Source organism: Micromonospora olivasterospora (assembly GCF_007830265.1).
Taxonomy (GTDB): Bacteria; Actinomycetota; Actinomycetes; order Mycobacteriales; family Micromonosporaceae; genus Micromonospora; species Micromonospora olivasterospora.
Window position 1 is genome coordinate 1,493,851 of the sequence record NZ_VLKE01000001.1, and the last position, 56,385, is coordinate 1,550,235.

Annotated in this window: 52 protein-coding genes, 2 tRNA genes and 2 pseudogenes (2 of these 56 cut by a window edge); 21 read left to right on the plus strand and 35 right to left on the minus strand. The window is 74.1% G+C overall.

Going from position 1 to position 56,385, the window contains the following annotated elements; genetic code table 11:
• Positions 1-945, minus strand: the 5' portion of a protein-coding gene (gene macS / locus JD77_RS06645; RefSeq protein WP_246140550.1) for a MacS family sensor histidine kinase. The gene continues 186 nt to the left of window position 1, outside the view; 945 of the gene's 1,131 nt are visible here — the first part of the coding sequence; it begins with the start codon at positions 943-945; its stop codon lies off the left edge, out of view.
• Positions 946-955: 10 nt separating this feature from the next.
• Between macS and JD77_RS06650 the strand changes: the two genes are divergently transcribed.
• Complete coding sequence (locus JD77_RS06650) at positions 956-1,411, plus strand: ATP-binding protein (RefSeq protein WP_145773502.1); 456 nt, start codon at positions 956-958, stop codon at positions 1,409-1,411.
• A gap of 93 nt (positions 1,412-1,504) precedes the next feature.
• Here JD77_RS06650 and JD77_RS06655 read toward each other — a convergent pair whose 3' ends face one another.
• A complete protein-coding gene (locus JD77_RS06655; protein ID WP_145773503.1) occupies positions 1,505-2,443 on the minus strand; it encodes a ribose-phosphate diphosphokinase in 939 nt (312 codons plus the stop codon).
• A gap of 63 nt (positions 2,444-2,506) precedes the next feature.
• Here JD77_RS06655 and glpK point away from each other — a divergent pair, with 63 nt between their 5' ends.
• Complete coding sequence (gene glpK, locus JD77_RS06660; protein WP_145773504.1) at positions 2,507-3,991, plus strand: glycerol kinase GlpK; 1,485 nt, start codon at positions 2,507-2,509, stop codon at positions 3,989-3,991.
• Between the two features lie 61 nt (positions 3,992-4,052).
• On the opposite strand, the gene JD77_RS06665 is transcribed toward glpK, so the two are convergent.
• The 3 genes and pseudogenes from JD77_RS06665 to JD77_RS06680 all read right to left on the minus strand — a co-directional run bounded on the left by JD77_RS06665 (position 4,053) and on the right by JD77_RS06680 (position 5,780).
• Positions 4,053-4,244: a DUF397 domain-containing protein gene (locus tag JD77_RS06665; RefSeq protein WP_145773505.1), complete on the minus strand. Its 192-nt coding sequence runs from the start codon at positions 4,242-4,244 to the stop codon at positions 4,053-4,055.
• Positions 4,241-4,677 (minus strand): annotated as a pseudogene (locus JD77_RS35430) (DUF5753 domain-containing protein). The gene JD77_RS06665 and the pseudogene JD77_RS35430 overlap by 4 nt, the downstream one beginning before the upstream one ends.
• A 269-nt stretch (positions 4,678-4,946) precedes the next feature.
• A complete protein-coding gene (locus JD77_RS06680) occupies positions 4,947-5,780 on the minus strand; it encodes a phosphoribosylaminoimidazolesuccinocarboxamide synthase (RefSeq protein ID WP_145773508.1) in 834 nt (277 codons plus the stop codon).
• A 166-nt stretch (positions 5,781-5,946) separates the two neighbouring features.
• Here JD77_RS06680 and JD77_RS34660 point away from each other — a divergent pair, with 166 nt between their 5' ends.
• Both JD77_RS34660 and JD77_RS06685 read left to right on the plus strand, forming a co-directional pair.
• Positions 5,947-6,069 (plus strand): hypothetical protein, encoded by a 123-nt coding sequence (locus JD77_RS34660; RefSeq protein ID WP_281292085.1) that lies wholly within the window; start codon positions 5,947-5,949, stop codon positions 6,067-6,069.
• Positions 6,066-7,304 carry an ABC transporter substrate-binding protein gene (locus JD77_RS06685; protein ID WP_246140551.1) on the plus strand — a complete coding sequence of 413 codons (1,239 nt, stop codon included), beginning with the start codon at positions 6,066-6,068 and terminating at the stop codon, positions 7,302-7,304. Before JD77_RS34660 ends, JD77_RS06685 begins: the two co-directional genes overlap by 4 nt.
• 120 nt (positions 7,305-7,424) lie before the next feature.
• Here the strand turns inward: JD77_RS06685 and JD77_RS06690 are convergent, their stop codons facing one another.
• The 5 genes from JD77_RS06690 to JD77_RS06710 all read right to left on the minus strand — a co-directional run bounded on the left by JD77_RS06690 (position 7,425) and on the right by JD77_RS06710 (position 12,449).
• Positions 7,425-7,664, minus strand: coding sequence for a hypothetical protein (locus JD77_RS06690; RefSeq protein WP_145773510.1), 240 nt, complete (start codon positions 7,662-7,664; stop codon positions 7,425-7,427).
• 221 nt (positions 7,665-7,885) lie between these two features.
• Positions 7,886-7,959 (minus strand) — tRNA-Met (locus tag JD77_RS06695).
• Between the two features lie 259 nt (positions 7,960-8,218).
• Positions 8,219-8,292, minus strand: a tRNA-Met gene (locus tag JD77_RS06700).
• Between the two features lie 56 nt (positions 8,293-8,348).
• Positions 8,349-11,324, minus strand: a complete 2,976-nt coding sequence (locus JD77_RS06705) for a UPF0182 family membrane protein (RefSeq protein ID WP_211372503.1) — start codon at positions 11,322-11,324, stop codon at positions 8,349-8,351.
• Between the two features lie 111 nt (positions 11,325-11,435).
• The gene (locus JD77_RS06710; protein WP_145773512.1) at positions 11,436-12,449 is read right to left on the minus strand and encodes a YlbL family protein; all 1,014 of its coding nucleotides are present in this window, start codon (positions 12,447-12,449) and stop codon (positions 11,436-11,438) included.
• A gap of 182 nt (positions 12,450-12,631) precedes the next feature.
• On the opposite strand from JD77_RS06710, the gene JD77_RS06715 reads away from it, so the two are divergent.
• Positions 12,632-13,852 (plus strand): zinc-dependent metalloprotease, encoded by a 1,221-nt coding sequence (locus JD77_RS06715; protein WP_170286629.1) that lies wholly within the window; start codon positions 12,632-12,634, stop codon positions 13,850-13,852.
• A gap of 141 nt (positions 13,853-13,993) precedes the next feature.
• Here the strand turns inward: JD77_RS06715 and tnpC are convergent, their stop codons facing one another.
• From tnpC to JD77_RS06730, 3 genes are all read right to left on the minus strand, one after another.
• Complete coding sequence (gene tnpC / locus JD77_RS06720; protein ID WP_145773514.1) at positions 13,994-15,424, minus strand: IS66 family transposase; 1,431 nt, start codon at positions 15,422-15,424, stop codon at positions 13,994-13,996.
• 187 nt (positions 15,425-15,611) lie between these two features.
• Positions 15,612-16,211, minus strand: coding sequence for a hypothetical protein (locus JD77_RS06725; protein ID WP_145773515.1), 600 nt, complete (start codon positions 16,209-16,211; stop codon positions 15,612-15,614).
• A gap of 198 nt (positions 16,212-16,409) precedes the next feature.
• Positions 16,410-16,940: a M48 metallopeptidase family protein gene (locus JD77_RS06730; protein ID WP_145773516.1), complete on the minus strand. Its 531-nt coding sequence runs from the start codon at positions 16,938-16,940 to the stop codon at positions 16,410-16,412.
• 502 nt (positions 16,941-17,442) lie between these two features.
• Between JD77_RS06730 and JD77_RS06735 the strand changes: the two genes are divergently transcribed.
• The 3 genes from JD77_RS06735 (at position 17,443) to JD77_RS06745 (ending at position 20,278) form a co-directional block, all read left to right on the plus strand.
• Positions 17,443-17,610, plus strand: a complete 168-nt coding sequence (locus JD77_RS06735) for a DUF5679 domain-containing protein (protein WP_165945332.1) — start codon at positions 17,443-17,445, stop codon at positions 17,608-17,610.
• 208 nt (positions 17,611-17,818) lie between these two features.
• On the plus strand, positions 17,819-18,871 hold the full coding sequence (locus JD77_RS06740; protein WP_145773518.1) for a hypothetical protein: 1,053 nt from the start codon (positions 17,819-17,821) through the stop codon (positions 18,869-18,871).
• A gap of 78 nt (positions 18,872-18,949) precedes the next feature.
• Complete coding sequence (locus JD77_RS06745) at positions 18,950-20,278, plus strand: ABC1 kinase family protein (protein ID WP_145773519.1); 1,329 nt, start codon at positions 18,950-18,952, stop codon at positions 20,276-20,278.
• A 313-nt stretch (positions 20,279-20,591) separates the two neighbouring features.
• Here JD77_RS06745 and JD77_RS06750 read toward each other — a convergent pair whose 3' ends face one another.
• From JD77_RS06750 to JD77_RS06760, 3 genes are all read right to left on the minus strand, one after another.
• Positions 20,592-20,957 carry a WhiB family transcriptional regulator gene (locus JD77_RS06750; protein WP_145773520.1) on the minus strand — a complete coding sequence of 122 codons (366 nt, stop codon included), beginning with the start codon at positions 20,955-20,957 and terminating at the stop codon, positions 20,592-20,594.
• Between the two features lie 130 nt (positions 20,958-21,087).
• Positions 21,088-21,339: a hypothetical protein gene (locus tag JD77_RS06755; RefSeq protein WP_145773521.1), complete on the minus strand. Its 252-nt coding sequence runs from the start codon at positions 21,337-21,339 to the stop codon at positions 21,088-21,090.
• 122 nt (positions 21,340-21,461) lie between these two features.
• Positions 21,462-23,627 carry an ATP-dependent DNA helicase UvrD2 gene (locus JD77_RS06760; protein ID WP_145773522.1) on the minus strand — a complete coding sequence of 722 codons (2,166 nt, stop codon included), beginning with the start codon at positions 23,625-23,627 and terminating at the stop codon, positions 21,462-21,464.
• Between the two features lie 88 nt (positions 23,628-23,715).
• Here JD77_RS06760 and JD77_RS06765 point away from each other — a divergent pair, with 88 nt between their 5' ends.
• The 4 genes from JD77_RS06765 to JD77_RS06780 all read left to right on the plus strand — a co-directional run bounded on the left by JD77_RS06765 (position 23,716) and on the right by JD77_RS06780 (position 26,047).
• Positions 23,716-23,958 carry a mycoredoxin gene (locus JD77_RS06765; protein WP_145773523.1) on the plus strand — a complete coding sequence of 81 codons (243 nt, stop codon included), beginning with the start codon at positions 23,716-23,718 and terminating at the stop codon, positions 23,956-23,958.
• Positions 23,959-24,266: 308 nt separating this feature from the next.
• The gene (locus tag JD77_RS06770; protein WP_145773524.1) at positions 24,267-25,244 is read left to right on the plus strand and encodes a helix-turn-helix domain-containing protein; all 978 of its coding nucleotides are present in this window, start codon (positions 24,267-24,269) and stop codon (positions 25,242-25,244) included.
• A gap of 76 nt (positions 25,245-25,320) precedes the next feature.
• Positions 25,321-25,560, plus strand: a complete 240-nt coding sequence (locus JD77_RS06775) for a DUF397 domain-containing protein (RefSeq protein WP_145773525.1) — start codon at positions 25,321-25,323, stop codon at positions 25,558-25,560.
• 220 nt (positions 25,561-25,780) lie between these two features.
• Entirely contained in the window at positions 25,781-26,047 is a 267-nt protein-coding gene (locus JD77_RS06780; protein ID WP_145773526.1) for a hypothetical protein, read from the plus strand.
• A 337-nt stretch (positions 26,048-26,384) separates the two neighbouring features.
• On the opposite strand, the gene JD77_RS33430 is transcribed toward JD77_RS06780, so the two are convergent.
• The 4 genes and pseudogenes from JD77_RS33430 to JD77_RS06795 all read right to left on the minus strand — a co-directional run bounded on the left by JD77_RS33430 (position 26,385) and on the right by JD77_RS06795 (position 29,993).
• Positions 26,385-26,903, minus strand: coding sequence for an NUDIX domain-containing protein (locus tag JD77_RS33430; RefSeq protein WP_342799637.1), 519 nt, complete (start codon positions 26,901-26,903; stop codon positions 26,385-26,387).
• A gap of 119 nt (positions 26,904-27,022) precedes the next feature.
• A pseudogene (locus JD77_RS33435) lies at positions 27,023-27,343 on the minus strand (NAD(+) diphosphatase); the annotation flags it as partial.
• On the minus strand, positions 27,340-28,686 hold the full coding sequence (locus JD77_RS06790) for a M16 family metallopeptidase (RefSeq protein WP_145773527.1): 1,347 nt from the start codon (positions 28,684-28,686) through the stop codon (positions 27,340-27,342). The gene JD77_RS06790 and the pseudogene JD77_RS33435, both read right to left, overlap by 4 nt.
• Positions 28,683-29,993 (minus strand): M16 family metallopeptidase, encoded by a 1,311-nt coding sequence (locus JD77_RS06795; protein ID WP_145773528.1) that lies wholly within the window; start codon positions 29,991-29,993, stop codon positions 28,683-28,685. The genes JD77_RS06790 and JD77_RS06795 overlap by 4 nt, the downstream gene beginning before the upstream one ends.
• Positions 29,994-30,213: 220 nt before the next feature.
• Here JD77_RS06795 and JD77_RS06800 point away from each other — a divergent pair, with 220 nt between their 5' ends.
• The 4 genes from JD77_RS06800 to JD77_RS06815 are packed head-to-tail and all read left to right on the plus strand — an operon-like array spanning position 30,214 to position 33,448.
• Positions 30,214-31,275: an ABC transporter substrate-binding protein gene (locus tag JD77_RS06800; RefSeq protein WP_145773529.1), complete on the plus strand. Its 1,062-nt coding sequence runs from the start codon at positions 30,214-30,216 to the stop codon at positions 31,273-31,275.
• Complete coding sequence (locus JD77_RS06805) at positions 31,272-32,051, plus strand: ABC transporter ATP-binding protein (RefSeq protein WP_145773530.1); 780 nt, start codon at positions 31,272-31,274, stop codon at positions 32,049-32,051. The genes JD77_RS06800 and JD77_RS06805 overlap by 4 nt, the downstream gene beginning before the upstream one ends.
• Positions 32,041-32,925: an ABC transporter permease gene (locus JD77_RS06810; RefSeq protein ID WP_145773531.1), complete on the plus strand. Its 885-nt coding sequence runs from the start codon at positions 32,041-32,043 to the stop codon at positions 32,923-32,925. Before JD77_RS06805 ends, JD77_RS06810 begins: the two co-directional genes overlap by 11 nt.
• Before the next feature lie 4 nt (positions 32,926-32,929).
• Positions 32,930-33,448, plus strand: a complete 519-nt coding sequence (locus JD77_RS06815) for an RrF2 family transcriptional regulator (RefSeq protein ID WP_145773532.1) — start codon at positions 32,930-32,932, stop codon at positions 33,446-33,448.
• Between the two features lie 34 nt (positions 33,449-33,482).
• Here the strand turns inward: JD77_RS06815 and JD77_RS06820 are convergent, their stop codons facing one another.
• The 6 genes from JD77_RS06820 to JD77_RS06850 all read right to left on the minus strand — a co-directional run bounded on the left by JD77_RS06820 (position 33,483) and on the right by JD77_RS06850 (position 43,579).
• Entirely contained in the window at positions 33,483-33,683 is a 201-nt protein-coding gene (locus JD77_RS06820) for a hypothetical protein (RefSeq protein WP_145773533.1), read from the minus strand.
• A gap of 331 nt (positions 33,684-34,014) precedes the next feature.
• Positions 34,015-34,218 carry a cold-shock protein gene (locus JD77_RS06825; RefSeq protein ID WP_091595283.1) on the minus strand — a complete coding sequence of 68 codons (204 nt, stop codon included), beginning with the start codon at positions 34,216-34,218 and terminating at the stop codon, positions 34,015-34,017.
• 199 nt (positions 34,219-34,417) lie between these two features.
• Positions 34,418-37,876, minus strand: a complete 3,459-nt coding sequence (locus JD77_RS06830) for an ATP-dependent helicase (protein WP_145773534.1) — start codon at positions 37,874-37,876, stop codon at positions 34,418-34,420.
• Between the two features lie 31 nt (positions 37,877-37,907).
• Positions 37,908-41,723 carry a PD-(D/E)XK nuclease family protein gene (locus JD77_RS06835; protein WP_145777446.1) on the minus strand — a complete coding sequence of 1,272 codons (3,816 nt, stop codon included), beginning with the start codon at positions 41,721-41,723 and terminating at the stop codon, positions 37,908-37,910.
• Between the two features lie 454 nt (positions 41,724-42,177).
• Positions 42,178-42,723: an LOG family protein gene (locus JD77_RS06845; protein ID WP_145773535.1), complete on the minus strand. Its 546-nt coding sequence runs from the start codon at positions 42,721-42,723 to the stop codon at positions 42,178-42,180.
• A 4-nt stretch (positions 42,724-42,727) separates the two neighbouring features.
• A complete protein-coding gene (locus JD77_RS06850; RefSeq protein WP_145773536.1) occupies positions 42,728-43,579 on the minus strand; it encodes an LOG family protein in 852 nt (283 codons plus the stop codon).
• 165 nt (positions 43,580-43,744) lie between these two features.
• Between JD77_RS06850 and JD77_RS31905 the strand changes: the two genes are divergently transcribed.
• Complete coding sequence (locus JD77_RS31905; protein WP_170286388.1) at positions 43,745-43,909, plus strand: hypothetical protein; 165 nt, start codon at positions 43,745-43,747, stop codon at positions 43,907-43,909.
• Between the two features lie 166 nt (positions 43,910-44,075).
• Here the strand turns inward: JD77_RS31905 and dapE are convergent, their stop codons facing one another.
• Positions 44,076-45,149, minus strand: a complete 1,074-nt coding sequence (gene dapE / locus JD77_RS06855; protein ID WP_145773537.1) for a succinyl-diaminopimelate desuccinylase — start codon at positions 45,147-45,149, stop codon at positions 44,076-44,078.
• A gap of 23 nt (positions 45,150-45,172) precedes the next feature.
• Here dapE and dapD point away from each other — a divergent pair, with 23 nt between their 5' ends.
• On the plus strand, positions 45,173-46,129 hold the full coding sequence (dapD, locus tag JD77_RS06860; RefSeq protein ID WP_145773538.1) for a 2,3,4,5-tetrahydropyridine-2,6-dicarboxylate N-succinyltransferase: 957 nt from the start codon (positions 45,173-45,175) through the stop codon (positions 46,127-46,129).
• Between the two features lie 161 nt (positions 46,130-46,290).
• Here dapD and JD77_RS06865 read toward each other — a convergent pair whose 3' ends face one another.
• Positions 46,291-46,479 carry a DUF397 domain-containing protein gene (locus JD77_RS06865; RefSeq protein WP_145773539.1) on the minus strand — a complete coding sequence of 63 codons (189 nt, stop codon included), beginning with the start codon at positions 46,477-46,479 and terminating at the stop codon, positions 46,291-46,293.
• Positions 46,466-47,260 carry a helix-turn-helix domain-containing protein gene (locus JD77_RS06870; RefSeq protein ID WP_281292086.1) on the minus strand — a complete coding sequence of 265 codons (795 nt, stop codon included), beginning with the start codon at positions 47,258-47,260 and terminating at the stop codon, positions 46,466-46,468. The genes JD77_RS06865 and JD77_RS06870 overlap by 14 nt, the downstream gene beginning before the upstream one ends.
• A gap of 518 nt (positions 47,261-47,778) precedes the next feature.
• On the opposite strand from JD77_RS06870, the gene JD77_RS06875 reads away from it, so the two are divergent.
• Positions 47,779-47,997: a flavin reductase gene (locus tag JD77_RS06875; protein WP_246140554.1), complete on the plus strand. Its 219-nt coding sequence runs from the start codon at positions 47,779-47,781 to the stop codon at positions 47,995-47,997.
• Between the two features lie 59 nt (positions 47,998-48,056).
• On the opposite strand, the gene JD77_RS06880 is transcribed toward JD77_RS06875, so the two are convergent.
• Entirely contained in the window at positions 48,057-51,410 is a 3,354-nt protein-coding gene (locus tag JD77_RS06880) for a S8 family serine peptidase (RefSeq protein WP_246140555.1), read from the minus strand.
• A gap of 142 nt (positions 51,411-51,552) precedes the next feature.
• On the opposite strand from JD77_RS06880, the gene JD77_RS06885 reads away from it, so the two are divergent.
• Positions 51,553-52,107: a sugar O-acetyltransferase gene (locus JD77_RS06885; RefSeq protein WP_145773541.1), complete on the plus strand. Its 555-nt coding sequence runs from the start codon at positions 51,553-51,555 to the stop codon at positions 52,105-52,107.
• 8 nt (positions 52,108-52,115) lie between these two features.
• Here the strand turns inward: JD77_RS06885 and JD77_RS06890 are convergent, their stop codons facing one another.
• The 5 genes from JD77_RS06890 to fdxA all read right to left on the minus strand — a co-directional run bounded on the left by JD77_RS06890 (position 52,116) and on the right by fdxA (position 56,153).
• Complete coding sequence (locus JD77_RS06890; RefSeq protein ID WP_145773542.1) at positions 52,116-52,763, minus strand: nucleoside/nucleotide kinase family protein; 648 nt, start codon at positions 52,761-52,763, stop codon at positions 52,116-52,118.
• Complete coding sequence (locus JD77_RS06895) at positions 52,763-53,407, minus strand: SIMPL domain-containing protein (RefSeq protein WP_145773543.1); 645 nt, start codon at positions 53,405-53,407, stop codon at positions 52,763-52,765. The genes JD77_RS06890 and JD77_RS06895 overlap by 1 nt, the downstream gene beginning before the upstream one ends.
• 53 nt (positions 53,408-53,460) lie before the next feature.
• The gene (locus tag JD77_RS06900; protein ID WP_145773544.1) at positions 53,461-54,468 is read right to left on the minus strand and encodes a prephenate dehydrogenase; all 1,008 of its coding nucleotides are present in this window, start codon (positions 54,466-54,468) and stop codon (positions 53,461-53,463) included.
• Positions 54,469-54,714: 246 nt separating this feature from the next.
• Positions 54,715-55,830: a succinyldiaminopimelate transaminase gene (dapC, locus tag JD77_RS06905; protein ID WP_145777450.1), complete on the minus strand. Its 1,116-nt coding sequence runs from the start codon at positions 55,828-55,830 to the stop codon at positions 54,715-54,717.
• A complete protein-coding gene (gene fdxA, locus JD77_RS06910) occupies positions 55,827-56,153 on the minus strand; it encodes a ferredoxin (protein WP_145773545.1) in 327 nt (108 codons plus the stop codon). Before fdxA ends, dapC begins: the two co-directional genes overlap by 4 nt.
• An 80-nt stretch (positions 56,154-56,233) precedes the next feature.
• On the opposite strand from fdxA, the gene JD77_RS06915 reads away from it, so the two are divergent.
• Positions 56,234-56,385 carry the start of a GNAT family N-acetyltransferase gene (locus tag JD77_RS06915; protein ID WP_145773546.1) on the plus strand. Its footprint extends 805 nt past the window's final position, so 152 of the gene's 957 nt are visible here — the first part of the coding sequence; the start codon lies at positions 56,234-56,236; the stop codon falls past the right edge of the window.

The window sequence follows — 56,385 nt, forward strand, 5'->3', positions numbered from 1 at the left end:
GACTGTCACCGTCTCCCCCTCGTCCTCGATCAGCACCCACGCCCGCCCGCCCGCGTGCCGGGTCACGTTGTCCAGCGCCGCCCCGGTCGCGGCGGCCACTTCCCGAGCCACCCCGGCGGGCAGCGGGACCCCGCCGGCCGGCGCCGACAGCGAGACCGCCGCCGAGGCGTACCGGCCGAGCAGGGCCCGCAGGTCCAGGGCGCCCGAATCCGCATCCGCGCCGTCGGGCGGCGGCGTACCGGCGATCAGGGCGCGCAGCGCCGCCTCCTGCTCCCCCGCCATCCGGGCCAGCTCGCCGGCTTCCCCGCCCAGGTGGGCGCCCCGCCGCTGCACCATGGCCAGCACCTGGAGCACCGAGTCGTGGATGCCCCGGGCCAGCCGTTCCCGCTCCCGGGTCGCCGCCTCCAGCTCGACCGCCCGTTGCAGCCGCTCCTCGGCGGTCACCGCGAGCCGGGCGACGTGCCCGACCACGACTCCGGCGAGCAGCAGCAGGATCGCCCCGGTGAAGGTGGCCTGGCCGATCCGCTCCCGGGTGGCCAGGTCCGCCGCGCCGAGCGCCAGCGCGGCCACCGCGCCCCGGCGGCGTCCGCCGGAGACGGCCCAGGCCAGCACCGGCCCGGCCAGCCAGACCACGCCCAGGCTCGGTACGCCGGTCGCGAGCGCCGCCCGCCCGATCACCCACGGGCTGGCCAGCAGGACCGCGAGTACCGCCGCGAGGTCGGCCGCCAGCAGCGGCCAGCCCCGCAGCTCGGGGCGGGCGTAGCCGAGGGCCGTGGTCACCGTCCAGCCGAGCATCGCCAGCAGGACGAGCCCGGCGACCAGCGGGTGGGCGTACCGGTGGGCGTCACGCAGGGCCAGCACGCCGACGTACGCGAGCGCGGCGAACCGGAACACCGCGACGGCCCGCCAGAGCGGGACCTCGAAACCACCGGTCGGCGACGGCACGCCCGACACGATGCCACAGCCCGTCGGCGCGGAATCCCTGGCACGGCGTACGGTGGTGTCCATCGACACCTCCCTCCTGATCGCCGAGGCCTTCGAGCAGGCCCAGGTGACCGAGCTGCGCCACGCGGTCACCTCCTGCGCCCACGCGGCGGGCCTGGACGGGCAACGCCTCGACGACTTCGTGCTGGCGGTCAACGAGCTGCTCAGCAACGCGGTCCGGCACGGCGGAGGCCAGGGGTGGCTCCGGCTCTGGCGCGAGCCGGGGCGGGTGGTCTGTGAGGTCGCCGACCACGGGCGGGGCATCAGCGCGGGCCGGCTCGGCCAGCGCGGCCGCCCGGCGGCCGACGTCCCCGGGGGCTGGGGGCTGTGGCTGGCCCGGGAGCTGAGCGACACCATGGAGGTCGACACCGGCCCGGCCGGCACGACGGTCCGGATCAGCGCGGCCGCCGGGCCCGGTAGCGCTTGACCCGGTCAGGTCGGCGACTTGGCGGGGTCGGAGCGGTAGCGATCCCGCCATGTCGCCGACATGGTGTCGAACCCGCTCCGGCCGCCGGTCCGCTCAGCCGAACAGTGCGCTGACCGACTCTCCGTTGTGGATCCGGCGCATGGCCTCGGCCAGGGCCGGCGCGACGGAGAGCACCTCCAGCTTGGGCACCCGCTTCTCGGCCGGGATCGGCACGGTGTTGGTGCAGACGATCTCCAGCACGCCGGGCTGCTCGCTGAGCCGCTCCAGCGCGCCGCTGGAGAAGAGGCCGTGGGTGCAGGCCAGCCGGATCGAGCGCACCTTCAGCTCGCGCAGGTGGGCCATCAGCTCGATCACCGTGCTGCCCTTGGCGATCTCGTCGTCCAGCACGATCACGTCCCGGTCCGCCACGTCGCCGATCACCGTGCTGATCTTGACCCGGTCGTCGCTGAACCGCTGCTTCGCCCCGGCGGCGACCGGGGTGCCGAGCATCCGGGCGAAGGCGGCGGCCTCCTTGGCGTTGCCGAGGTCGGGCGAGACCACCACGGTGTTGCCCAGGTCGTACCCGCGGAAGTGGCCGGCCAGCTCGCGCAGCGCGTGCAGGTGGTCCACCGGGACGCTGAAGAAGCCGTGCACCTGCGGGGAGTGCAGGGTCATCGCCAGCACCCGGTCCGCGCCGGCCGAGGTGAGCAGGTCCGCCACCAGCCGGCCGCCGATCGAGATGCGCGGCGCGTCCTTCTTGTCCGACCGGGCGTACGCGTAGTGCGGCAGCACCACCGTGATCCGGCCGGCGGACGCGCCCCGGGCCGCGTCGAGCATGAGCAGCAGCTCGACCAGGTTCTCCTGCACCGGCGGCACCAGCGGCTGGATCAGGAAGACGTCCCGCTCGCGGCAGTTCGCCTGCAACTGCACCTCAAGGCAGTCGTTGGCGAACCGGGACACCCGCACCGGGTGCAACGGCACCCCGAGGTGGGCGCAGATCTCGGCGGCGAGGTCGGGATGGGCGGTTCCACTGAAGACGGCGATGTCACGCACGTTCACAGATCGTACGGCCGTCGGCGGTCGGCGGATCGACGGCGGTACGGGTACGGTGCTGCCGTGACCGGACAGTACGTCGCCGCCATCGACCAGGGCACCACCTCGTCGCGGTGCATCGTCTTCGACCGGGCCGGCGAGATCGTCGCCGTCGCCCAGCGCGAGCACCGGCAGCTCTTCCCCCAGCCGGGCTGGGTCGAGCACGACGCCGAGGAGATCTGGGCGAACGTCCAGCTCGTGGTGCGGGAGGCGCTGGCCGCCGCCGGCACCGGCCCGGAGGGGCTGGCGGCGGTCGGGATCACCAACCAGCGGGAGACCACGGTGGTCTGGGACCGGGCGACCGGCCGGCCGGTCGCGCCGGCGATCGTCTGGCAGGACACCCGCACCGGGCCGCTGCTGCGCGAGCTGGCCGAGGCGTACGGGGAGGAGCGGCTGCGGGCCCGCACCGGGCTGACCCTGGCCACGTACTTCGCCGGGCCGAAGCTGTGCTGGCTGCTGGACAACGTGGACGGGCTGCGCGAGCGCGCCGAGCGCGGCGAGGTGCTGTTCGGCACGATGGACAGCTGGCTGATCTGGAAGCTGACCGGCCGGCACGTCACCGACGTGACCAACGCCAGCCGGACCATGCTGATGGGCCTGGAGACGCTGGACTGGGACCCGGAGCTGCTGGACGCGCTCCGCGTGCCGGCCGCGATGCTCCCCGAGATCCGCAGCTCCGCCGAGGTCTACGGCACCGCCGAGGGGGTGCTCTCCGGGGTGCCGGTGGCCAGCGCCCTCGGCGACCAGCAGGCCGCCCTGTTCGGGCAGACCTGCTTCCAGCCCGGCGAGGCGAAGTGCACCTACGGCACGGGCAGCTTCCTCCTGCTCAACACCGGCGCCAGCCCGGTCACCTCGGCGCACGGCCTGCTGACCACGGTGGCGTACCGGATCGACGGCCAGCCGGCGGTGTACGCCCTCGAAGGCGCGATCGCCGTCACCGGCTCGCTGGTGCAGTGGCTGCGGGACAACCTCGGGCTGATCGCCACGGCCCCCGAGGTCGAGGACCTGGCCCGCACCGTGGACGACAACGGCGGCTGCTACGTGGTGCCGGCCTTCTCCGGGCTGTTCGCGCCGCACTGGCGCAGCGACGCGCGCGGGGTGGTCGCCGGGCTCACCGGCTACATCACCAAGGGCCACCTGGCCCGGGCGGTGCTGGAGGCGTCGGCCTGGCAGACCCGCGAGGTGGTCGACGCGATGAACGCCGACTCCGACGTGGCGCTGCGCCGGCTGCGGGTGGACGGCGGGATGACCGGGAACGCGTTGCTCATGCAGTTCCTCGCCGACGTGCTGGACGTGCCGGTGGTCCGCTCCCGGATCACCGAGACCACCTGCCTCGGCGCGGCGTACGCCGCCGGGCTCGCCGTCGGCTTCTGGCCGGACCTGGCCACCCTGCGCGCCCAGTGGCGCTCCGACGCGCAGTGGACGTCGACGATGACGCCGGAGCACCGCGAGCGGGAGCTGCGCAACTGGCGCAAGGCCGTCCAGCGCACCCTCGACTGGGTGGACTGAGCCGTTCCGTGATCGTCTGATGCTCGGTCCTCTCCCCGAGCATCAGACGACCATGCGGGCCTCAGCCCGCCCTGACCAGCGCGACGAAGGAGCTCCAGGCGGCGGGGGCGAAGGTCGGGGTGCCGCCGTCGCGGTCCTTCGAGTCGCGCACCAGCACCCGGCCGGGCAGGTTGTCGGCGACCTCCACGCAGGTGTCGCCTCCGTTGCCGGACCGGCTCGACAGCCGCCAGCGAGGGGTGGGGGCAGCGTTCACAGCTCGCTCCCCAGGTTTCCGGTCAGCTCCAGCGAGGCGCCCTCGGGCAGGGCCTCGCTGAGCGGCCTGTCCCACATCGACCGGATCGTATCCACCGCGTCCGGCCGGTCCATCACCTGACCGAAGACGCCGTCCGAGTAGACCACCTCGTCGCCGTCGGGCAGGGTGGCCAGCACGAAGCCGCCGGCCAGCCCGGGTGCGCGCCGACCCCGGCCGGGACGACGTAGAGCCGGACGTGCGGCAAGGCCGCCAACGTGATCAGCCGCTCCAGTTGGGCCCGCTGGACCTCCCGGTCGCCGACCACCCGGCGCAGGGCGGCCTCGTCCACGATCGCGGTGAACCGCTTCGGAATGCTGACCGCGCAGGGCGTCCACACCCCGGAGGAGGTGGAGCATCTCGTCGCCGGGCGGATGGCCCGCCAGGAGCTGATCACCGGGCCGGCTCGGCGAGCGCCTCCTGCGAGACGCCCGCACTCGCCCGGGCCGCCTTGAGGGCCCGGATCCACATGCCGAGATTCACCCGAGCCTCCCGTGGATTCGCTCGGACACGAAGGGCAACAGGTGATCATCGACGCTCACGCTCGCGCCCACGTCCGCACAACTTCAGGGAAACTGTCGCCTCCGGCGCGGGCCGAGGCCACAACTTCCCGGAAGTTGCGGCCTCACCGCGCCGCGGCCGGGCGGGCGGGCGACATGAGCGGCGTCAGGGCCAGGGGTTGCCCGTCAGTTTCTCGTAGACGTCGACGTAGCGGGCGCGGGTCGCCTCGATCACCTCGGCGGGCACCTCAGGGGCGGGCGGCCGCTTGTCCCAGCCGCTGCCGGTCGCCCAGTCACGGACGTACTGCTTGTCGTACGAGAACTGGACCCGGCCCGGCTGGTACGACTCCGCCGGCCAGAACCGCGACGAGTCGGACGTCAGCACCTCGTCGCCGAGAACCAGGCTGCCGTCCGGCGCCCAGCCCAGCTCGATCTTGGTGTCGGCGACCAGGATGCCCCGCTCGGCGGCGATCTCCGCGCCGCGCCGGTAGACGTCGATGGTGATCTGCCGCAGCCGTTCCGCGGTGTCGCCGCCCAGCTTGTCCACCACCTGCTGGTAGCTGATCGGCTCGTCGTGTTCGCCCTTCGGGGCCTTCGTCGACGGGGTGAAGATCGGCTCCGACAGGATGGACGCCTCCACCAGCCCGCGGGGCAGCTCGACCCCGGACACCGCGCCGGTGCGCTGGTATTCGGCGAGGCCCCCACCGGTCAGGTAGCCGCGGGCCACGCACTCGACCGGGACCATCTCCAGCCGCCGGCAGCGGATCGCCCGCCCGGCGAACTCGGCCGGCACGTCCGTGGCGGAGATCACGTGGTTCGGCACGATGTCGGACAGTTGCTCGAACCACCACAGCGAGAGCGCGGTGAGCAGCCGCCCCTTGTCGGGCACCGGCGTCGGCAGCACCACGTCGTAGATCGACAGCCGGTCCGAGGCGACCAGGATCAGGTCGTCGCCGTCGGCGTAGACGTCCCTGACCTTGCCGGAGTGCAGAAGTTCCACCGACCAAGTACACCACGCGCCGGTCGACCGCCCGGACGGCCACCGGGACCGTCCCGGGCCGCGCCGGACCGCCGCCGGCCGGCCGAGCCGGCCCGTACGGCCGTTGACACCCGCGCGCGCCGGCTGTGTAAATGATCAGACCCCCACCGGACGCCCAGGAGTAGCCGTGCGCGCCGCCCGTTCCCCGCTCTTCCGCCCCGGCGCCGCCCTCAGCGAGGAGGGCAACCCGCAGCGGACCCGGGCCGCCGACGGTTGCTGCGGGCACTGCTCGGGGCGCCGCTCGCCGTGACCGGCCTGGCCGGCTGCGGCGACGACGAGGACACGCCGGTCGAGACCAGCCCGATCGAGCTCTCCGTCTTCTGGTACGGCGGGAGGGAGCGAGCCGAGCTGACCGAGCGGGCGCTCAGGCTTTACGTGGCCCGGAACCCCCGGGTCGGCTTCCGGGTCACCTGGCACGACCGCGTCGGCTACTACGAACGGTTGGCCACCCAGGCGGCCGGAGGCAACGCGCCAGACCTGTTCCAGCTCGACGACACGGTCCTCACCGAGTACGCCGAGCGCAAGATCCTGCTCGACCTCGGCGGGTACGTCGCCGACCGCCGGATCGACCTCAGCGAGCTGCCCCCGGGCCTGGTCCGGTACGGGGAGGTCGACGACCGGACCATGGCCGTCGCCGCGGCCCAGACCAGCGCCGCGCTCGTCTACAACCGGAGCCTGCTGCGCCGGCTGCGGGTGCCGGAGCCGCACACCGGCATGTCCTGGCAGGAGTACGTCAGCTGGGCGCAGCGGGTCTCCCGCGCGGCCGGCGGCCGGGTGGCCGGCACGATGGACCCGTCCGGGGACGACCGGGCGCTCTGGCTGTGGCTGCGCGCGAAGGGCAGCGAGCTGTACCAGGGCCGGCGGCTCGGCTTCACGGCGGGCGAGCTGGTCAACTGGTTCGAGCTGTGGCGGCGGGCCCGGGCCGACGGGGCGCCCCCCGGGGCAGCCCTGGTGGAGCGGGCCGAGGGCGGTGAGGCGGCCCGGCAGCTCGTGGTCACCGGGCACGCCGCGGCCTCGTTCGCCTGGGCGCATCATCTTCCCGAACTCCAGCGGCACACCCGCGACGAGCTGGCGCTGGCCGGGTTCCCCGGACCGCCGGGCGCCCAGTGGGCGAGGGCCTCCGTGTACTGGGCCGCCTACCGGGGCACCCGCCACCCCGACACCGTGGCGGACGTCATCAACTTCCTCACCAACAACATGGAGGCGGGTGCGTCCCTCGGCAACGAGCGGGGGGTGAACCCCGCCCTGGGCATCCGCCGGTACGTGCGGGCGAACCTGACCGACCCGGTGCAGCATCGGGCCGCCTCGCTCGCCGAGACGCTGACCAACCAGCTGGGGCCGGCGCCGGCCCCGCCCCCGATGGGGCATGCCCGGGTCCGTGCCCTGCTGGTCACCACCGCGAGGAGCGTCCGCTCGGGCCGGATGGGCGTGCGCACGGCAGCCTCCCGCTTCATGGCCCAGGCCGACGCCGCACTGGCCGGCTGACCCGGGACAACGGCCAGGGCCCGGCGCCGCAGCACGGGCCGCAGGCTCGGCGGCGCCGCAGGCTCGGCCCGCGCCGCAGGCTCCGGCACGGGCCGCAGGTGCCGGGGTGGCCCGGTCGGGTCAGCGCCGGCGGTTGCGCCGGTTGGTGAGCAGCACGACCAACAGAACGATCACGCCGACCACGACCAGGCAGCACAACAGGCCGACGAGGCCGACGCCCCGCGACCGCCGCTTGGCGGCCTCGACCACCAACTCGCCGGTGCCGCTGGACGCCCACGCCGCGACCGGCACGAAGATCGACAGCACGACGGTGCCGAGGACCGCGCCGAGCCGGCCCCACCACTTGCTCCACGAAGACATGCCCCCATCCTCGCCGAGCAGCGCAAGGGCGGCATGCCGGACGCCGGCGTTCCCAGGAAGCGGCAGCGGGAAAGCGGCGGCGGGAAGGCGATGGGCGGGAGGCGGTGGCGCCGGGAAGCGGCCGACGGGAAGACGGCGGACGAGAAGGCGGCGGACGAGAAGGCGGCGGCGCCGGGAAAAGCGGAAGGGCCCGGAGTTTCCTCCGGGCCCTTCCGCACTCGTAGCGGGGACAGGATTTGAACCTGCGACCTCTGGGTTATGAGCCCAGCGAGCTACCGAGCTGCTCCACCCCGCGTCGGCCTGTACAGCCTATCGCATCCATCCGGCGGAGGTCGCCCGGGTCCCCGATCCTCCTTCGCCGCGCGCGGAGGAGTCGCCGAGGCGTCGTTGACCAAGAGGTTCGCGTCGGCGGATCACCGGATCCTGACGCAAACTTCTTGATCATCGAGGGCGGGCGGCGCGCCGGGGAGAGACCGGGGAGAGACCGGGGAAGAAAGACGTGCCAATACGACGCAGAGAGGCCCCGGAGTGGACTCCGGGGCCTCTTCGAGGAGTAGCGGGGACAGGATTTGAACCTGCGACCTCTGGGTTATGAGCCCAGCGAGCTACCGAGCTGCTCCACCCCGCGTCGGCCTGTTAACCATAGCGCACCGACCCGGGAGGGCGCAAAACGCGGCCGGCCGCTCAGCCGCCCGGCGCCGTCGAGGGCGTCGGCGAGGGACTGCCGCTCGGCGGCGCCGACGCGGCCGGCGACGCCGGGGTGGCGGCCTTCTGCGCCTGCTGGAACGCGGTCATCGCCTCGTCCAGCGCCTTGAGCGCCCGGCCGTACCGCTCGAAGTCGCCGGATGCCTGCGCCGCCTTGACCTCGTCGATCGCCGTCTGCACCTGGCCCGCCGCCGCGGCCAGCTCGCCGGTCAGCGCTGGCGAATTGTTCCCGCCGTTGGGCGGCGGCGGGGTGCCCTCGGCCGGGGGCGGATTGCCCTGGGTGGCCTGCTTGCCCTGCTCGACGAGCTGCTTGATGCCGTCGGCCAGGGTGTCGGCCATCGCAACGTACGACCCGTCGCCGTAGGAAACCAGCACCTTCTGCAGCAGCGGCAGGAACGCGTCCTGGAGGTTGCTCTTGACGAAGACCGGCTCGACGTAGAGCATGCCGTCGCCGAACGGCAACGACAGCAGGTTGCCGTACTGCACCTGGGCCTGGTTCGACGAGAGCAGGTTCAGCTGCTGCCGGATGCTGGCATTGTTGGTCATCTGCTGGTGCACCTGCACCGGCCCGGCAACCCGGGTCTGGTCCGGCAGCTCCAGCACCTCCAGCCTCGGCTGCCCGTCGACGTACGACCCGGAGATCAGCGCGGCAAGGTTCTGCCGGCCGTTCGGGGTGACCGCGGAGGTGAGCTGGAACCGCGGCGCGTCCTGCCCGGGGAACTGCGTCCACAGGTAGTACGGCGGCTGCTTCTGGCCGCTGTCCGGCGCGTCCGGCACGTTCGGCACCTGCCAGAAGTCCTGTGCCGAGTAGAAGTCGCCCGGGTCGGTCACGTGGAACTTGGTCAGCAGGTTGCGCTGCACCTTGAACATGTCGGCCGGGTAGCGGAAGTGCTCGCGCAGCTCCGCCGGGATGTCGTTCTTCGGCAGGATCAGGTCACCGCCGAACGCCTTGTTCCATGCCTTCAGCACCGGGTCGGTGTCGTCGAACTGGTAGAGCCGCACCGTGCCGTCGTACGCGTCGACCGTCGCCTTCACCGAGTTGCGTATGTAGTTGACGTTCTCCCGGGCCAGCTGGAAGGTGCCCCGGTTGGTCAGCTCGTCGGTGGTCTCGGCCTGGAGGTTGATCCGCTCCGCGTACGGGTAGGTCGCGGCCGTGGTGTAGCCGTCGACGATCCACTGCACCCGGCCGCCGACCACCGCCGGATACGGGTCACCGTCGAGGGTGAGGAACGGCGCGACCTTCTCCACCCGGTCCCGCGGGTTGCGCACGTACAGCAGCTTCGAGTTCTCGTTGACCGCCTCGGAGAGCAGGAAGTTCGACTCCTGCTCCTTGATGGCGTAGAGCAGCCGGCGGGTGAACGAGCCGATCTCGACGCCGCCCTCGCCGGTGTAGGTGTAGTACTGCTCGCCGCCGGTCTGGCTGGGCCGGTCGAACTCGGCGTTGCGCTTCGGGTCGGACTGCCCGACGATCGCGTAGTCGCCGGCACCCATCCGCTCGCCGTAGTAGATCCGCGGCTGGGTGGCCGGGATCTGCTCGCTCGTCGAGGAGCACGCCTCCTGGGACTTCTCGCCGCCGAGGAAGCCGGAGACGAAGTACGGCTGGCCGCTGCAGACCTGGTTGGCCGGCGCGGCCACCAGGCCGTAGCCGTGGGTGTAGACGGTGTGCCGGTTGATCCAGGTGTTCTGCTGGTCGGTCAGCTCGGTGTAGTTGATCTCCCGGACGCCGACCACGTAGTCGGAGGTCTTGCCGCCCACCGAGTACCGGTCGATGTCCAGCTTCGGCCCGAAGTCGTAGAAGCCGCGCACCTGCTGGAGCTGGGTGTACGTCTCGGAGACCAGCTGCGGGTCGAGCAGCCGCACGTTCGGCACCACGGACGTGTCCGTGGCCAGGCTCGCCGGCGGGACGAAGTTGTTCGCCGCGTACGCCTGGTTCTTCGTGTCGGCGAGCCCGAACGCGGCCCTGGTGGCCTCGATGCTGCGCTGGATGTACGGCGCCTCCTTGTCCTTGGCGCTCGGCTTGACCTCGAACGTCTGCACCGCCCACGGGTAGATGCCGCCGATGGCGACGGCGGAGACGCCGAGCAGGGCCAGCGAGATGCCCGGCCAGACCAGGTTCCGCATCACCGCGTTGGAGAAGACGATGATCGCGATGGCCACCACGACGGAGATGTAGGCGAGGATCTCCTTGGCCGGCAGCAGCGCGTTCACGTCCGCGTACCCGGCGCCGTAGAGCTTCGCGCCCTCGTTGTACTCCAGCAGCATCGCCCGCCGGTCCAGCACGTACGCGACCGCCTTGAGCAGGACGAAGACCGCGACCAGCGTGCTCAGGTGGGCGCGCGCGGCGCCGGTCATCCGGTCCCCCACGCCCTGCAGCCGCACGCCGCCGAAGACGTAGTGCACGGCCAGCGCGCCCAGCAGGGCGAGCACGACCGCGGTGAAGCCGACGCCGAGCACGTAGCGCCAGAACGGCAGTTGGAAGACGTAGAACCCGACGTCGACGCCGAACTCCGGGTCCTTCACGCCGAAGTCCCCGCCGTTGCGGAACAGCAGCCACTGGCCCCACCGGCTCTGCGCGGAGAGCCCGGCGAAGATCCCGACCACCAGCGCGGCCAGGCTGATCCACAGGCCGAGCCGCGGCTCCAGCACCATCCGGTACCGCTCCAGGGTGGCCTGCTCCAGCGAGTGCGGGCGCATCCGGGGGCGCAGCCGGTGGGCGAGCCAGAGGTTGCCGCCGACGACCAGCGCCAGGCCCAGGCCGACCACGAGGAAGAGCAGCAGCCGGGTGGCCAGCACCCCGGTGAAGACCTGGGTGTAGCGCACCTCGTCGAACCAGAGCCAGTCCGTCCACGCCTGCACGCCCCAGCCGAGGAGGGTGAACAGCACGAACACCCCCACCAAGACGCCGATCGTGACGCGTCCGCGTCGGCTCATCCTCGGCAGGGGGCTGCTACGCATGACCACTGTTGGCTCCGCACGCTCGATGTGATCGGCTCCGACCAGGCACCCAGAGTACGGGGTGTTCCTGAACGCGTCGCCCACGGTCACGCCGGGCGGCGCCCGCGACGGTCAGCAGCGGGTGGGCTCGCCCCCCGCGCGCAGCGTCTCCAGGGCCTTCAGCGCCTCGTCGAGGGAGCCCACCTTGAGCAGCGGGAGGTCGGGCTGCGGGTTGCGGACGGCCTCGGCGCAGTTGCCCTCCGGCACCAGGAACACCTTCGCCCCGGCGTCCTTCGCACCGACCAGCTTCTGGGCGATCCCGCCGATCGGGCCGACCCGACCCTCGTCGTCGATCGTGCCGGTGCCGGCGATGATCTTCCCACCGGTCAGGTCCGCCGGTTCCAGCTTGTCCACGATCCCCAGGGCGAACATCAGGCCGGCGCTGGGGCCGCCGATGTCGTTCAGGTCGATGGTGACGGTGAACGGGTGGGGCTGCTGCTGGTCGATCTCGATCCCGATCCGCGGCCGGCCGTCCTGCTCCCGGCTGGTGACCTGGGCCGTGGCGGCGGCGCCGGCGCGGGTGTAGCCGACGGTCAGCGTGCTGCCGGCCGGCCGGGCGCGGATCAGCTCGGTGAGCCGGCCGGCGCTGGTGACCTGCTGGCCGTCGACGGAGGTGACGACGTCGCCGGGCTTGAGCACCGCGGCCGACGGGCCGTCCGCCGCGACGGTCTTCACCAGCACCTGCACCGGGTATCCCAGCTTGCGCAGCGCCGCCGTCTCGGCGCTGGTCTGCGAGGCGCGGAAGTCCTCCTCGTTGCGCTGGTCCACCTGCTGGCGGCTCTCCCCCGGCGGGTAGACCAGCTCGCGCGGCACGACCGCCTCGTCCGGAGAGAACCAGCCGGCCAGCGCGGAGCGCAGCCGCACGGTGGGCTGCACCCCGACCGTGGTCATCCGGAGCTGGCCGGCCGAGGTCGACGTCGCCCGCCCGCTCACCTGGATGACCTCCTTGCCGTCCGAGGTGCCCAGCGTGTTCACCGTGAGCCCGGGGCCGAGCACCACGTACGGGATGGGGACGCTGAGCACGCCGTAGCTGAGCAGGGCGGTCAGCAGGGCACCCAACAGGACGGTCAGGCCGCGACGTCTCATGGCGCAGAGCGTACCGACCGGCCGTACGGGGATCGGGGCCCTGACCGCGACTTCGCCCTCAGCGCAACGCCGGTGGCGACGACCTGGGGCGCCGCCCGCGTACCGTAGACGCCGTGCCTGATATTCCGTTCGGCTTCCAGCTCCCGGGTGGGCAACCGCCCGACCCCAACGATCCCGCGCAGATGCAGCAGTTCATGTCGCAGTTGCAGCACCTGCTCTCCGCGCCGGGCAGCGGGCCGGTCAACTGGGACCTGGCCCGGCAGGTGGCCGCCAGCCAGCTGGCCGCCGCGGGCGACCCGGCGGTCTCGCCGTCCGAGCGCACCGCCGTGACGGAGGCGCTGCGCCTGGCCGACCTGTGGCTGGAGCCCGCCACCTCCTGGCCGACTGGCATCCGCACCGCGTCGGCGTGGAACCGCAACGAGTGGATCTACAAGACCCTCGACGTCTGGCGCAAGCTCTGCGATCCGGTGGCCGCCCGGATGGTCGGCGCGATGGGTGATCTCGTGCCGCCGGAGGCCCGGGCCCAGCTCGGCCCGATGCAGTCGATGGTCGCCACGCTCGGCGGCGCGCTCTTCGGCGGGCAGCTCGGGCAGGCCCTCGGCTCGCTCGCCGCGGAGGTGCTCTCCGCCGGCGACATCGGGCTCCCGCTCGGCCCGGCCGGCACGGCCGCGCTGGTCCCGGCCAACATCAGGGCGTACGGCGAGGGCCTGGAGCTGCCCGAGGATGAGGTACGCCTCTACGTCGCCCTGCGCGAGGCGGCCCACCAGCGGCTCTTCGAGCACGTACCGTGGCTGCGCGGGCACGTCCTCACCGCCGTCGAGACGTACGCCTCGGGCATCCGGGTCAACCGGGAGGCGATCGAGGAGGCGATGGGCCGGCTCGACCCGACCGACCCGGAGTCGATGCAGGCAATCGCGCTGGAGGGCATCTTCACCCCCGAGGACACCCCCGCGCAGAAGGCGTCGCTGGCCCGGCTGGAGACCGTCCTCGCGCTGGTCGAGGGCTGGGTCTGCCACGTGGTGGACAGCGCCGTCGGGGAGCGGCTGCCGAACGTGGTGCGCCTCGCGGAGGCGTTCCGCCGCCGGCGGGCCGCCGGCGGGCCGGCCGAACAGACCTTCGCGGCCCTGGTCGGGCTGGAGCTGCGTCCGCGCCGGCTGCGGGAGGCCGCCGCGCTGTGGGCGGCGCTGACGGAGCACCGGGGCATCGCCGGTCGGGACGCCGTCTGGGGTCACCCCGACCTGCTGCCGTCCGACGACGACTTCGCCGACCCGGTGGCGTTCGCCACGGCAGCCCGGGCCGACCTGGACGACGAGCTGGCCAACTTCGACTTCAGCGCGCCAGGTGCCCCGGAGGAGCAGGCCCCCGGCTCCCCCCGCCGGGAGGGCGACACCGAGGAGTCCTGAGACCCCCCGCCACACGGCCGCCGTCGCCCCGCGCGACGGCGGCCGTCGCCGTCCTCGGGCTGCCACAAGGTTGCTCAGGCGTCAACTTCAGGGAAATAGCTCCCTCAGCGCCGCCCGACACAACTACTTCACCGAAGGTAACTATTCAGGTAGGGCGGGGAGCCAGGGGCTGCCGGTGAGGGCGTCGCGGAGGGCGGTGATGGCCGGGATGCCGTGTTTGCCGGCGGTGGAGATGTAGGAGCGCAGGCGTAGCCAGGCGCGGGCGCCTTGGGTGGTGCGCCAGCCGCCGGAGATCTTGATTTGGATCTTGGTCATGCGGATGTCGCGTTCGGCTTGGTTGTTGTCGAACGGCACGGTGAAGTCGTGGGCGAAGCGCCAGATCTCGCGGGTGAAGCCGCGCATGCGGTTGAGCAGGGCGGGGATGAGGTTGGCGCCGAGGCCTGTGGGTTTGGTCGCCGGGGGCGGGTTGGCCTGGTAGCCGGCGTCGACCGCGGCCTGCCAGCGCTGGAGCAGGTCGTCGAGGGTCTGCTGGTCGAGCCGGTCGGCGCCGGCGGTGACGGCCTGGCCGACGAGCCGGTGACCTTCGCGCAGCAGCGCGGCGAGGTCGGCGGCGAAGGCGTAGCGGGTCGGGTCCCGTTCGGCCCAGCCGTCCAGTTCACGCAGGTGGTGGGCGTTGCACAGGGCGTGGTCGACGCTGGCGTAGGCGGGTGTGAAGTAGGGCATCCAGCCGTCGTGAACGGCGACCTGCGGCGCGCGTAGTGCGGGCAGCACGCCCATCGCGTCGAGCGCGGTCGCGCCTCGTTTGTCGTCGAGGTGGTAGACGGTCAGCAGCGGGGTGCAGGCCACGTGCAGCCACCGGTTACGGCCGGTGACCCGCAGCCCGGTCTCGTCCAGGTGCACCACCGGCGCGGCCTTGACCGCCGTGTCGAGGCGCTCGGCGAACCCGGTCAGGACTGTCGCCGTGCGTTCGGGCAGGCCGGCGACCCAGCCGGTGGACACCGGCGCGCCGAGCAGGTCGGCCAGGATCCGCGCCGTCCGCGCCACCGGGATGTGATGGGCGACCAGCAGATACACCGCCACCGCCGCGACCGACGTGCCGTACTGCACCGGCGCGGCCACCTGCGCCGGCGCGGCCGCGGTGGTGACCTGTCCACACCCGGCGCACCGGCACGACACCAGACGATGCTCGAGCACCCGCAGCCGGATCTGCGGCAACTCGAACACCTGCCGGCGTACCTGCCCGACCATCTCGGCGGCAGCAAGAGCCGCCCCACAGCCACCACAGCCGGCCGGACGATGCTCCACCACCTCGTCCGGATCGTCCACCAGCGACAACGCCGCACCCGGCGCACCCGGCTGCTTGCCCGGCCCGGCCCCAGACGACCGCCGAGACGAACGCGGTGGCGGCTTCGCGAGACCATCCGACGACGGCGGCTTCGACGAATTCCGCGAGTTCAGCCCCAACCGCCGCTCAAGCTCAGCCACCCGCGCCTGCAACAACTCGATCTGCCGCTGCTGCTGCACCACCAACGCCGCAAGCTCGTCATAGCTCGGCCGGCCAGCAACCTCCACAACCGGACACCCTGCCCGAAACCCCGCAGACGATCAAGCCCTTCACCCCGCCACCTGAACAGTTACCACCGAAGTTGCGCGGATCTTGGCGCGAGCGGGCGCGAGCGCGGGCAGGCGGGCGCGAGCGCGGGCAGGCGGGCGCGAGCGCGGGCAGGCGGGCGCGAGCGCGGGCAGGCGGGGCAGGGCGTCAGGGGTGGCCGGAGAGGAGGGCGCGGGTGGCGTCCCAGCCCTCGATTGCCGGGTCGAGGGTGGCCAGGTCGGCCGGGCCGCGTACCCGCCGCCAGGCGGCGGTGACCGCGACGTCGCCGGGGTGCGGGGCGGCCCGGCGCAGGTCGGCCGGGAACGCGGCGTCCAGGTCGATCTCGGGCAGCCAGTCCGGTACGGGCAGCCGGGACGCGACGCCGAGCAGGCCGGGACCGGCGCCCTCGGCCGGGGCGACCGCCACCGGCCGGGTGGTCAGCGGGCGGAGCAGCTTGCCGACGGTCAGCCCGGGCAGATCGGGGGCGTCGGCGGCGACGACGGCCGCCTGGTCGTACCCGGTCAGCCCGGCCAGGACCGCGGTGGCCGTCGGGACGGGCACCTCGTGCACGGGCGTGCCGGGCCAGACGACGGCCTCCGCGAGCGCCCGGTCGGCCGGGGTCACCGCGACCGCGGTCTCCACCTCCTGGAGCGTGGCGAGCAGGTCCACCACGTCCTCGGCGAGGGCCGCCCGCCACCGTCCCGGGTCGACGCCCGGCGGCGCCCAGGCCACCGGTCCGAGCAACGCCACCACCACACGTCGGGCCACGCCCCGACCCTAGGCCGTCGCCCGGACCGCCGCGACAGGTGGCGGCCATGCCGCCGACGCGGACCTGTCCCGCGCGGACCTGTCCCGCGCGGGCCGGACCCGCCCATGTCGCCGACATGGCGGGGTCCAGGAGAGCCCGACCCGCCTATGTCGCCGACATGGCAGAGCGCGGGAGAGGGCGGGAGAGGGCGGGGCGGGTCAGTCGCCGAGGGGACCGGCGGAGGCGGCGGCGACCCCCTCCAGGTAGCCCCGGGCCCGCTCGGCCTTCGGGTACCGCCCGACCAGCGCCCAGAACCGGGCGTTGTGGCTGGGCACGATGAGGTGGGCCAGCTCGTGGAGCAGGACGTAGTCGATCACCCATTCCGGCATGTCCTGGAGCCGGTGCGAGATCCGGATCGTGCGGTCAGCGGGGGTGCAGGAGCCCCAGCGGCCGTTCTGGTTGGTCACCCAGCGGACGCTGACCGGCACGGCCGCGGCGGCGTGGTCGGGCAGGTAGAGGGCGATCAGCCGGGTGGCCCGGCCCAGCAGTTCCTCGTCGGAGCGGGCGAGCCGCCCCTCCCGCGCCTCCAGCCGGGCCAGCATCCGGTCGACCCACTCGCTCTCCTCGGCCCGGGAGAACTGGTCGGGAATGAGGACCACGACCCGTTCGCCGTCGCGGTAGGCGGACACCGTGCGTCGCCGGCGCTGGCTGCGCCGTACTTCGACAACCGGCTTCCGCGCGCCTGCCATCAGCGGACCGCGCGGCCTCGGAATGCTGCCACGAGGGAAAGCTAATGGGTACTGACCAGGGGTCCGCAAGAGTCAACAGCACGACACGCGCCCAGAAAGTCATGGTTGGTGACCAGGAGTCCCGAAAAAAATCCTTGCGGACCGTCACCATGGGGGCTCCGCGCCCCCCGCGCGGCGGTGGTCCGCACCCACACCACCGTAGGTGATCACGTCGCCGGCCGCGCTCCGGGGGCCGCTCCACGGGGCATCTGTAAGGGTTCACCCGGCGTGTCCCCGCCAAACTGACTTATCCGACCTAATTCGGCATGCACACTCTCGACGTCGACTTGCTCACAGTGGCGAAGCACAGCTGACATGGAACCCCCCACACCTGGGTAGGGTCCGCGGACCAGCGGTCACGAGGGTGGCCGCGGAGAAGACCCAGCGCCGGCGCCCGCGTGGCCCGCCGCCGGGCGACCCCGCCGGTACCGGATTGACCGGCGGAAGACACGAGGAGGGCACCGTGGCCGACCAGGCCCAGACCTACAACGGTTACTGCGTCAAGTGCAAGGAGAAGCGGGACTTCGAGGGCCGCATCGAGGTCTCGAAGACCGGGATGAACATGGCCAAGGGCAAGTGTCCGGTGTGCGGCACAACAGTGAACCGCATCCTGGGCAAGGCGAAGGTCTGATCCGTACCGGTCCGGGGAGGGCGGCGACGGCCGCCCTCCCCGTGGCGCCGTCGCCCCGCGAGTGTCCGGGCCGGGTGTCGGCTACCCGACACGGTTACCGGCCGGTTGTGGATAACCCGGCATTTCCTGTGGACGGCCCTGGACAGGGCGGTGCGCACCTGTGGACAACGATCGACGGACAGCATGGGTACGGTCACGATTCGTCGTCATGAGCCCTGCCGCGCTGCCCCGCCCGACTCTGCTTCCCGGCCTGACCCGCCTCTGGCGGAACCGGCACACCCTCCAGCTCGGGCTGGCACCGGGCCGCGCCGTCCTCGTCGAGGTGGCCCATCCCCGCGCGGTGCGGGTGCTCGACCTGCTGGACGGCACCCGCAGCGAGCGCGTCGTCCTGGCGCACGCCGCCGGGGTCGACGTACCTCCCGACGAGGCACGCGGGCTGCTCGACGCGCTGCGCGGCGCCGGGCTGGTCGTACCCGCGCACACCCTGCTCCCCCGCGACCTGGCCGGCCCGGCGCGGAGCCGGCTCACCGCGGAGGCCCGGGCGCTCGCCCTGGCCGCGCCCGCCCTGCCCGGCACGCCCGCCCAGGTGCTGCGGCGGCGCCGCGCCGCCCGCGTGCTGGTCACCGGCGGCGGCCGGCTCGGCGCGCCGGTCGCCGTCGCGCTCGCCCAGGCCGGGCTCGGCCACGTCGACCCGGACCTGTCCGGGCCGGTGCGCCCGGCGGACCTGGTCGGCACGGGCCTGGCCGCCGCCGACCTGGGTCACCCGCTGGCCCCGGCGGTCCGCGCCGCGGTGCACCGGGCCGCCCCCGGCGCCGCCACCCACCCGCTGCGACGGGCCCGCCCCGACCTGGTGGTCCAGCTGGGCGTCGACCGTCCGGCGGCGCTGCTCGCGGCCGGGTTCGCCCGGCGCCGCCAGCCGCACCTGCTCCTGGGGCTGCGGGAGGGGGTACCGGTGGTCGGCCCGCTGGTGCGCCCGCCGGCCGGCCCCTGCCTGAACTGCGTGGACCTGCACCGCGCGGATCGGGACCCGGACTGGCCCACGCTCGCCGCCCAGCTCGCGACCGACACCGGGGACCAGCCGTGCGGCACGGCCACCCTGCTCGCCGCGGTCGCGTACGCCACCGCGGAGGCCCTGGCCCACCTCGACGGCGGCGCGCCGGAGACGCTGGGCTGCGCGGTGGACGTCACCGGCCCGGGGCGGCTGCGCCGACGCGCCTGGCCGCCCCACCCGTCCTGCCGCTGCGCGGGCCGGCGTCCGTGACGGCCCCGATCGCGCGTCCGGCGGGCCCAGCCAGGCCGCCGAGCAGCCGCGGGGCCCCGAGTCGGTAACAATGGCCGGGTGACCGACATCCCGCGCCGGGCCGTCTCCCGGACCGCCAAGCTCGCCGCTCTGCCGCTCGGCTTCGCCGGTCGGACCGTCCTCGGCATGGGTAAGCGCGTCACCGGGCTCGCCTCCGACGTGATCTCCGCCGAGATCCAGCAGCGCACGGCCGAGCAGCTGTTCAGCGTGCTGGGCCAGCTCAAGGGCGGGGCGATGAAGTTCGGCCAGGCGCTGTCGGTCTTCGAGGCGGCCCTGCCGGAGGAGGTCGCGGCCCCCTACCGGCAGGCCCTCACCAAGCTCCAGGAGGCCGCCCCGCCGCTGCCCGCCGCCACCGTGCACAAGGTGCTCGCCGAGCAGCTCGGCCCGGACTGGCGGGGCTTCTTCGTCACCTTCGACGACAAACCGGCCGCCGCGGCCAGCATCGGACAGGTGCACCGGGCGGTGTGGCGGGACCCGGAGGGCATCCCACGCGACGCGGCGGTCAAGATCCAGTACCCGGGCGCGGGCGACGCCCTGCTCGCCGACCTGAAGCAGCTCTCCCGGCTCGGCGGCATGTTCCGGGCGTTCCAGCCCGGGCTGGACGTCAAGCCGCTCCTGGCCGAGCTGCGGGAACGGATCACCGAGGAGCTGGACTACGAGCTGGAGGCCGAGTCGCAGCGCGCCTTCGGCGCGGCGTACGCGGACGACCCGGAGATCTTCGTCCCGGCGGTGCTCGCGGCGACCCCCCGGGTGCTGGTCACCGAGTGGGTCGAGGGGATTCCGCTGGCCGACATCATCCGCGAGGGCGCCGAGGAGCAGCGCGACGAGGCCGGCCGGCTGATGGCGATCCTGCACCTGTCGGCGCCCATGCGCGCCGGCCTGCTGCACGCCGACCCGCACCCGGGCAACTTCCGGCTGCTGCCCGACGGGCGGCTCGGCGTGATCGACTTCGGCGCGGTGGCGCGAATGCCCGAGGGCACGCCCGAGCCGATCGGCCGGCTGGCCGGGATGGCGCTGCGCGGCGAGGCGGACGCGGTCGTGGCGGGGCTGCGGGAGGAGGGCTTCGTCAGCGGGACGGAGCCGATCGACGCGCAGGCCGTGCTGGACTACGTCCGGCCGATGCTCGACCCGGTTGCCACCGAGGAGTTCCGGTTCACCCGGTCCTGGCTGCGGAGTGAGGCGGCGAGGCTGGCCAGCCCACGCTCGCCGGCGTACCAGTTGGGCCGGCAGCTCAACCTGCCCCCGTCGTACCTGCTGATCCACCGGGTGACGCTCGGCTCGATCGGGGTGCTCTGCCAGCTGAACGCCAAGGCGCCGTACCGCGCGATCCTGGAGCGCTGGCTGCCGGGGTTCGCCCCGGTGGGCTGACCGACCCGGCGATCTCCGGGAACGACGAGGGGCGCGCCGGCCGGTCGGCCGGCGCGCCCCTCGCGCGTGTCGTGATCGGTTACAGGGCGCCCAGGTCGCGGGCGGCTCGGTTGCGGCCGCTCGCGGCTACGGTACGGGCGGATCGGGTTGCCTCAGTGCTCGTGGTGGTGCCGGCCTGAGGCCGGGGCATTCGGGCCCGGGACAACGCTTCGTTGAGTAGTTGCATCTCGACGGCTCCATTGGGCAGGTGCATCGTTCTCAGCTTTCTCGCGGCCGGTGTGGCACCGGCGGGATCGTGCGGATCGGGGTCTTGTCAGGCAGCCAGCCGGACCGCGTTGCGCTTCTGGGACAGCCCACTGGCCGCCAGGCGCGCCTCGGCCTCGACCTTCAGCGCGGCGTCACGCGCGACGTCCTCCTTGCGCGGGCGGCCACGGGGCCGCTTGCGCGGAACGACCGCGCCACGCTCGAAGATTTCGCCGCCCCAGACGCCCCAGGGCTCGGCCCGCTCGACCGCGCCCGCGAGGCACTCGACGCGCAGCGGACAGTCCCCGCAGAGCGACTTGGCCAGCTCGAGCTCGGTGGGCGAGTCGGAGAACCACAGGTCGGGGTCGAACTTCCGGCAGGGCAGGTTCGCCTCCAGCTCGACAGTCACGTCGAGGGGGGCCAACGCCAGACTCATCTCCCGGTCACCTCTCTCTCACTTCGATCTCGTGGATCGGATTTCCGACGTACTTCGGCGGGACAAAAACTGAGGCCGCGGATCCCGGTTACGGGTTCCGCGGCCTCGAGGTGAGCCGGTGGTCTGGTGATCAGACCGGTCTACCTCGAGGTGGAACGCCGCGGACATCCGTGCGCTTGTTGGCGCCGCCGATGCCCATGCCCGTGAAGCCACTGGTCCCCTCGATTCCGGTTGGCGCGGTCGCGAGGATCAGCTCGGCCTGAGCCTGGACCTGGTGCACCTGCGGAACCGACGGTCGAGCGACAAGGGCCACCCGGACAGCCGACAGCGGAGCGCAGACGGCAGGCAGCGCCGCCGGACGCTCATAGGTGAAGATCTCCATCGGTGCCACCCCCCTCACGTTCCTCGAAGTCGACTGGGCCGCCCCCGTGAGCAGCGCGAATGACGCCGCTCGCGAGGTGTGTCCTGAGGCTATTCCTCGCCCGGGGGCGAGGGCAAACGAATTTACGGCTCGATTTCGAAAGTTTTCTCCGGGCAGACGTCGTCGACCGTCGCGCCCCCCACGAGGGCGAGCACCGGCTCGCCGTACAGGCCGAGCTTGCGGGGCCCGATCCCGGCGATCGCGATCAGCTCCTCGGGGCGGGCCGGCCGCCGTTCCGCCAGCGCGGTGATGGTGGCGTCGGTGAAGACCACGTACGCCGGGACCTTCTGCGCGCCGGCCACCCGGGCCCGCCACTCGCGCAGCCGCTCGTACAGGTCCTGGTCGATGTCGGACGGGCAGGTGGGGCAGCGGCCGAGCTTGCGGTCCGGGCCGGCGAGCAGGGTGGCGCCGCAGATCCGGCAGGAGACGACCTGCGGGCGGCGGCGCTCCGCGCGCCGGGCGACCGCCGCCGCGCCGGCCCGCTCCGTCCCGCCGCCGGAGCGGTCGAGCTGGGGCAGGAACCGGGAGGGCCGCCGGGCGCGCCCGCCCGGAGAGCGGGCCACCGCGTACGACAGCCAGAGCCACTCCCGGGCCCGGGTGATCCCGACGTAGAGCAGCCGGCGCTCCTCCTCGACCTGGTCGGGCGTGCGCGCGTACGAGGTGGGCAGAGTCCCCTCGGAGAGGCCGACGAGGAACACGGCGTCCCACTCCAGGCCCTTCGCGGAGTGCAGGGACGCCAGGGTCACCCCCTCGACCGTCGGCACGTGCTGCGCGGCGGCCCGCCGGGCCAGTTCCTCGTTGAAGTCGGCCAGCGTCACCGGGCGCTCCACCGCGGCGGCCTCGCCGATCGGCAGCACCGGCGGCGTCGCCGCGTACTCCTCGGCGAGCTGGACCAGGGCTGCCAGAGCCTCCCAGCGTTCCCGGGCCGCGCCGCCGGCCGGGGCGGCGTCCGGCGCCCAGCCGACCGCCGACAGTCCCTCAACCACGGCGTCCCGCAGCGGCGTCTCCCCGGGGATGGCGCGGGTCGCGGCCCGCAGCGCCACCATCGCCTGGCGCACCTCGACCCGCTCGAAGAACCGCTCGGCCCCCTGCACCACGTACGGCACCTCGGCCTCGGTGAGCGCCTTCTCGTACGCCTCGGACTGCGCGTTGGTGCGGAACAGCACGGCGATCTCCCGGGCCGGGGTGCCGCCTGCGACCAGGGCCCGGCAGCGGGCCGCCACGGCGGCGGCCTCGGCCGGCTCGTCGGTGAAGATCCGCAGCTCGGGCTCCGGGCCGGGCGGGCGCTGGCCGCGCAGCTCCAGCCGCAGCCGCGCCTCGGTGCCCCGGGCCTGGGAGATCACCGCGTTGGCCAGCCCGACCACCTGCGGCGTGGACCGGTAGTCGCGAACCAGCCGGACCACCGTCGCGTTCCGGTGCCGGCGGGGGAAGTCGATCAGGTACGCCGAGGTGGCGCCGGTGAACGAGTAGATGGTCTGGCTGGCGTCGCCGACGACGGTCAGGTCGTCCCGGCCGCCCAGCCACGCCTCCAGCAGCCGCTGCTGGAGCGGGTTGACGTCCTGGTACTCGTCGACCACGAAGTGCCGGTACTGGGCCCTGACCTGCTCGGCGACGTCCGGGTGCTCCTCGATGCCCCACACCGCCGCGCGCAGCATGTCCTCGAAGTCGATCACTCCGTTGGCCCGCTTGAGCCGCTCGTACGCCACGAAGACCTCGGCCACCTTCGCCGGCTCGTGCGGGGTCTCGCGCAGCGCCTTGGCCGCCGCGACGACGTACTCCCCCGGCTCGACCAGGGACGACTTGGCCCACTCGATCTCGCCGGCCAGGTCCCGTGCGGCGGCCCGGTCGGTCCGCAGCCCGGCGCGGGCGGCGGCCAGGGTGACCAGGCGGACCTTGCTGTCCAGCAGCTCCGGCATGGCCCGCCCCTGGAGCAGGCGCGGGGCGAAGTAGCGCACCTGGCGCAGCGCGGCGGCGTGAAACGTGCGTGCCTGCACCCCGGTCACCCCGAGCACGGTGAGCCGGCTGCGCATCTCGGCGGCGGCCCGGGCGGTGAACGTCACCGCGAGCACGTGCCCGGGGGACACCTGGCCGGTGAGCGCCCGGTGGGCGATCCGCGAGGTGACGGCCCGGGTCTTGCCGGTGCCGGCGCCGGCCAGGATGCACACCGGGCCGGCCGGGGCGGTCACCGCGGAGCGCTGCTCCGGGTCGAGCCCGGCGAGCACCCGCTCCGCCGCTGAGTGAACCCCCACAGCGTGGAATCATCTCAGCTCCGGCCGATGTTGCAGCGGTTAGCCTGGCCTGACTGGCCGGGCCGTACGGATCTTGGAGGACCAGACCATGTTGACGATGTATTCCACGCCGTGGTGCGGCTACTGCCACCGGCTCAAGTCGCAGCTCGACCGGGAGGGCATCGCGTACGAGGTGGTCGACATCGAGCAGGACTCGAAGGCGGCGGAGTTCGTGATGAGCGTCAACGGCGGCAACCAGACCGTCCCGACGCTGCGCTTCGCCGACGGGAGCGCCCTGACGAACCCGTCCATCACCCAGGTCAAGCAGCACCTCGCGACCCTCACGAGCTGACCCCCGCGCCTCGTTCCGGGCGCGCGCCCTGTCGCCGCGCACGTGCGGTTTCACACACAAAGAGTGGCCATTCCGCCCGGGATGGCCACTCTTTTCCGTGTATCCGCAGGGAGAGTGCGGGACGGGGTGGGGCGGGGCTGGGCGGCGCGCGTCGGGGCAGGTCACGGCGCGGCACGGCTCCTCTTTTCTCCGAGACACACCCCCGCCGGGGCTTCCGGCGTCGGCCGCAACGTCCATACTGACCGCGGGGGGCGAATTTCATACAGTTACCGTCGCGTTTGGCGACGGTCGACGGAGAAGAGGACACCGTGCCTCCTACCGGACCGAGCCCGATCCTGCGTCGCCGCAGGTTGGGCACCGAGCTGCGCCGACTGCGCGAGACCGCCGGTCTCACCGGGGAACAGGTCATCGAGCGGATCGGCTGGGCCTCCGCATCCAAACTGTCGCGGCTGGAGAACGGCCGCAGCCGACCCGACCCGGACGACGTGGCCACCCTGCTCGACCTGTACGGCGCCCCCGCGGAGCTGCGCGCGGAGCTGCTCGGCATCACCCGGGACGCCGGGGACATGCGCGGCTGGCTGAGGCGTTACCCGGTGATGACCCAGCAGCAGCGCAGCTTCGCCGAACTGGAGGCGGGTTGCGCGGAGATCCGGGAGTACAACCCGGTCCTGGTCCCCGGCCTGTTGCAGACCCCGGGGTACGCCCGGCTGCGGATCGTCTCCGCCCACCTGGTGGAGTCCGGCGCGGGCGACGCGGAGCCCGGCGAGGCCCCGGAGACCGAGGTGGCCGCCCGGCTGGCCCGCCAGTCGCTGCTGACCCACCCCGACGCGCCGCGCTACACGGCCGTGCTGGAGGAGGCGGCGCTGGGCCGGCGGGCCGGCCCGCCGGAGGTGCTCCGGGAGCAGTTGGTGCAACTGTGCGAGCTGGCCATGCTGCCGAACGTCACCCTGCACCTGCTGCCGTGGGACACCCCGATCGGCGAGTGGTACCTCCCGCCGACGGCGTTCTCGCTCTACCGGTTCGCCGACCCCCTCGACCCGGAGACGTTGGCCATCGAGGGCGGCTTCACCAACGCCATGTCAACCGAGGCAAACGCCCTAAATAGCTATAAAGTGGTGTTCGAGTGGCTATGCTCGGCGGCGCTCTCCGCATCGGACACCCTCTCCTGGCTCATCGAGGCGACGGGGCGGCTGCCCGGGGCGGCAGGCCCGTCCACGGTGGTCCACGGGCCGGCAACGGCTCCTGTCCAGCGCCGCCGGCCCTCCGGACGCCTGACGGATCGGTGATCCGACCCCGGGACACCCGCCCGGCGGGCGTACGGCGCCACTCGTCCATCGGAAGAGTTCCAGTCAGGAGCAGACCATGAACGAGATCCGCAACATGCCGTCCGTCCTCGCCCGGCAACTCGCCGACGCTCCGTGGCGGACGAGCACCCACAGCCAGACCTCCAACTGCGTGGAGGTGTCCCCGCTGCGCGACGGCCCCGCCGCGGTCGCCCTGCGCGACAGCAAGGACCGCGGCGGCCCGGTGCTGCTGTTCGACCGCGCCGGCTGGCGGGGCTTCATCGCCGGCACGAAGGCTGGGCAGTTCGACCTGAGCTGATCCCTGACCCGGCACGGGGGGGGGCCGTCGGCGATCGCCGGCGGCCCCGTCGCGTGTCCGGATCGCGACACCGATGACCAGGCATCATCCGATCAGGCGTGCCTGCGAATCGATCGTCGCGGTTCACTTGCTGGGGCGACCACGGGGCGTAACATGTCGAAAGAGTGACGTGGAACTTCCACTGAGTACCCGTCCGCCACGATCGCATCCGGAGACACCCATGCGGTTCCTGATCGTTCGTACCGACATCCGCGCCGCCGCCGACGTCGACCTCGCGGCAGCCTGGGCCGGCGGCGGCCGGCTGCGGGACGAGACGACCGCGCCGGAGCCGCGCCGCCAGGTCGTCCACGCCGAGGACCGGGAGGCCGCCCTGATCCTGGCCCGCGCGCTGGCCACGGTGGGCGCCGTCCGCCGCGGCCGGCAGCGGGTCAAGGTGCTCCCGCTGCACGACCCCACCGAGGACGGCCCGGACACGACCACCGGCTGACCCGACCGACGCCGCCGGAAGGCCCACCGGCACGATCCCAGCCACCGCGCCGGAAGCCCACCGGCGACTGATCCTTCAGAAGAACGTCCGTCCTGCCCGGACCGGCTCCCCCGCCGCGCAGTTCGCCACATCCGGTCAGGACGGCCCGTGTTCCCGGCCCGGGACCGTCGCGGCAACGGCGGTTCCGGGCCGGGGCCGCGTCCCCCGGAGGGCCGGCCGGGGCCCGCGTCCCCGGGGGGCCCGGCCGGGGCCGCCACCGGAGGGGGCCGGCCACCGCCCCGACCGCTCGCCCGGCCGGCTCAGCCCTCCGGGCCGGCCGCTCACCCGGCCTGCGCGCTCAGTGCGCCCAGGGCTCCATCCAGCCGTCCAGCCAGCGGTGCACCAGGAAGAGGGCGATCGAGGACGGCGGCGGCAGGACCAACGCGTCGCCCGCCCCGACGTCCACCGCCCGCCCCGCCAGCGCCGTGCCGATCTCGCGGCGGGTGAACCACCGGGCGTGCGCGATCTCCGTCGGGTCGACGCGTACCGGGTGCTCCGGGTCTGCCTCGGCGAGGAAGCCGAGCATCAGCGAGCCCGGGAAGGGCCAGGACTGGCTGCCGGCGTAGACGAGCCGCTCGACCGGCACGCCGACCTCCTCGCGGACCTCGCGGAGCACGGCGGCCTCCGCCGACTCCCCGGCTCGACGTAGCCGGCCAGGCAGGAGTAGCGGCGCCGGCCCGGGTCGCTCGGCCAGGCGGCGTTGTTGCCGAGCAGGCATCGACCGTCCGCGCCGGCCACCCCGTCGTGCACGAGCACGATCATCGCCGGGTCGGTCCGCGGCCACATCCGGTGCCCGCCCGGGGCCACCCGCGACCATCCACCCTCGTCCATCCGGGTGGGCTCGCCGGTGACCGGGGAGTACGCGTGCCCGCCGTGCCAGTTGCCCAGCGCCAGCGCGCTGGTGAAGATCCCGGCATCCCGGTCGGGCAGCAGGTGGCCGACGTCGCGCAGGCTCACCGCCCGGGTGCCCGGCAGCTCCGGCAGCGGGGCGTCCACCGCGAAGACCGGCACGTCGCCGGCCTCGACGCCGAGGAACATCGGCACCGAGCGGGGCTCCTCGGGCAGGTCGCCGGGGCCGACCAGCACCAACTCCGGCCGGGCGCCGGCCCGGACGAGGGCCCGGCCCTCACTGGCCGAGTCGAGCACCAGCACCCGGGCCCGCTGCCAGGCCTCGGCCAGCCAGCCCGGGTCGGTACGCCGGTGGGCCGCCCGGTCCAGGGTCGACCGGGCCAGCGGCGGGGTGGTCTCCCCGCTCATTCCGCCCCGTCCGGCTCGGTGCGCACCGGGGTGAGGGCGGACAGGGCGGGCCCGACCCGCTCGGCATCGCCCAGGATCACGGTGACGGCCCGCGCCGGGGCGAGGTAGCGCTGCGCCACCTCGGCCACCTCGTCGACGCTGATCTTCGCCAGCCGGGCGGCGTACTCGGCGAGGAAGTCCAGGCGCAGCCCGTTGCCGGCGTACGCGCTGACCAGCGACGCCAGCCCGGCCTGGGTGGACATGCCGAGCTGGAGGGTGCCGAGGGCGTACTGCCGGGCCTGCTCCAGCTCGTCCGGCTTCGGCGGCAGCGACGCGAGCCGGCCCAGCTCGTACGTCGTCTCCAGCAGCGCCGGCGCGGTGACCTCGGTGGCCACCTCGGCGGCGGCGACCAGCACCGACCCGGCCACCGAGTGCTCGATCAGCGAGTGGGGCCCGTAGGTGTACCCCTTGTCCTCGCGGATGTTCTCCACCCAGCGGGACGAGAAGTAGCCGCCGAAGACCAGGTTGGCCAGTTGCAGCGCCGCGTGGTCGGGGTGGGTGCGGGGCACCGCCGGCAGCGCGATCCGCAGCGACGACTGCACCGAGCCGGGCCGGTCGACCAGCAGCAGCGGGCCCGGCTCCAGCGGCGGGGCGGGCGGCAGCTCGCCGCTGTGACCGCCCCCGTTCCAGGCGGCGAGGGCCTTCTCGGCGGCGTCCAGCGCCCGCTCCGGCTGCACGTCGCCGACCAGCACCAGCACGGCCTCGGCCGGGTGTACCCGCTCGGCGTGCAGCCGGCGCAGCGCCGCCGGCCGCACCGCGCGGACGTGATCCGGCTCGGGCGTCTGCACCGCGTACGGGTGCCGGCCGTAGACCCGCCTGAGCAGGGCGGTGCGGGCGAGGTGCGCCGGCTGGCTCTGCGCCACCTGGATCCGGTCGACCAGCCTGTCCCGCTCGGTGCCCACCTCCTTGCCCGGGTACGTGGCCCCGGTCAGCACCTCGGCCAGGATCTCCAGCATCCGGTCCAGGCCGGTGACCAGGCCGGCGCCGGAGAGCATCAGCCGGTCCGGGTCGATGCCGGCGGAGAGCCCGCCGCCGACCGCCTGCAACTCGGCGGCGATCTGCACGCTGGTCATGGTCTCCGTGCCCGAGAGCATGGTCTGCGCGAGCATCGCGCCCCGGGCCAGGTTGGTCCGGCCCGCCGGCATCCACAGCCGCAGCTCGACCAGGGGGATCGCCGGGCGGCGCACCGCGATGACCGTGAGCCCGTTGGCGAGGGTCCGCTCGGCCTGCTTCGGCAGCTTCAGCCTGCGGTTCGGCCCGAGCGGCGGCAGCGGCCGCGGCGAGGGCGGGGCGGTTGCCGTCATTTGGCCCCTCCGGCGATGACCTCGATGGACGCGCGGCGCTCGGGCCGCAGGGTGGCGGCGGCGGCGCGTACCCGCTCCTCGGTGACCTCCCCGACGAGCCGGGGCAGGTCGTTGAGCAGGCCCGGCTCGCCGCGTTGCTGCTCCAGCACGGCCATCCGCAGCGCCCGGCCGAGCACCGCGTCGGTGTCGCGCAGCAGGTGGGTGGCCATCCTGGCCTGGGTGCGCGCCAGTTCGCCGGCGGCCAGGCCGTCGGTGACGAGCCGGTCCAACTCCTCGTCGATCGTGCGCAGCACCTTGTCCACGTCGCCGCCCGGCGGCAGGTGCGCCTGGAGCAGCAGCGCGGTCGGATCGCGCACGTCGAACGGGTCGCCCATGAAGCCGACGTACCCGCCGAGGCTGGTCACCGAGCGGTCCCGCCGGACCAGCCGCTCGACCAGCCGGGACGCGTCACCGTCGGTGAGCACCTCGGCGAGCACCACGTACGGCAGGTAGCCGGCGAAGTCGGTGATCGGGTCGGGCACCCGCCAGGCCGAGGCCACCGCGGGCAGCGGGGCCAGCGCGTCGGTGTACGCCTGACGGCGCTCGGCGGTCAGGTCCGGCTCGCCGAAGTCGGGCCGCTCTGGCGCGGGCCGGGCGGGCACGTCACCGAAGTGCCGCCCGATCAGCTCGGTCGCCTCGGCCACGTCGATGTCCCCACTGACGGCGAGGACGGCGTTGCCGCTGGCGTAGTAGCGGCGGAAGAAGTCCGCGGCGTCGGCGACGGTGGCCGACTCCAGGTCGTCGAAGGAGCCGTAGCCGTCGTGCGCGTTCGGGAAGGTGTCGAACATGACCGGCGGCAGGGTCAGCCAGGGAAACCCGCCGTACGGCCGGTTCAGCACGTTGACCCGGATCTCCTCCTTGACCACGTCGACCTGGTTGCGCAGGTTCTCCTCGGTCAGCCGGGGGCCGCGCATCCGGTCGGCCTCCAGGAACAGCGCCCGCTCCAGCGCGTTCGCCGGCAGGGTCTCGAAGTAGTCGGTGTAGTCGTGGTGGGTGGAGCCGTTGAACGTGCCGCCGGCCCCCTGCACGTGCCGGAAGTGGGCCAGCTTCTCCAGGTTTTCCGAGCCCTGGAACATCAGGTGCTCGAAGAGGTGGGCGAAGCCGGTGCGGCCCTCCGGCTCGGAGCGGATGCCGACGTCGTAGACCACGGCGACCCCGATCACCGGGGCGCTGCGGTCGGGGGTGAGCACGACCCGCAGGCCGTTGTCGAGGGTGAACCGCTCGACGGGGTACTTCGTCGCTGGAATTCTCGATCTCCGCGCCGCCACGGAACGACAGTAGCGCGTCGGCACCGCCGGCACCGGGGACCTGTCGCAGGCTGCGGCGGCGGCACCCGCCGAGGGGCCGGATACACCTATCAAAAAGGTAGGAAAACCCGGAATAATCGGGAGCCCGCGTCCCGGCATGTGGATGGGCCTTGACGCCGCCCGCGCCCTGCCCCACTCTTCCTACCAACTAAGTAGGAATACTGTGGATTGGACGAACGACATGAGACGGCTCCCCTTCCGTCGACTGGTCTCCCTGGCCACGCTCGCCGTGGTGGGTGCGGCGACCCTGGGCGCCACCGCCGCGTGCGGCGGCGACGACGCGGCCTCGGGCGGCTCGGGCCCGGTGACGCTGCGGCTCGGCTACTTCCCCAACATCACCCACGCCCCCGCCGTGGTCGGCGTGGAGAAGGGCATCTTCGCCGAGAAGCTCGGCAGCGGCGTCAAGCTGGAGACGAAGACCTTCAACGCCGGTCCGGCGGCCATCGAGGCGGTCTTCTCCGGCGCGCTCGACGCCACGTACATCGGTCCGAACCCGACGGTGAACGCCTACTCGAAGTCCAAGGGCGAGGCGGTCCGGGTCGTCGCCGGCGCCGCGTCCGGCGGCGTCGCGCTGGTGGTCAAGCCCGACATCACCTCGGTCGAGCAGCTGCGCGGCAAGAAGATCGCCACCCCGCAGCTCGGCAACACCCAGGACGTCGCCCTGCGCTACTGGCTCAAGGAGAAGGGCCTGACCACCACCAAGGAGGGCGGCGGCGACGTCAAGGTGGTCCCGCAGGAGAACGCCCAGAGCGTGGAGACGTTCAACAGCGGCGCGATCGACGGCGCGTGGGTGCCCGAGCCGTTCGTCTCCCGGCTGGTCAACGCCGGCGGCAAGGTGCTGGTCGACGAGCGGGACCTCTGGCCGGACAAGAAGTTCGTCATCACCAACCTGATCGTCTCCACCAAGTTCCTCAAGGCCCACCCCGACGTGGTCAAGAAGCTGGTCGAGGGGCAGGTCGCGGCGAACGAGTTCGTCAACACCAAGCCGGACGAGGCCCAGCAGGCCATCTCCGACCACATCGGCAAGATCACCGGCAAGCCGCTGGACGTGAAGCTGATCAAGCAGGCGTGGCCGACGCTGGAGTTCACCAACGACCCGATCGCCTCGTCGCTGAAGACCGGCCTGGACCACGCGGTCGCCGTCGGCCTGACCCAGCCGGTCAGCCTCGACGGGCTCTACGACCTGACGTACCTCAACGAGGTGCTCAAGGCCCAGGGCAAGGCCGAGGTCGCGCAACCATGACGTCGACCACGACGGCGCCGCGCGGCGCGACCGGCTCGGTCGCGCTGCGCGGCGTGACCAAGGTGTACGGGCAGGGCGGCAACGCCGTCCTCGCCCTGGACCGGGTCTCCCTCGACGTCGAGCCGGGCGAGTTCGTCTGCCTCGTCGGCGCGTCCGGCTGCGGCAAGAGCACCCTGCTCAACCTGGTCGCCGGCCTGGACCGGCCGAGCGGCGGGCAGATCGAGCTGGGCGAGGGGGTGGACCCGGGGCTGATGTTCCAGGAGGCCGCGCTGTTCCCGTGGCTGACCGTCGAGGGCAACGTCGACGTGCCGCTGAAGCTGCGCCGGCTGCCCCGCGCCGCGCGCCGCGAGCGGGTCGCCGAACTGCTGCGTACGGTGCACCTGTCCGACTTCGGCCGCAAGCGACCGCACCAGCTCTCCGGCGGCATGCGGCAGCGGGTCGCGCTGGCCCGCACCCTCGCCCTGGACACCCCGGTCCTGCTGATGGACGAGCCGTTCGGCGCGCTCGACGCGATGACCCGGGACATCCTGCACGACGAGTTGGAGCGGATCTGGTCCGAGCGGCAGCTCACCGTGCTCTTCGTGACCCACAACGTCCGCGAGGCCGCCCGGCTCGCCGACCGGATCGTCCTGCTCTCCAGCCGCCCCGGCCGGATCATCTACTCCACCCGGGTCGACGTGCCCCGGCCGCGACGCATCGACTCCCCGGAGATCGCCGCCATCGCCGCCGAGGTCACCGACCGGCTGCGTACGGAGGTGGGCCGCCATGGCCAGTGACACCCTCACCGGCGCCCCGCGCGCCGACGCCGAGATCTCCGGGCTCGACGCGCTGGAGATCGCCGGCCGCCAGAAGACGACCTCCCGGACCGCCACGATCTGGGCGGTGACCTGGCCCAAGCTGGCGGCGCTCGCCATCGCCGTCGCGGCCTGGCAGGCGGTGGTCTGGGCCGAGATCTGGCCGCCGTACTCGCTGCCCGGGCCGGTCGCCGTCGGGCAGGAGCTGCTCCGCCAGGCCGGTACGCCGCAGCTCTGGGAGGGCATGGCCACCACCCTGCGCCGCGCCGCGGTCGGGTACGTCTTCTCGGTCGGCGTCGGCCTGCTCGTCGGGCTCGCCGTCGCCCGGTCCCGGGTGCTGCGGGCGGCCATCGGCTCGATGATCACCGCGTTGCAGACCATGCCCTCGATCGCCTGGTTCCCGCTGGCCATCCTGCTGTTCGAGCTGAGCGAGAAGGCCATCTTCTTCGTCGTGGTGCTCGGCGCGGCCCCGTCCATCGCCAACGGGGTGATCAGCGGCGTCGACTACGTACCGCCGCTGCTGCTGCGCGCCGGACGCAACCTCGGCGCCCGTGGCCTGGGCCTCTACCGGTACGTCATCGCCCCGGCGGCGCTGCCCGCCATCGTGGCCGGGCTCAAGCAGGGCTGGGCCTTCTCCTGGCGCAGCCTGATGGCCGGCGAGCTGATCGTGGTCGGCATCTCCAGCACCTCGCTGGGCGCGCAGCTGACGTACTCGCGGGAGCTGTCGGACGCGCCCTGGCTGCTCTCCACAATGATCGTGATCCTCACGGTGGGCCTGCTCGTCGACGCCGCCTTCGGGGCGGCCGACCAGGCGATCCGGCGCCGCTGGGGCGTGCTGGACCAGGCCGGGCAGTGACGCCGTGTACGTCTCCGCGCGCAGCGACTACGCGCTCCGGGCCATGCTCGCCGTCGCCGCCGCCTCGGCCGGGGACGGCGGGCCCGTCCGTGCGGTGGGCGACGGCGGCCGGCGGGCCGGCGACGGACCGCCGGCCCGGGAGGCGGGCGGCGAGCTGGTGAAGGCGGCGGCCCTGGCGGAGAGCCAGGACATCCCGCTGACCTTCCTCCAGGGCATCCTGCTCGACCTGCGCCGGGCCGGGCTGCTGCACAGCCACCGGGGCAACGAGGGCGGCTACGCCCTGGCCCGCCCGGCCGACCAGATCAGCGTCGGCGACGTGCTCCGCTCGGTCAGCGGGACGCTCACATCGGTACGCGGCCAGCCGCCGGAGTCCGCCGGCTACCACGGGGCGGCGGCCGGCCTGCGCGACGTCTGGCTGGCCGTGGACGGGGCGATCGCCCTGGTGGTCGACCGCACCACGCTGGCCGACCTGCTGGCCGGGCACTCGGTCGCCCGGCCGGTGGGGCGACCCGCCCGGCACTGACCGGCCGCCCCACCGGCCGGTGCCGGCGGTCGGCTCAGCCCGCGGTCAACTCGGTCACGGCGGCCTGCCCCTCGTCGGGACCGTGCAGCTCGACCAGGCTGGCCGGGGCGGCACGCCCCGGCCAGGGGTGCCAGGGCGCCAACGCCGCCACCAGAGCGAGCAACAGGCCGATGCCGGCGACCGCCACCACCATCAGCAGCTCACGCACCGCCCCCGACTCGGCCTCGCCCACCATGGCCACCCCTCCCGCGCGGCCGGCCCCCGCCGGCCGATGCTCCCCCACGGCGAGCATCGATCACGACCACGACCCGAACCAGTCGTCGATCGGACCCTATTCGCGCCTGATTTCCGACTCGACCGGACGGAGCGGGCAGGGCCTTACGCCGCCGGGCTGCCGAAACCGGGCGCTGCGCGGACGGCGCGGACCGCGCGGCCGGGAGGACCGGTGGCCGCCACCCGAACCGAGGGGGACACGCAAAGCCGGCCCGCCGCGTTGCGGGCGGGCCGGCCGGTCGCCGCGCCCGAACGGGCGCGGCGGGTGTCACAGCGGACGGGTGTCCGGAGGTTCAGAGCGGGCGGATGTTCTCCGCCTGCGGGCCCTTCTGCCCCTGGGTCACGTCGAACTCGACCCGCTGGTTCTCGTCCAGGCTCCGGTAGCCGGAGGACTGGATCGCCGAGAAGTGGGCGAAGACGTCGGCGCCGCCGCCGTCCGGGGTGATGAAGCCGAAGCCCTTGTCAGCGTTGAACCACTTGACGGTGCCAATTGCCATGTGTGTCTCGTCTCCTTGACGGAACGTTCGGACCCACACCTGTTGCGGGCCGAAGAGGAGCGTGCCGCGCGCGGCACGCCTGTCGCTGTTGGTCGCCCCGCCCGGAGAAACTCCGGACACAACAAAGGGCGCCTGGGGCCATAATCCACCAGGCGCACACGAAGTCACTGGGAACCACAACTGCAACCCGCACAGCCTATCACGGCTCCTGCCGGATCGGCAGCCTCGCCGGGGCCTCCGGGACCCCGGTGATCAATCTGGTCAGCCCGTCCACGTCGAGCAGGTCCGCCGGCCGGACGGTCACCCCGTCCCGTACGTAGTGGAACGCCGCCCCGACCCGGTCCACCGGTACCCCGGCCAGCTCGGCCCACGCCAGCCGGTAGACGGCGAGCTGCACGGCCGCCGCCTCGGCCCGCTCCCCGGCCGGCTGCCGCCCGGTCTTCCAGTCGACCACGTCGAACCGCCCCCCGGGCCGGGCGAAGACGGCGTCCATGCGGCCGCGCACGACGACCCCGGCGAGCACCGTGGCGAACGGCACCTCCACCTCCACCGGCACCCGGTCGGCCCACTCGCTGGCCAGGAAACGCGCCTGGAGCTCGGCCAGCTCCTCGTCCGGTGCGGCGTCGGCGTCGGCCGCCCCGGGCAACTCGTCCACGTCGAGCAGCCGGTCCGCGCCGAAGCGCTGCTCCAGCCAGGTGTGGAACGCCGTGCCCCGCCGGGCGTACGGGCTGGGCTCCGTCGGCATCGGGCGGCGCAGCGCGCCGGCCAGCTCCTCCGGGTCGCGGCGCAGCGCCACCAGCTGGGTCACCGACAGCTGGCCGGGCAGCGCCACCTCGACCGCGCCCGCCCCGGCGGCCAGCTCTGCCCGCTCGGCGAGCAGCAGGTCGGCCTCCCGCCGCCACCGCGCCACCTCCGGGTCCGCCGCCGCGGGGTCGGCCACCTCCGGCCCCGCCGCCTCCGGGTCCGCCGCCGCGGGATCCGCCGTGTCGGCGCCGGCCTCGCCGGGTAGGGGCGCGCGGGCGGCGTCCGGGCCCTCGGCGAGGAACCGGCGGACCAGCGCGGCCGCCTCGGCCAGCGCCGGGCGGCGCGCGCCCAGCGGGTCGGCCGGCCACTCCGCGCGCAGCACCACCTCGGTGGTCGGGTTCGTCGCGTCCCCGGCCGGCTCCGGCGCCCAGTGGTCGACCAGGTGCCCGTCGCCGTCGTCGAGGCAGGCGTCGTGCACCTCGCGCAGGAACACCGACGGGCCGCGCGGGCGCTTCGTCCCCTCGCCCCACCAGTGGCCGGAGCAGAGCAGCAGCCGCCGGGGCCGGGTCACCGCGACGTACGCCAGCCGGCGCTCCTCCCGCTCGTCGTGCGCCCGCCACGCGTCGGTGAAGTCGGCCAGCGCCCGGGCCACCCCGCGCTGGTCGACGGCCTCGGCCAGGCCCAGCTCGGGCAGGCCGTCGGCGTCGCCGCGCAGCGGGAACGGCAGCACCCCCAACCCGCCGAGCCAGTGGTCGGAGTTGCGCACCGGGCCCGGCCACACCCCCCGGCTCAGGCCGGCGACCGCGACCACGTCCCATTCGAGGCCCTTGGCGGCGTGCGCCGTGAGGATCTGGACCGCGCCCTCCACCACCTCCACCTCGCCGGGGGCGAGGCCACGCTCCTCGTCCTCGGCGGCGGCGAGGTAGGCCAGGAAGCCCGACAGGGTGGCGCCCGGGGACTCGCCCGTGAACCGGGCCGCCACGTCCCCGAGGGCGTCCAGGTGACCCCGGGCCAGTCCGGCGTCGCCGGTGCCGTCCCGGCCCGCCCGCACGGCGACCTCCACGTCCAGGCCGATGGTGCGTTCCACGTCCGCGATCAGTTCCGGCAGCGTCTGGTCCAGCCGGTGGCGCAGCAGCGCCAACTCCTCGGCGTACGCGCGCAGCCGCGCGTACCCCTCGGCCGAGTACGCCTGCGCCGGCCCGAGGTCGGCCAGCGCCTCGACCAGGGTGGCCTCGTCGAGCAGGTCCACGGCGATCTCCGGCCCGCCGCCGGCGGCGAACTGCCGGCGGTTGCCGGCGAGCGCGCGGGCGCGCCGGTGCAGGGCCACCAGGTCGCGCGGCCCGATCCGCCAGCGCGCCCCGGTGAGCAGCCGCAGCAGCGCCGCCCCGTCCGTCGGGTCGGCCAGCACCCGCAGGGTGCACACGACGTCGCGCACCTCGGGGGTGTCCAGCAGGCCGCCCAGCCCGACCACCTCGACCGGCAGGCCCCGGGCGCGCAGCGCCGCCGCGATCGGCGGGATCTGGCTGCGCAGCCGGACCAGCACCGCCGTGGTGGGCCGCTGCGGCACCGGGATGCGCTCCGGTAACGCCCCCGGCATCCGGGCCGCGCCCCGCCAGGCGGCGAGCACGCCGTCGGCGATCCAGTCCGCCTCGTCGGCGTACGTCGGCAGCAGCGCGCAGTGGACGGTCCCGGCGGCCAGGCCGCCCGGGGTGCGGTGCGGGATCGGGTCCTTGACGCTCAACGCGGCGCGCAGCTCCGGCACCCGGGCGCCGGCCGCCCGCAGCGGGGTGGCCAGGGCGTTCGCCACCCCCAGGATCTCCGGGCGGTTGCGCCAGCTCGTGGTGAGGCTCAGCACCTCGGCCGGCGCGCCGCCGGCGCGGGCGAACTCGGCGGGAAACCGCTCCAGGGTGCCGGCGCTGGCCCCGCGCCAGCCGTAGATGGACTGGCAGGGGTCGCCGACCGCGGTCACCGGGTGGCCGCCGCCGAAGAGGGCGTTGAGCAGCACCACCTGGGCGTGGCTGGTGTCCTGGTACTCGTCGAGCAGCACCACCCGGAACCGGTCCCGCTCGATCGCGCCGACCGCCGGGTGGTCCCGGGCCACCCGGGCCGCCCGGGCGAGCTGGTCGGCGAAGTCCATCGCCTCGAAGTCCTCCTTGCGCCGGGTGTACGCGCGCACCAGCGGGAGCAGCTTCAGCCGGGTCTGCTGGAGCTGCAGCGCCTTTCGCACGTCGGCGTAGACCCGGCCGGGCCGGGCCTGCACCTCGGCGAAGAACCGGCCCGTCCAGGCGGCCAGCCCGTCGGGGTCGACCAGGTGCTCGTCCAGCTCGCCGGCCAGGGCCAGCACGGCGTCGGTGATCGTGCTGGGCATCCGGTCCACGCCCGACATGTCGCCGTCGTAGTTGCGCACCAGCAGGTCCACGAGCTGCCAGCGGGACGCCTCGGTGAGCAGCCGGGTCGACGGCTCGTACCCGGCGCGCAGGCCGTGCTCGGTGACGATCCGCCCCGCGTACGAGTGGTAGGTGGAGACGGTCGGCTCGCCCGCGAACGGGTCGTCGCGCGGATCCCGCCCGCGCCGCCCCAGCCGGCGCACCAACTGGTCCAGCCGGGTACGCACCCGGTGCGCCAGCTCGCCGGCCGCCTTGCGGGTGAACGTGAGCCCGAGGACCTGCTCGGGCCGGACGTACGCGTTGGCGACCAGCCAGACCACCCGGGCGGCCATCGTCTCGGTCTTGCCGGACCCGGCGCCCGCCACGACCAGCAGCGGCTCCACCGGCGCGGCGATGATCGCGGCCTGCTCCCGGGTCGGCGCCGGCAGCCGGAGCAGCCTGGCCAGCTCGACCGGGGTGTACCGGGGGCCGGAGTCGGCCGTCCGGGGCGCCGGGGTCGAGGTGCCGAACAGGGCGGGCTGGGTCATGCCTCGCGCTCGCGGGAACGCTCCGGACTGGTCACGGGTCCTCCGGGCTGCGGGTGGTCGGCGGCTCGACGACCTGGCGCCCCTGCCCGGACACCGGGCAGCTCGTGCGTACCGGGCAGACCCGGCACTTGGAGTTGGCGACCGCGGCGAAGGTGGCGGCGGCCATCGTATCGGCGGTGCGGCGGACCAGCGCCGTCGCCCAGCCCGCCTCCGGCCCCTGCCCGGCCGCCGGCTGGCTCTGCTCCTTCGCGTCCCTCGCCGCCGTGCCGAGCTGCACCAGGGCCGCGCCGCCGGACTCCTCCCCGAACTCGGTGAACGCCCCCGCCTCCACCGCCGCCTGGTACGCCCCGAGCTGCGGATGCTCGGCCACCTCGGGCTCGGTGACCGCCGTGGACCGGCCCGTCTTCAGGTCGACCACCACCAGCCGCCCGTCGGCGTCCACCTCCAGCCGGTCCACCCGTCCGGCCAGCTCGACGGGTCGGTGCGGGTCGTCCAGGCGTACGGCGAACTCGTGCTCGATGGCGAGCAGCCGGCGCGGGTTGGCGGCCAGCCAGCGCAGCAGCTTGTCCACCATGGTCTCGGCGCGGGCCCGCTCGGGGCCGACCATCCACCGGGCGGCCAGCTCGATCGCGTCGAACCGGGCCGCCACGTACTCCAGCAGGGCCGAGCGGTCGGCGCTGGCACCCTCCGCGAGCATCGCGGCGGCGTGCACCAGGTTGCCCACCCCCTGCGCGGCGCTGGCCGGCGCACTGCCGCCGTGCCGCTCCAGCAGCCAGCGCAGGCTGCACCGCAGCGCGCTCTCCATCGCCGACGGGGTGACCCGGACCGGCTCCCCCTCGTCGACCAGCGGCCGGTCGTCCGAGAGGGTCCGCAGCCCCCACCAGTCGTCGGGATGCGCACCGGGAACCCCGGCGGCGGCGAGGCGGGCCAGCTCGGCCGCCGCCGCGTGCCGCCGGTGGTGCGGCGCCGCCGGGTCGGCCACCACGGTACGCAGCTCGGCGACCAGCGCCGGCAGGGTCAGCGCCCGGGGCGCCCCGGCCACCGGCAGGGTGACCGGTCCACGCCCGGTCCCGTCCCCGGGCCCTCCGCCCGCCGGCCCTCCGCCCGCCGGATGCTCGTCGCCTGGTGCTCCCGGGTCGCCGCGCCCGCTCGGGCCGCCGCCACCGCTCGGGCCATCGCCACCGCTCGGGCCATCGCCACCGCTCGGGCCATCGTCTTCGCTCGGTCCGCCGCCTCCGGTCGGGTCGTCGCCACCGCTCGGGCCATCGCCACCGCTCGGGCCGCCGTCTCCGGTCGGGCCATCTCCACCGCTCGGGCCATCGTCTCCGGTCGGTCCGCCGCCTCCGGTCGGGTCGTCGCCTCCGGTCGTGGCCGGCGGCTCCGTGGGGTCGAGCTCGTAGAGGAACCGGCTGGGCTGCTCCTCGTGGTCGTCGCCGCCGACCGCCGCCGAGGCGACCGCGCTGACCAGCAGCCGTCGGCGGGCGCGGGTCACCGCGACGTGGAAGAGCCGCCGCTCCTCGTCCAGCAGGGCGGAGGTCTGCCCGACCAGGACGGCCCGCCCGGCGTCACCCTCCGCCCGACCCGCGAGCACGTCGACCAGCCGCTCGGAGCCGAGCAGGCTGCCGCGCAGCCGCAGGTCCGGCCAGACGCCCTCCTGCACCCCCGCGACGGCCACCAGGTCCCACTCCAGCCCCTTCGCGGCGTGGGCGGTGAGCAGGCGTACCGCCTGGCCCCGGTCCGCCGCGGCGGCCAGCGTGTCCGCCGGCAGTTCCTGGCCGAGCACGTGGTCGAGGAAGACCTCGGTACGCGCCCCGGGGAGCCGGTCGGCGAACCGGGCCGCGGCGTCGAAGAGCACCAGCACCGCGTCCAGGTCCCGGTCGGCGGCCTCCGCCCGCCAGCGCCGCGCGATCTCGTGCTCGCCCGTCGCCGTCCGGCCCCGGGTGATCGCCCCGGCCCAGCGCTCGGCCAGACCGCTGGCCCGCCACACCGCCCACAGCACATCCTCGACCGTGGCCCCCGGGCGGGCGGCGGCCTCCCGGGCCGTTGCCAGCAGGCCCGCCACGGTCTGCGCCGGCTCGGCCCAGCGCCGGTCGATGCCCGCCAGCTCCGCCGGGTCGCTCAGCGCCTCGACGATCAGCTCCCCGGAGGGGCGGCGGTCCCCGGCGGCCAGGGCGAGGGCCCGCAGGCCCTGGCGCAGCCGCCGCTCGGCAAGCGGGTCGGCCCCGCCGAGCGGCGAGTGCAGCAGGGCGACCGCCGCCTCCTCGTCGAGCCGCTCCGGCTCCAGCGCGCAGCGCAGCAGGAGCAGCAGCGGGGCCACCGCCGGCTGCAGGTGCAGTGGCAGGTCCTCGCCGTGCACCACGGTCGGCACGCCGGCGGTGTGCAGCGCCCGACGCAGCGACGGAAGCTGCCGGTTGGTGGACCGGACCAGCACCGCCATCCGCGACCACGGCACGCCGTCGAGCAGGTGCGCCGCCCGCAGCGCCTGCGCCAGCCAGACGGCCTCGCTGGTGGCCGAGCGGAAGGTGCGCACCTCGACCGAGCCGGGCGGGGCGTCGGGCAGCGGGCGCAGCCGCCGGTGGGCGCCGGGGCCGCGCAGCCGCGCGGTGAGCCGCCGGGTCGCGGCCAGCATCCCCGCCCCCGCCCGGTACGAGGTGGTCAGCACGACCTGGGCGGACGGCGCGCCGGAGGCGGTGCGGAACCGGTGCGGGAACGCGGCGACCCCGGCCGGGTCGGCGCCCCGGAACGCGTACGTGGAGGAGTCCGGGTCCGCGAACGCGACCAGTGACTTGCCGCCGCCGGCCACCGCGGCGAGCAGGTCGAGCTGGGCGGGGTCGGTGTCGGCCAACTCGTCGACGTAGACGTGGGCGAGGCGGCGGCGCTCGGCGTCCAGCAGCGCCGGGTCGTCGAGCAGCAGCCCGGTGGCGGTGCGGACCAGCTCCGCCGGGTCGTACGCGATCGAGCCGCGGTTGCTCACGTCACGCAGCGCCAGCACGGCGACGTACTCGCGGAGGAAGCGGGCGGCGGCCGGCCAGTCGGCGCGGCCCAGCTTCTCGCCGAGCCGGGCCAGCTCCACCGGCCCCACACCGCGCTCCGCGGCCCGCATCAGCAGGTCGCGCAACTGCTGCGCGAACGCCCGGGTACGCAGGGCGGGGCGCAGGTCGTCCGGCCAGCCGACCGGGTCGTCCTCCGGCTCCTCGCCGACCACGTCGAGCAGCTCGCGGATGATCAGATCCTGCTCGGGACCGGTGAGCAGCCGCGGGGACGGCTCACCCCGCTCGGCGGCGGCCCGGCGCAGCAGGCCGAACGCGTACGCCGGAAAGGTGCGCACCAGCGGCTCGCGCAGCACCCGGTGCCCGTCGCCGGCCACCCGGGCCTCGATCCGGCGGCGCAGCTCGGTCGCGCCCCGGCGGGCGAACGTGAGCACCAGGATGCGCTCCGGGTCGACGCCCTCGGCCACCCGCGCCGCCACCGCCTCGACCAGGACGCTGGTCTTGCCGGTGCCCGGGCCGCCGAGCACCAGCATCGGCCCGTCGGTGTGCGCGACGACCTCGGCCTGCACCAGATCCGCCCGCCACCCGTCAGGGCACGCCAGCCCCTTCCGCGCCAAGCCCTCCCGCGGCTGATCGGGCGGCTGGCCCTCCGCCGGCTGATCGGGCGGCGGCTGGCCCTCCCGCCGCTGATCCGGCGGCGGCTGGCCCTCCCGCCGCTGATCGGGCGGCGGCCGATCGGGCTGCGCGGCATCGCCGCCGACCCCGTCGGGCCGCCGCTCCCCCCACGCCGGCTCCCCGGATCGGCGGTCCCCCCGGGCCGCCTCGGCGGGCCGGCGCACCAGCCGGTACGCCTGCATCACTCCATCCCACCACGCCCCTCCGACACCCATCCGCCCCCACCCCACCCGGCCCGCAGCCTCCCCCGTACTCCCGGCCGTCCCGCCCGTCCCGCCCGTCCCCGCCCGGCAACGGCCGTCCCCGCCCGGCAACGGCCGCCCTGCCGGCCGTCGGGACGCACTGGACCGCCCATGGGGCCGCCGATCAAGAGATTTGTGTCCCAGCCGGGCGCGATCCCCGACGCAAACTTCTTGATCGCCGGGGCCGGGGAGGGGCCGGGCGGGGCCGGGCCGGGCCAGGCCGGGCCAGGCCGGGCCGGGCCGGGCCAGGCCGGGCCAGGCCGGGCCAGGCCGGGCCAGGCCGGGCCAGGCCGGGCCAGGCCGGGCCAGGCCGGGCCAGGCCGGGCCAGGCCGGCCAGGCCGGGCCGGGGGCGGGCCGGTGGGGTGGGGTGGGGTGGGGTGGGTGGGGGCGGGGTCAGGTCAGGTGGGATTCCAGGGTGTCCAGGGCGGCTGGGATCGAGTCGACGACCGTGAGCAGGCTGAGGCCGGCCGGCTTGAGGAAGTTGCGGTCGGCCAGCGTGGCGAGCCAGTCCAGCAGGGGCCGGTAGAAGCCGTCGGCGTCGACCAGCACCATCGGCTTGGCGTGCATGGTGAGGGTGGCGGTGGTCCACACCTCGAACAGCTCGTCGAGCGTGCCGAGCCCGCCGGGCAGCGTGAGGAACGCGTCCGACTTGTCGATCATCAGCGTCTTGCGGTCGGCCATCCCGGCGGTGACCAGCAAGTCGTCCGAGGCGAGGTCGGCCACCTCCAGGTCGACCAGCGCCTGCGGGATCACCCCGAGGGTCGGACCGCCGGCCGTCCGCGCCCCGTCCGCCACGGCGCCCATCATCCCGACGCAGCCGCCCCCGCTGACCAGCGTGTGGCCGCGGCGGGCGATCTCCGCGCCCGCCTCGGCGGCGAGGTCCAGCCAGCGCTGGTCGAGCGTACGGGAAGACGCGCAGAACACGCAGATCGCCGCCACCGGATCAGCCCTCCCCGCCCTGCTCGGCGGCGGCCCGCTGGTCCGCCTCGGTACGCGCCACGGCCTCCTCGCGGATCGCCTCCTGCTCGGCGGAGAGCGCCGCCTCGGCCGCCACGATGTGCCGTACCGCCGCGTCGACGTCGTCGGTGAGGCGGATCAGCTCCAGGTCGACCGGCCCGATCTTCCCGTCGACGGCCATCGTGTCGCGCAGCCAGTCGAGCAGGCCGCGCCAGTAGTCGACGCCCATCAGCACCACCGGGAACCGGGTGACCTTGCCGGTCTGCACCAGGGTCAGCGCCTCGAACAGCTCGTCCATCGTGCCGAAGCCACCGGGCAGCACGACGAACGCCTGGGCGTACTTGACGAACATGGTCTTGCGGGCGAAGAAGTAGCGGAAGTCGATGGCCAGGTCGACCCAGTCGTTGAGCCCCTGCTCGAACGGCAGCTCGATGCCGAGCCCCACGGAGAGCCCGCCGGCCTCGCTGGCGCCCCGGTTGGCCGCCTCCATCACTCCCGGCCCGCCGCCGGTGATCACCGCGTACCCGGCCCGGGCCAGGGCCGCGCCCACCTGCTCGGCCAGCCGGCACTCCGGGCTGTCCGGCATGCTCCGGGCGGAGCCGAAGACGCTGACCGCGGGCGGCAGGTCGGCCAGGGTGTCGAACCCCTCCACGAACTCCGACAGGATGCGCAGCGCCCGCCAGGCGTCCCTGGTCTTCCAGTCGCCGCGGCCCCGGGAGTCCAGCAGCCGCTGGTCGGCGGTGCTGCTCGGGATGGCGCCGCGGCGCAGCGTGACGGCGCCCCGGTGCCGCGTCCGGCCGGGATCACGGCCCGGCGCCCGACCGTTGCTGTCGCTCATGGGAGTCAACCGTAGTGGAGGGCCGCCAGCCCGGCCCGGCACCGGCGCGACGCGGCCGCACTGAAGAAATTTCCGGGGAGCGGGGCAACTAATTCGGTCGCACGTGCGTCTTAGAATTCACATACCGGGTATGCCCCGGGGTGCGCCTTCGGGGGAGGAGCAAGCGTGATCAGCAACAGCGAGATGATCCGGATCCGTCGCCAGATGCAGCGGCGGATCCGCGACGTGGTGGCCGAGCGCCGCCGCGCCCGGCAGGAGGCCGAGATTCACGGCCACACCGGCGACCCGGCCGACGCCCGTGCCGATTCGTCCCTGACCACCACCGCCTGACGGCACCGCCCGTGGGGCCTGACGGCCCGCGGACCTGCGAGCGACGGCGATCCTGGCGGCTCTGGCCACCCGTTGCAGCGGCAGAGACGGAGGCCCGCGTCACCGACCGCCGGCGACGCGGGCCTTCGCCGTCGCGGGGAGGGGCCCCGCCGCGTACGCCGACGGCTCAGGCGGGGGCGAGCCAGCGGTGCAGGGTGGCGGCACCGTCGCGGATCTTGCTGATCTCGACGTGCTCGTCGGGGTGGTGGGCCAGGTTGGGGTCGCCCGGGCCGAAGTTCAGGGCGGGAATGCCCATCGCGGCGAACCGGGCCACGTCCGTCCAGCCCAGCTTGCCGATCGGCGCGGCGCCGACCGCCGCCAGGAACTCCCGCGCCGGGGCCGCCTCCAGCCCGGGCGCCGCCCCGGCCGCCATGTCCGTCACCGTCAGGTCGAAGCCGGCGAAGACCTCCCGCAGGTGCGCCTCGGCCTCGGCCGGGCTCCGGTCCGGCGCGAACCGGTAGTTCACCTCGATCTCGCACCGGTCCGGCACCACGTTGCCGGCGACGCCGCCGTGGATCCGGACCGCGTTCATGCCCTCGCGGTACTCGCAGCCGTCGATGGTGACCCGGCGCGCCTCGTACGCCGTCAGGCGGCGCAGCACCTCACCGGCGGCGTGGATGGCGTTCACGCCGTGCCAGGAACGCGCCGAGTGGGCGCGGACGCCCGTGGTGGTCACCATGGCGCGCATGGTGCCCTGGCAGCCGGCCTCCACGATCCCGTACGTCGGCTCGAGCAGCACGGCGAAGTCGGCCTGGAGCCACTCCGGGTGCGCCTCGGCGACGAGGAACAGACCGTTGTACTTCGACTCGATCTCCTCGGCCTCGTAGAAGAAGTACGTCACGTCGTACCTCGGCTCGGGCAGGGTCACCGCCAGGTGCAGCGCGTACGCCACCCCGGACTTCATGTCCGAGGTGCCGCAGCCGTACATCAGGTCCCCGCGCATCGTCGACGGGAAGTTGTTGTTCAGCGGGACGGTGTCGAGGTGCCCGGCGAGCACCACCCGCGTGGCCCGCCCGAGGTTGGTACGCGCCATGACGGTGTTGCCGTACCGGTAGGTGGTCAGGTGCGGTACCCGGCGCAGCACCTCCTCCACGCAGTCGGCGATCGCCTTCTCGTCGAGGGAGACGGACTCAATGTCGACGAGCGCGCGGGTCAGTGCCACCGGATCGGCCAGGACCTCGGGGGTCAGCGGGTTCTCCATGATTCGCACGGTACCGTTTTGACGTGACGACCGAATCTGCCTGGGGCATCGGCCTGGCCACCGTTACCGCTGACGACCAGGTGCTCGACACCTGGTACCCGACCGGGAAGCTCGGCCTCGGCGCGCTGCCGCTGGTGCCCGGCGAGGACCAGGCCGACGTACTCGACCTGCCGCCCGGCGCGATCGGCGAGCGGGCGCTGCCCGGTCTGCGTACGGCGGTGGTGGTGACCGAGATCGGCTCGCTGGCCGACCCGATCAAGGACGCGACCGACGCGTACCTGCGGTTGCACCTGCTGTCCCACCGCCTGGTGCGGCCCAACGAGCTGAACCTCGACGGCATCTTCGGCAAGCTGGCGAACGTGGCCTGGACGTCGGCCGGACCGTGCCCGCCGGAGCGGGTGGACGAGCTGCGGGTGATCGAGCGGGCCGCGGGCCGCCACCTTGCCGTGTACGGGGTCGACAAGTTCCCCCGGATGACCGACTACGTGGTCCCGTCCGGGGTGCGGATCGCGGACGCGGACCGGGTCCGGCTCGGCGCGCACCTGGCCGCCGGCACCACCGTGATGCACGAGGGCTTCGTCAACTTCAACGCCGGCACCCTCGGCACCTCGATGGTCGAGGGCCGGATCGTGCAGGGTGTGGTGGTCGGCGACGGCTCCGACATCGGCGGCGGCGCGTCGATCATGGGCACCCTGTCCGGCGGCGGCACCGAGCGGGTCAGCATCGGCCAGCGGAGCCTGATCGGCGCGAACGCCGGCGTCGGCATCTCCCTCGGCGACGACTGCGTGGTCGAGGCCGGCTGCTACATCACCGCCGCGTCCAAGATCAGCCTGCCGGACGGGCGGGTGGTGAAGGCCCGCGACCTCTCCGGCGTGGACGGCCTGCTGTTCTGGCGCAACTCGGTGACCGGCGCCCTGGAGGCCCGCCCCCGCACGGGCCGGGGCATCGAACTCAACGCAGCCCTGCACGCCAACGACTGACCGGCGGGCGGTCCGGTCGGCGTTGACCCCGCCACGTCGCCGACATCGCGGGGTCCGGTCGGCAATGACCCCGCCATGTCGCCGACATCGCGGAGTCCGGCCGGCTCTGCCCGGGTACGGCAGAAGCCCTCAGCAGCTCGCTGAGGGCTTCTTCGTTCGGCTCAGGACTGTTTCGCGAACTCCAGGAACGAGCGCCAGGTCTGCGGGGCGAAGGTGAGCACCGGGCCGGCCGGGTCCTTGCTGTCGCGGACGGCCACCACGTCGCGCAGGTTGTCGGCCACCTCGACGCAGTCGCCACCGCTGGTGCCGCTGCGGGTGGACTTCTTCCACTTCGCGCTACTGAGGTCCATGCTGGCTCTCAACTTCCTTCATCAGAGCAACCGACAGGTTCTGCGGCAAGGCTACGCCCCGCACGCTCTCCCACCGAGCCAGGAGCGTAGCCATGCCATCCTCGCCATCCACGACGAGGCCGGAAAGCTGGTTCTCCAGGTGCCCTACCCAGCCGCCGTCCACGGAACGGGCCAAGGCCAGCGGACCCGACAGTCCGACATGCAAGCCGGCATCGAGCGGAATGACATGAATGTGGATGTGGGGCAGTTCGGCCATCCGCAGTAGGTGCGCGAGCTGTTCAGCCATGATCGCGTCGCGGCGGCGCAGAGCGGTTTCATCGATAACGGCAATAACCTGGGGTGGTCGCTCACGGCTCAGAATCTCCTGCCGTTCCAGACGGGAGGCGACCTGCTTCTCCACCTCCTCTTCGGGCCGGGTGTCGTCGAAGCGCAGTACCGCGCGGGCGTAGTTGGCCGTCTGGAGCAGGCCGGGAACCAGGGTGGGATTGAAGTACCGGAGTTGCTTGGCCGCCCGTTCAGCTTCCAGCCAGGGCTTGAACCAGGAGGGTTCCCGATCCCGTTCGGCCATCTTCAGCAGAGCCGTGAAAAGGCCGCCCGTCTTCAGCACCTCGTCAACCCGGCCGAGGAGCGCACGATCGAGCGGTCGTGAGCCGGTCTCGACGGCAGACACCATCGAGGCCGAGTAGTGGACCAGGCGGCCGAACTCTTCCTGACTCAGGCCGGCGTTGGTACGCATCCGGCGAAGCTGAGCACGAATCAAATCGACGGTCGACTCTTCCACAGCAACTCCACAGTAATTTTGTGAGCTTTACTCGCCATTCCTGCACGGCGGCCCACCTTCGACAGCCCGCCGTGACCAGGCTCGATGCCTTCCGACAGTAGTGGTGTCCTCACAAGACTGTCACGCAGGCAGGCTCGCTCCACGCCGAGATGGACCGGGGCGGGCTTCAGCCGGGGTCGCCCCGTCTCTCCCCGTGCGGGGCGGCCCCTTCCAACCACCCGAGGAGGTCGTTGTGCGTATCCGCTGGTTCCGATGTCGTACCGAGGCCCCGCCGTCGCTGCCCAGACGGCAGCGCGGCAGGTGTCTGCCGGACTGGATGACGCAGTCGACCGACGTCTTCCCGGCCTGCGACCCCGGCCGCGCCGGCCGGCTCACCCCGGCCCAGGAGTGGCGGGCGAACCGGGGGCGCTGGTGAAGATCGTCAAGCGGTTCCTGTGGTTCCTGCCCCTCACCGACTCCGACGCGCGGGCGACGGCGCTGAGGCTGCGACGATGAGACCGTCCCGTCCGCATCTCCCGATGCGCCCGCTGTGGCGGTGTCGCAACTGCGGCGCGGAGTGGCCCTGTCAACCGGCTCGGCTGTCCCTGCTCAGCGAGTACCAGGGCAACCGGACATCCCTGCTGATCTACCTCAGTGGGCTGATGGCCGAGGCGCGCGACCAGCTCGCCAAGCTCAACTCCCACCACGTCCCCGACCTCACGGACCGGTTCATCACCTGGGCCAGGACCCGAAACTGAGCCCGGGTGCGGGGATGTCCGGGCCCGGCGGGAGCGCCCCGCCGGGCCCGGGCGCCGGGTCACCGCAGGCGGTACGCCTGGATGATCCGCGTGGTGACGGTGTTGCCGGCGGTGTCCTTCGCGGTGGCCCGCAGCGTGACGTGACCGGCGCCGGCCGGGTGCTGGACAGTTGCCGCCCAGCCGGGGCCCGTCCGGTGCAGCGCCGCCTTGCGCCAGGTCCGGCCGCCGTCGTACGAGACGTCGACGGTCAGTGCGGCGACCCTGGCCGCCGGCGAGCCGGGCTGCCGCTCGACCGCCACCGGTACGACGAACGTCCGGCCCGCCGGGGCGCTGTTGTCGGCGCGCAGCGGCGGGGCGAAACGCACCGCCATCGCCGGCTGCGGGACGTAGTCGTCGCCGGCGACGTGCTTGGACCGGAACGTCCAGACGCTGCTGACCTCGGTGCTGAGGTCGGTGAAGCCACGCTTTGCCGAGACCTCCAGCCGGTAGTTTGCCGCGCCCGGCGGCACCGCGAAGGCGCCGTACCCGGCGTTCGGGCTCTCCCCGACCAGCTCGCCGTCGCGGTACAGCGCGGTCCGCTCGGAGTCGTTGCGCGACCCGCCCGGGTGTCCCGCCGCGTCGCTGTGCACCGGCAGGTCGACCACGATCGTGTCGCCAGCGCGGGTGATGCCCTCGTGCCCCCAGCGCCGGACCGGGAAGGACGGCCCGTACGGCGCTGCACCCCACGTCTCGTGGGACCTCCGCCCGGCCCGGTACGCGGTGAGCGGGCTGAGCAACACGGCCTCCGGCTCCAGCCAGCCGTCGGCGTCCCGGGTGCCGTACACCGTCTCGCTGCTCCACCGCACGCCGGTCGTGTTGTAGTGCTCCACCCGCCGGCCGGGCGCGGTGGGCAGCACCACGGCGGATCCGCCCGTGTTGTACTCGGGCTCGCCCATCACGGCCCGCTCGGCCTCCAGCCCGGGGTACGCGTCCCGGAAGGTGTGCACGACCGTGGCGAGGTCCCGGCTGCGGTAGTGCCGCTCGTAGCCGGTCGGCATCCGGCCGGGGAACGCCTCCAGCAGCGCGTACAGGTAGGGGCTGCTGTCCGCCTCCCGGTCGACCCACTGGCTGCCGATCGTGCTGACGAACGCCTCGGGCGTGCTGTCCGGGCCGAGCTGGCCGACGGTCAGGCCCTCGAAGCCGTCGTTCCAGAGACCGAACGAGTAGACGCTCTGGTCGGCGCCGTAGAAGACCGAGCTGACGTCGACCAGCAGCGGGGTCGCGCCGCGTTGCGGCACGGTGGTCACGACCGGCTTGGCGGTGCGGGCGTCCACGGTGAGCCGGAGCGGCCGGTCGACCACCAGCTCGGGCTGGCTGAGCGCGGTGGCGCCGACGAACTCCCCGGCGTCGAGGTGGAACAGGTAGCTGAACAGCCCGTACCGGCCTTTGGGGACACGGACCGTGGCCGTGCCGTCGGCGTCGTAGACGTCGTAGGGGAACGCGAAGCCGTCCAGGGCGGCCAGGGTGGTCCCGTAGTCGCCGGTGGGCGAGCCGTTGCGGTCGAGGTGGCTGATCGTGATGTCGTAGCTCTCCACCTCACGGTGCACGGCGACCGGGGTGACCGCCACGGCCGTCCCGGACCGGGCCACGATCCGGCCGGTGTAGTAGCCGTCCGGGCCGTCGACCCGCGTGTCCGCGGTGACCGTGGCCTGCGCCTGGCCGCCCGCCGGGACGGTGACAGTGGACGCGCCGAGCCGGAACGCTCCGGCCGGGGCGGGCTGGCCGTCCGGCCCGGTCGCCTCCACCGAGAGGTCGAGGGTGACCGGGGCGTCGCCATCGTTGCGCCAGGTGACCGTGCGCGTGATCGGCTCGTCGTCGCCGTGCGGCCACAGCGCCCGGCCGAACGACACGCTGACCGGATCGCTGGAGACCCGCTGCGTGATCGCCCGGGCCAGGTCGATCCGGCCCGCGCCCTGCTCGTACGCGGTCTGCCCCGGGTGGGGCTCTGCCGCGCCCATCAGGGTCGCCTTGAGCGCGCCGGCCCGCCAGTCGGGGTGCTGCTGGGCGAGCAGCGCCACCGCGCCGGCGGCGTGCGGGGTGGCCATGGAGGTGCCGGAGAGCGTCATGTACCGCTCGCCGACCGGTGCGCCGAGGTCGCTGCCGGCCGCCCGGGCGGCGACGATCTCCACACCCGGGGCGGTGACGTCCGGCTTGAGGGCGTCGTCGCCGACGCGCGGACCCCGGCTGGAGAAGTCGGCGAGTTCGTCGTCCCGGCCGACGGCACCGACCGCCAGGGCCGCGTCGGCGCTGGCCGGCGAGCTGACCGGAGCGAAGCCGCCGGCGTTGCCGGCGGCGATGACGAAGAGGGCGCCGGTCTGCTCGGTGAGGGACTGCACCGCCTGCTCCAGCGGGTCCACGTCCGGGGTGTCCGACCCGCCGAGGCTCAGGTTGACCACCCTGGCGCGCTTCTCCACGGCGGCCCACTGCATGCCGGCCAGGATGGCCGACTCGGGGCAGCCGTTGACCTCGCACACCTTCCCGGAGAGCAGGGTCGCGTCCGGGGCCACGCCCCGGTACTTCCCGCCCGACGCCGCTCCGCTGCCGGCGATGATCGAGGCGACGTGGGTGCCGTGCCCGACGATGTCGCCCGGCTCCGCCTCCTCGGTGAAGTTGCGGGACTCCCCGATCCGGCCGGCGAAGTCGGGGTGGTCGCCGTCGACCCCGGTGTCCAGCACCGCGACCGAGACGCCCCGGCCGGTGAACCCGGCCGAGTGCGCGGCGGGTGCGCCGATCTGCGGCACGCTGTGGTCGAGCGTGACCTGGCGCCTGCTGTCCAGCCAGAGCCGGTCGACACCCCCCGCCGTGTCGACCCGGGCCCCCGCCCGGCCGGTGGTCACCGCGCCCCAGACCGCGCCGGCCCGGGCCTTCTCGGCGGCCACGGCCGCGCCGCCGATGGCCGGCAGCTCCCGGGTCACCCGGGCGCCGTCGATCGCGGCCACGGCCCGCCGGGCCGCACCCGACCGGTACGACACCAGCAGCGGCAGGATGTCCCGGTGGGCGTCGTCGTAGCCGGCCTCGACCAGCCCGGTGACGTCGAACAGCCGCCGGTCCACCCGGCCGGACCGCAGCAGCGGCAGCGCGTCCTGGGGCAGCACGTCGACGCGCCCGGCGGCCCGCTGGACCAGGAACCGCAGCCCGTCCCGACCGGCGCCGGGGCGGACGCTGACCGCGCCCGAGGCGGTGAGGGTGACCCGGTCGCCGGTGACCAGGGTGACGGTGGACGGACGACCGGCCGCGGGCCCCGCCGGGGCGGTGCTGTTCGAACCGGCGGCGGGGACGGCCGGGGACGCGACTGCCGGCACGCTCAGCGGGGCGGCAAGTAGCAGGCCGAGGACCAGGCCGAGGCCGAGGGGCTTTCTTCCTCTTCGGTGCAACGAATCCTCCTAGGTGAGGCGTTATCACTGACGAGAGCCACACATTGACGTAGAGTAGAATTACATACTCGGTATGCACGGCGAAACCCCTGAATACGAGAATCTCGTACACAATGGAGAACGGATCGGGCACGATGCTCCGGTGACCTCCATGAAGGACCGGATGCTCGCCGGCGAGCTGTACCGCGACGATCCCGAGCTACGCGCCGAGCTGGACCGGGCCGCCCGGCTCACCGAGGCGTTCAACCGCGGCTCGGCGGCGGACCCCGAGGGCCGGCTGGCCGTGCTGGGCGAACTGCTCGGCTCGCTCGGCGAGGACACCTGGGTCCGGCCGCCGTTCCACTGCGACTACGGCTGGAACATCCACCTCGGCCCGCGCGGGTTCGTGAACTTCAACGCGGTCTTCCTCGACGTCGCCCGGATCACCATCGGCGCGGACGCCCAGATCGGGCCGAACGTGCAGCTGCTGACCGCCACCCACCCGCTCGACCCCGAGCCCCGGCGGCAGAAGTGGGAGGCGGCGAAGCCCATCACCATCGGGGACAACGTCTGGCTCGGCGGCGGGGTGATCGTCCTCGCCGGGGTCAGCATCGGCGACAACACCGTCGTCGGGGCGGGCGCCGTGGTGACCCGCGACCTGCCGGCGAACGTGGTCGCGGTGGGCAACCCCGCCCGGGTCGTACGCGACCTGGCCTGAGAGGCCTGTCAGGCCGGCGCGGGCTCGGCCAGCCGGACCACCAGGTCGGCGCGGCCGGCCGTGCCGGCCACCAGGGTCGCGTTGGCCTCGTCGCTGCCCAGCGCCCAGGCCCGTGCCTGTTCCGGCGTCCGCCCGTACGCCTCGTGGCGGGCCGCCAGGCGGCTCCGGCGCAGGTCGTCGTCCAGGTCGAGGAACCACGCCTCGTGCAGCAGGGTCCGCACCTCGTCCCAGGGGTACTCCGCCAGGAGCAGGTAGTTGCCCTCGGTCACCACCAGCCGGACCTCCGGCGGCACCTCGATCGCCCCGGCGACCGGCTCCTCGATGTCCCGGCGGAACTCGGGCGCCCACACCGAGGTCGGCTCCGGCCGGCGCAACCGGCGCAACAGCGCCACGTACCCGGCGACGTCGAACGTGTCCACGGCGCCCTTGCGGGCGTCCCTGCCGAGGCGGCACAGCTCGGCCTGGGCCAGGTGGAACCCGTCCATCGGCACCAGCCGGGCGGCCGGCCCCACCGCGGCGACGACGCGCTCGGCCAGCGTCGACTTGCCGGCCCCGGGGGCCCCGGCGATCCCGAGCAGTTGGCGGGGGCCGGCCACGGCGAGGGCCCGAGCCCGCGCCACCAGTTCCGCGACGGGCAGCACCCGGGCGGTGGGCATCAGCCGAGAACCGGCGCGGTGATCGAGAAGCGGGCCTCCACCGCCGCCTGCACCGTCTGCGGGCGGGGGTCGAGCTCCAGCTCCGGCGGCCCGCCGGCCATGGCGCCGCCGCCGTACGCGGCACGCGCCAGCATCGGCTGCGGACCCACCCCGGTGTCGGCCAAACTGAGCAGGGCCGTGACCCGGGCGCCCAGGGCCTCGGCGTACTCCCGGGCGCGGAGCAGCGCGTCGGCGATCGCGGCGTGCCGCGCCTCCCGGTGCGCCGGGCTGTCCGGGCGCAGCGCCCACCAGGGGCCGGCCACCTCGACCTGGTCCTGGTCGGCCAGCCGGAGCATCAACTCGCCCAGCGCGGTGAAGTCGGTGACGGTGACGGTGGTGGCGACGCTGCCGTGCCAGGCCACGACCCGCTCGCCGGAACGCCGCGTCTGCGGCCACACCCGCAGGTCGCCGGTCTCCCGCCGCTCCACGGCCGGCTCGGCGGAGTCCAGCAGCACCCGCACGGCGGCGGCCCGCTCGGCGAGCCGGGTCAATGTCGTCTCCCGGTCCCGGTCCCGGGCCGTCGCGGTCACCGTGAACCGGGCCAGCTCGGGAGGCACCTCCCGGTACGCCTCACCGCGCACCGCCACGACCGGCCCGTCCACCATGTCCTCACCCTATCGAGGAGGCCCGCTCGTCAACAGGGTTCCCTCCGCGCCCGTCAGGCCGGAGGGAGGTGCCCGGTGTAGGCGACCTCGCCGTCCGCCACCCGGCACGCCGTCAGGTAGCCGCCGGACGACCCGAGCGACAGCAGGTACTCCAGCTCGTCGTCGACGTCCGCGCCGAGCGCGAAGCTGCGCGGTGCGGGGCGCGTCGCCCGGTCGAGCAGGGCCAGCCGCAGTCCCTGGGCCCGGCGGTAGTGCGCCACCAAAGCGGCGGCGTCGTCGGCCCGCAGCGCGGCGGCCAGCTCGTCGAGGAATCCGGTCACCCGGCCCAACTGCGCGAGGACCTGCTCGCGGTTGTTCAGCAGCATGTCCGCCGTCCGGGTGGCCGGGGTCCCGGCGACCCGGGTGCCGTCGCGGAAGCTGCCGGCGGCCAGCCCCAGCACGGCGTCCCGGAGGTCGGTGCCGGCCACGGCGCCGGCCAGGCTGCCGGCCAGCAGGTGCGGGATGTGCGAGGCCAGCGCCGCCACCGCGTCGTGCACGTCCGGCGACATCGGCACGACGCGCGCGGCGAACACGTCGATGATCAGGGCGGCGAGCGTGCGGAAACCCGCCATTCCCGCCGCCGCCGGGCAGAGCACCCACGCCGCCCCGTCGAAGAGCGTCGGTGCGGCGGCGCCCAGCCCGGCCCGCTCCATGCCCGCCATCGGGTGCCCCGGCACGAACCGGTCGGTCAGCCCGTACGTCGCCGCGTGAGCGGCGACCGCGCCCTTGGTGCTGCCCACGTCGGTGACCACGCACCCGGGTTTGGTGTGCCGGGTCACGGTGCGCAGCGCCTCCGGCAGGGTGGACAGCGGGCCGCAGAGGAACACCACGTCCCGGTCGCGGACGGCGTCGGCCAGCTCGTCCGGGAAGCGCAGGCCGCGGGCCCGCCCCTCGGCGCGCGTCGCGTCGTCCGGGTCCCAGCCGGTGACGTCCGTCCCGTGCTCGTGCAGGCGCAGCAGCACCGAGCCGCCGATGAGCCCGGTGCCCACCACCGCGGCCCGCAGGGCGCGGCTGTCCACCATCGGCGTACCTCGGCGTCTCGGTCGGCACAGTCGGGACTCCCCCGACCCGGGGACCGAGGATAGCGCCCGCGCCCCCCTGACGCGGTTGCCCGGCGGCAGGTCCGCCCCGTACGGTCCCTGCCCCGCCCACCAGGTCGGTGGGCGTACGGGGAGGGGGAGGACCCAATGGCCGCCTGCTCAACGCCTGACAGACGCGGGCGCCCCGACCGGCTGGCCGGGGCGCCCGAAGCCGGGCGGCTGGCCGGGTCAGGGTTGGGCGAGCCGCCCCGCGACCGCCGCGATGTTCGCGTCGGACTCGGTCAGCGCCACCCGGACGTGCTGGGCGCCGCCCGGGCCGTAGAGGGCGCCGGCGGCGGCCAGGATGCCCCGCCGGGCCAGCCAGTCGACCGTACGCCAGCAGTCCTCGCCCCGGGTCAGCCACAGGTAGAGCCCGGCCTCGGAGTGCTCGACGGTGAAGCCGGCCTCCGTGAACGCGGCCAGCAGCCGCTCCCGTCGCCCCCGGTAGCGTTCCCGCTGTGCGTCGGCGTGCCCCTCGTCGGCGAGCGCGGCGATCATCGCCGCCTGCACCGGGGCGGGGACGATCATGCCGGCGTGCTTGCGCACCTTCAGCAGCTCGGCGACCAGCGCCGGGTCGCCCGCGACGAACCCGGCCCGGTAGCCGGCCAGGTTGGACCGCTTGGACAGCGAGTGCACCGCCAGCACCCCGTCGTACGACCCGCCGCAGACCTCCGGGGCGAGCACCGAGACCGGCTGGGCGTCGGGCGACCAGCCCAGCGGCAGGTAGCACTCGTCGCTGGCCACCACGGCGCCGCGCTCGCGGGCCCAGTCGACCACCTTGCGCATGTGGCCGGCGGGCAGCACCCGGCCGGTCGGGTTGCCGGGCGAGTTCACCCAGACCAGGCGGACCCGGGGGTCGGGGCCGAGCGCGGTCAGTGAGTCGGTGCGTACGGTGGTGGCGCCGGCGATCCGCGCCCCGTCCTCGTACGTCGGGTAGCAGACCGACGGCACGACGACGACGTCACCGGGGCCGAGGCCGAGGAGGGTGGGCAGCCAGGCCACCAGCTCCTTGGAGCCGATGGTGGGCAGCACACCGAGGCCGTCGACGCCCACGCCGCAGGCCCGGGCCACCCAGGCCGCGACGGCGTCCCGCAGGGCGGGCGTGCCGGCGGTCAGCGGGTAGCCGGGGGCGTCGGACGCCTCGGCCAGCGCCTGCCGGATCACCGGGGGCACCGGGTCGACCGGCGTGCCCATCGAGAGGTTGATGAGACCCGCCGGGTGCGCCGCGGCCAGGGTGGCCGCGGCGTCCAGGGCGTCCCAGGTGAAGTCGGGCAGCCGTGACGAGACCGGCGCGGGCCGGTTCAGTGGCCCTCTCCGCGCGGCGGCTGGGCGACGACGAACGCCGCGTCCTTCTCCACCTTGCCGAGCTTCGAGGCGCCGCCGGGCGAGCCCAGGTCCTCGAAGAACTCGTAGTTGGCCCCGGTGTAGTCCTTCCACTGCTCCGGGACGTCGTCCTCGTAGAAGATCGCCTCGACCGGGCAGACCGGCTCACAGGCACCGCAGTCGACGCACTCGTCGGGGTGGATGTAGAGCATCCGGTTTCCCTCGTAGATGCAGTCGACCGGGCACTCCTCGATGCATGCCTTGTCGAGCACATCCACGCAGGGCTCGGCGATGATGTATGTCACCGGTCTTCTCCTCCGCAAGACACGTCGCGATCACCCGCGACCGGTAAGAGCCTAGTATCTCGCCGGGGAGGGGGTCGATCGTGCTCCGACAGCAGGATGTGGGACACCGGATCGTGGTCCGGCGGATTGTGGGGATTCACGAAGGCCGGCCCCTGTTCTCCGACGCGCTCGGCGAACTCGTGGAGCTGAATGATACCCACGTCACACTCGTGACCGAGCAGGGGCGGCTGCG

Bases quoted from the DNA above. Each gene is read 5' to 3' on its own strand.
- JD77_RS06755 (WP_145773521.1), bottom strand. From the start codon at position 21,339: ATGGAGATCTTCACCTATGAGCGTCCGGCGGCGCTGCCTGCCGTCTGC.
- JD77_RS06740 (WP_145773518.1), top strand. From the start codon at position 17,819: ATGAGCCCTGCCGCGCTGCCCCGCCCGACTCTGCTTCCCGGCCTGACC.
- JD77_RS06830 (WP_145773534.1), bottom strand. From the start codon at position 37,876: ATGACCCAGCCCGCCCTGTTCGGCACCTCGACCCCGGCGCCCCGGACG.
- JD77_RS06890 (WP_145773542.1), bottom strand. From the start codon at position 52,763: ATGCCCACCGCCCGGGTGCTGCCCGTCGCGGAACTGGTGGCGCGGGCT.
- JD77_RS06810 (WP_145773531.1), top strand. From the start codon at position 32,041: ATGGCCAGTGACACCCTCACCGGCGCCCCGCGCGCCGACGCCGAGATC.
- JD77_RS06710 (WP_145773512.1), bottom strand. From the start codon at position 12,449: ATGAGACGTCGCGGCCTGACCGTCCTGTTGGGTGCCCTGCTGACCGCC.
- JD77_RS06825 (WP_091595283.1), bottom strand. From the start codon at position 34,218: ATGGCAATTGGCACCGTCAAGTGGTTCAACGCTGACAAGGGCTTCGGC.
- JD77_RS06835 (WP_145777446.1), bottom strand. From the start codon at position 41,723: ATGCAGGCGTACCGGCTGGTGCGCCGGCCCGCCGAGGCGGCCCGGGGG.
- JD77_RS06800 (WP_145773529.1), top strand. From the start codon at position 30,214: ATGAGACGGCTCCCCTTCCGTCGACTGGTCTCCCTGGCCACGCTCGCC.
- JD77_RS06820 (WP_145773533.1), bottom strand. From the start codon at position 33,683: ATGGTGGGCGAGGCCGAGTCGGGGGCGGTGCGTGAGCTGCTGATGGTG.
- JD77_RS06850 (WP_145773536.1), bottom strand. From the start codon at position 43,579: ATGAGCGACAGCAACGGTCGGGCGCCGGGCCGTGATCCCGGCCGGACG.
- JD77_RS06730 (WP_145773516.1), bottom strand. From the start codon at position 16,940: ATGGCAGGCGCGCGGAAGCCGGTTGTCGAAGTACGGCGCAGCCAGCGC.
- JD77_RS33430 (WP_342799637.1), bottom strand. From the start codon at position 26,903: ATGGTCGCGGGTGGCCCCGGGCGGGCACCGGATGTGGCCGCGGACCGA.
- JD77_RS06865 (WP_145773539.1), bottom strand. From the start codon at position 46,479: ATGGACCTCAGTAGCGCGAAGTGGAAGAAGTCCACCCGCAGCGGCACC.
- JD77_RS06875 (WP_246140554.1), top strand. From the start codon at position 47,779: ATGCGCCCGCTGTGGCGGTGTCGCAACTGCGGCGCGGAGTGGCCCTGT.
- dapE (WP_145773537.1), bottom strand. From the start codon at position 45,149: ATGGAGAACCCGCTGACCCCCGAGGTCCTGGCCGATCCGGTGGCACTG.
- JD77_RS06750 (WP_145773520.1), bottom strand. From the start codon at position 20,957: ATGAGTCTGGCGTTGGCCCCCCTCGACGTGACTGTCGAGCTGGAGGCG.
- JD77_RS06805 (WP_145773530.1), top strand. From the start codon at position 31,272: ATGACGTCGACCACGACGGCGCCGCGCGGCGCGACCGGCTCGGTCGCG.
- JD77_RS06900 (WP_145773544.1), bottom strand. From the start codon at position 54,468: ATGGTGGACAGCCGCGCCCTGCGGGCCGCGGTGGTGGGCACCGGGCTC.
- JD77_RS06765 (WP_145773523.1), top strand. From the start codon at position 23,716: ATGTTGACGATGTATTCCACGCCGTGGTGCGGCTACTGCCACCGGCTC.
- JD77_RS06780 (WP_145773526.1), top strand. From the start codon at position 25,781: ATGCGGTTCCTGATCGTTCGTACCGACATCCGCGCCGCCGCCGACGTC.
- JD77_RS06790 (WP_145773527.1), bottom strand. From the start codon at position 28,686: ATGACGGCAACCGCCCCGCCCTCGCCGCGGCCGCTGCCGCCGCTCGGG.
- JD77_RS06650 (WP_145773502.1), top strand. From the start codon at position 956: ATGCCACAGCCCGTCGGCGCGGAATCCCTGGCACGGCGTACGGTGGTG.
- JD77_RS06715 (WP_170286629.1), top strand. From the start codon at position 12,632: ATGCAGCAGTTCATGTCGCAGTTGCAGCACCTGCTCTCCGCGCCGGGC.
- JD77_RS06775 (WP_145773525.1), top strand. From the start codon at position 25,321: ATGAACGAGATCCGCAACATGCCGTCCGTCCTCGCCCGGCAACTCGCC.
- JD77_RS06705 (WP_211372503.1), bottom strand. From the start codon at position 11,324: ATGCGTAGCAGCCCCCTGCCGAGGATGAGCCGACGCGGACGCGTCACG.
- JD77_RS06690 (WP_145773510.1), bottom strand. From the start codon at position 7,664: ATGTCTTCGTGGAGCAAGTGGTGGGGCCGGCTCGGCGCGGTCCTCGGC.
- JD77_RS06895 (WP_145773543.1), bottom strand. From the start codon at position 53,407: ATGGTGGACGGGCCGGTCGTGGCGGTGCGCGGTGAGGCGTACCGGGAG.